The organism is Arthrobacter sp. 10T44 (assembly GCF_056393885.1).
The window spans coordinates 57,672-115,342 of record NZ_JBFTGT010000005.1; the positions used below are offsets into that span (position 1 = coordinate 57,672).

Consider the following 57,671-nt stretch of genomic DNA (forward strand, 5'->3'; position numbering starts at 1 on the left):
CGGCGCCAGCCTCACGCGGCACATCGACGTCTGCCACCAAGTTCCCGAGCCGGGCAGCCAGGAGTGCGGCGAGATAGGACGCGCGGCCGTACCGCCACGGCTGCGCGGCCTCGAGAAAGTCGGCCGCCTCCCCGTGGCGGCCGAGGATATAGCTGGAATAGGCCAGCTGGATCCTGGCCTCCGACATGAACCGGTCCTCCTGGATCGCCCCGGCGGCCCGGATCGCCGTCGCGGCGTCCAGGCCCGCGTTGGCGGCCGTGGCAGCCGCGAGCAGCTCCGGGGACGCTGGTTCCGCGCCGGAATCCAGCGACCAGCGCACCTGGTTCAGGAATGCGTCCGGGTGCACGGCGCCCACCCAGGGAAGGGCCAGGAGGCTGGACCTGAGGCTGACACTCCGGCCCGCAGGGACGCGGCGGCGGATGATTTCGCCGATGAGCGGGCTGGCCGGCCTGACGATGCGGTCCAGGTCCCGCGAGACCGTGATGATTCCGGCCATTTCAAGGGCGTCGACGGCACGGGGGCTGCTGAACCGGAGAATCTGGCCCAGCGACAGGGGCCCGGCCAGGGCGACGATGGCGGCGGCGGTTTTTTCCTCCGCTGACATGGAACGGAGCTGGTGGTCCACCAGATCCGCTGCCGGGACATCGCCGAGGTCCGGCGGGGCCAGGAGGAACCACGTTCCGCGGCGCTTTCCGATCGCGCCCGTGTCCCGTGCATGGTCTATCAGCGACATCAGCATGAACGGATTGCCCGCGGTCATTTTGGCGAACAGTTCGCTCACCCACGGAGACACGTCCGCCCGCAGCACCTGTTCGCAGAGTTGGTGCACCTCACCCCGGCTCAGGGCGGCCAGGTCAAACTTCGAGATGAGGCCGTCGCCCCAGAGCGCCAGGAACTCCTCGGGGACCAGCGGACCAGGCCGACAGGCGGCGAGCAGCCGCGCCGCGCCGGTGGCGACCGCCTGCGCGATCAGCTGGATAGTCCCCCGGTCCAGGTGTTGGGCGTCGTCGATCACGAACAGCGCGAGGGCCGGCTCGGATCTGAGGCTGGCAGTCACCGCCCCCAGCACGGCCGCATAGGAATCGAGATCGTGGTCCGGCAGGCCCGCCAGGTAGGGCGTCAGCGCTCCGAAGCGGACCGCTGCGAGCGCCGGTGTGGCGGCGAGGCGGATCACCGCTCCCTGTGGCCGAAGCTCCGCCAGCACGGCCTTGATGACGACAGTTTTCCCGGACCCCGCTCCCCCGACAATCAAGGCCCCGGCCCTGCCCTCCTCGCGCAGGCAGTGGATCACGTCCCGGACGACGCCGAATCGGCCGATCAGGGTGGCCGCATCGGTCAGGCCTTCCACAGCGGGCCCCTCGCACCGTCGTCGACCGAGCCCCGCGTGCCGGGTCTGCCCCTGCGCCGGTCAGCCGATGCGGGCGCTGGCCGCCGGTGCCGAGATGACATCCTTCAGCTCCGATCGGCTCGCGACATGGAGTTTTGAGTACACCTGGTAAAGGTGGCCTTCCACCGTCCGGACCGAAACGTGCATCTGTTCCGCGATCTTGCGGTTGGATGTTCCGGCCGCCGCCCGGACAGCCACTTCGCACTCGCGGGCCGTCAGCGTGGAGGTGGTCAGCGAATGCAGGCCGTTTCCGGGGCTTCCGAACCTGTCATCGAGGGACTGTTCCGTGCGCTGCGAGATGCGGAGCGCGATCCGGTTCCCGGCTTCATTGGCGCAGCAGACCGCCCGCCGGGCCACGTCGCGGGCAAAGAGCGCGTTCCCGGCGGCATCGGCATCCTTGGCCACAGCCAGCAGCTGCTCGCTGGCGCCGTCCTTCACTCCCTCTGCCAGGCGCAGGCACAGCTGGGCGAACTGCCCGGTGACCTGGGCGGCGAGGCCGGCAAGCTTCTGGCAAAGCTGGCGGTCCCCGAGCCGTGCCGCCGCGGACAGGAAGAGCAGCCCGGTGGCCGGCGAGCCGGCGTCCGCCTCGCTCGCCGCCTCGGCGAGGAGGGTGCGGATGGCAGCTGCGCGTTGGCCGAGTTCAGCCAGCGCGCAAAGCTCAAAGTAGCGCGTCACCCGGCCAACCAGCCAGGAACCGTGGCGTTGCGGCTGCGCCACTTCGGCGAGCAGCAGGCTGGCTTTTTCCTCGTCGCCGGCGAGCCCTGCCGCATAAGCACATGCGGCCGTGGCCAGGCCGGACAACCCGTCGGGATCCTGGGTCCGGAGCTGCCACATCCCGGCCTCCAGCCAGGGAATGGCGCTCTCAAGGCGCCCGGCATGAAGATCGATGACACCCTGGCCGATTTCGAACATCCCCCCGAGGCGGGCGTGCGGCTCGGCCGTGCCGGTCGCGGTCGCAATGAAGGCAGACGCCTCCCGGAACTTCGCGGAAAGGAGCAGGAGCAGCAGGAAGCGTCCCCTGATGTCGCGCACGGTGGTGTCTGCCAGCGGGACGGTCGCGGCCGCCGCCATAATCTGCTTGCCCAGCGCCATGGCGCCGAGGACATTTCCGCTGACGGCCATGGTCTCGCAGAGCAGGCTCGCGGTGAGAATGCCTGTTTCGCTGCCCAGTTCGGGGTCAAGATCGGCACGGACTGCCAGAACGTCGTCATAGCGGCCCTCGAAGGCGGCAAGTTTGACTTCGGCGAGGCGCAGCTGCCCGCGGGCCCATTCCAGTTCGGCCGGATCTTCCGCGGGCTGCCCGTAAAGGCGCTCGCGGACCATCCGCAACCTGGCCGGGGCTTCGGCTGCGGTGGCCGCGCTCCGGTGGTCCAGCTCGGCCCGAAGGAGCTGCAGGGCGACCCACTCGGTCAGCGGGTATTCCTCGGCGGCAGAATCATCGAGTCCGTGGAGGATCCGCCGCGCGGACTCGTTGTTGTTGAACGAGATATGGGCCTTCACCGTTTCGACGACCGCCCCGGCGAGCGCCCCGCAACCATCGATTTCGTGGATGAACCTCAGCGCCGAAGTGGGATCCGAGGCGTTGTTGGCCTGGCGTGCGGCCGCCACGGCGGTTTCCGCGCTGATCCGCTCCCCGCAGTCGAGCGCCCAGGCGAGGTCCGTGGCTCCGCCGGCTTTGGCCTGTTCGGTGTCCGACAGCACGGCCGTGAGCCGGCGCCGGAGCTCCGCGCTGCGGCCCGGAGGGACCACGCTGGCGACGATTGACGCGGTGACCGCGTTGGCGACACTGACCATCGGCGGGTGGTCGTGGCTGACCTGGATCAGGGCGCGCTCCTGCAGGTTGTCCATGTCCTGCGGATTGAAGATCCTCATGAGCGTCTGCAGCGGGACGGCGCCGGCGAGCGCCAACAGTTCGAAGACGTCGCGCTGGCCCGGGCTGAGCCGGTTCAGCCGGGCCTTGACGACGTCCCGCACCTCACCGGTCAGCGCGATTGGGCGTCCGTCCAGGATCCACGAGCCGTCCTGCCGGACGACGGTGCCGAGCTTGATCTGCTCCCGGGCCAGCGAATGCAGGAAGAGCGCGTTCCCTCCGCTGGCAGTCCAGAGCGCCCGGGCGGCGGAATGCGAGAAGTGTCCCCCATACTCCTGGTTGAGCGTGGCCGAGGTCTCGGCGAAGTCGAAGGGTTCCAGGTCCACGCGGCGGAGCAGGTCGTCCTTCCAGAGCCCCATGATGTCCCCGCCAACATGGTGCAGGTCCACGCTGGCGGCGAGCAGCGTCACGTGCCCTCCGGCGCTGAGCTGGGCCACCATCATGCAGGACAGGTCATCCAGGTCGTGGGCGTTATCCACGAACAGGACGACGCCGCGGCCCTGGGCTTTGGTCTGCAGCAGGTGGGTGAGTCCGCGCAGCACCATGAGGGGGTGTTCCAGGTGCGAGGCATCGAGGTCATTGAGGAGTACGCTCAGGGCGCCGTAGGGCAGCTTTGAGGCTATGGAACTCCCGCGGACCTGGACAACCAGGTAGTCATCGCCGAGCTGTTCGAGGGCGCGCTGGGCGATGAAGGACTTCCCGGCCCCGTGTTCGCCCACGAGCACGACGCCGCAGCCTGCTCCTGAGGTCAGGGTTTCGACGATCTCCGAAACAGTCTGTTGTCGGGTGAAGGGTTTATCCTGCCGTCCCTGGGTTGGCCGGTGTATTGCTAAGAGCGCGTCCGTTTTACCGCTGCCAGCAGGCACGCCGGCTTCTTGCTGAAACATGGGAGAGACCTTCGCAATCAATGTTTAACCAGTGATATCTCCACGGTATGGACTACCCCGGGCAAAGGCATCCGTAGGTAGTACTCGATTGCGGTGCGGGTATCGATCCCGGGTCTACGTGGCTGTACTCGGAAACCCCGAGGCGCCCCCGGGCCGCAAACCAAGTAGTCGCCGGCGGTCTACGAGTGCCGCCGGTGTGGTGCGCTCCGGCGAAGCAGGAAACACCTACTCCCCGGCCACCCTTCGAAGTTCGTCGCGTCCGCTGATGTTCAACTTGGCGTAGCTGCGGTACAGGTGGCCCTCAACGGTCCGGACCGAGACCTGCAGTTCCGCGGCGATCTGACGGTCGCTCAGGCCGCGGACGGCCAGCGCCACGATGTCGCGTTCCCGGCGGGTCAGCAGTCCGAGCGTGTCGTCCGGCCCGGCCGGTTCCTGCCCCGGCAGGCTCTCGGCACGATCGCGGCAGCGCTGCTGCTGCGACACTGCCATCCGCTCCCGCAGCGTGTCGCCGGCGGCGTGGTAGGCGCTCGCGGCGGCGCCGTACGCGAGGCCCGCGAAGCCCCAAAGTTCGGCTTCCTCGCAGCTCTTGGCGGCGTCAATCAGCTGCGCGGGCTGCTCCGTGCCGAGCGCCTCGGCGTAGCCGCAGACGGCCGCGGCCCGGCGGCCCTCCAGTACCGGCTTGAGCTCCCGCAGCCGCACGGCGGCATCCGTATCGCCGAGGGCCAGCCGGAAGGCCAGGGCGTCGAACTCCAGTCCCGCGGTGTCGCCGGCGCCGTCGGGCCTGCCCAGTTTTTCCAGCTCCTCCGCCGCGCGACGGTGGCCGCCCAGCCTGGCTTTGCCGTACACCACTGCCATCTCGGAGAGCGTCCGCAGGTATCTAGAGACAGCCGGCCGGGCGGATTCGTAGTCCGCCAGCAACCCTGCGGCTTTCTCCGTGGCGCCGATCTCGGCAGCGGCGGCGAAGGCCATGGCCGCCGTCAGGGAAAACAGTTGCTGGGGATCCGCGACCCGCAGGGCCTCAAGCGCCGCACGCAGCGTCCGTTTGGCCTCCGCCGCCTTGCCTTGGTAGAGCAGGATGATGCCGGTGGCCGCGTGCACCCCGCCGCCGAACGAGATCAGGCTTGGTCCAAAGGCCGCCACGAACCCTCCAAGCAGGCTTTCCGCCGCGGTCCAGTCCCCTGCGTGGATAGCCGCTGTGACGGCGCGGACCACCAGGAAGTCGGAGAGGAAATACAGTTCGCCGTGGTCGGCCCCGGCTGCTTCCAAGGCTGCCGTGGCCGCCGCGAAGGCGCTGTCAGGTTTGCCCTGAACCAACAGCTGCTCCGACTGGAGCGCCAGGCTGAAGGCCCTGTCAAGATTGATGGCGGCTGGCGGCCGGTCATCGTCGCCGCCGGAAACACTGCCGCCGGTTTCACGGTCCGGGGCTCCGGCGGCCGCCGCGCCCTCGCCGTCGCCCGCGAGTGCCAGGACCATGCTGCGGATGGTCCGCACCCGGTCGCGGGTGGCGGTAAGGATGCTGTCGGCGTCGCCGGGGTTCTCCGCGGCGAGTCGCTCGCCGGCGCGCAGCAGTGCGTCAGCGCGCTTAATGATGTCGGCCGGGGAATGGCCCAGCGCGGAGAGGACCGCCGCCCACAGCAGGGACCCGGTGAGCAGGCTCGTAACCGTGCGTCCCTTGGCGAAATCCGCCTCCAGGATGTCCCGGGCAGAGGCATGGTTGGAGGTGTTGTAGTGCGTGCGTGCTATCACCGACCGCGCCGCGATCTGCAGCTCCGGGTCCTTGACCTGGGACGCGGCCTTGCGGGCGAGGTCGTCCTCGAAGAGCCTGCTGGCGAGCACCGCGGCCCGGAGCAGCTGCCGGTCCTCGACCTCGACGCCGCATTCCATCGACCAGCTGACGTGCCGGAGGAGGCCCTCGGCCGACGCCGGTTCCCGGTCCATCAGCCGCAGCAGGCTCTGCCGGAGCTGGAGGCTGCGTGCCGGGGAGATCAGGTTCCGGAGAGTGTCGCCGTAGACCGAATGCCACAGCCGCAGTTCAGGCTGGGGGGCGTCCGAAACCCGGACCAGCTCCTCTTCGATCAGCCCCGCCACGGTGGCTTCGTCCACCAAGGCTTCAATCAGCGTCCGGGACACCGGCTCGGCCAGCGCCACAAGGTTCAGGGCCTTGCGTTCGTCGGCCGAGCGCCGGAGCAGTTGGCGCCGGACGACGTCGGTCAGCCGTTCGCCGTGGCTGTTCAGCGGGCGGGTGAGCAGCCACACCCCGTTGCGCTGGAGCAACGTACCGTCATTCTTCGCGTCGTCGACCAGGCAGCTGAGCAGCAGCGGGTTGCCGGCGGACGCCTCCCAGAGCACCTCGGCGACGCTGGGCAGGACCTGGGGACCCAGCTGGTGCACCAGGATTTCGGTCGTTTGCTCCCGGGTGAGCGGGCGCAGGTCGTGACGTTCGGCAATGCCCTCGAACCAAAGCTGGAGGAGCGGCTCCGGCAGTCCCGGGCGGGCCGCCGCGCTGACGAGCAGTTTTGCCCAGCCGGCGGCGGCGAGTTCCACGAGGACACCGGCCGTCGCCTCATCCAGGTCATGGGCGTCGTCGACAATCAGCAGGAGAGGTTTCTGGGTCGCCCGCCGCTGCCCCTCGAGGTAGCTCCAGAAGATCCGCAAAACGGCCAGCTGGGAGGTGGCGTCCTCGACAGGCAAGTCGACGATGAACGGCGCCAGGACGCCGTACGGCACGTGGCTCAGGGCCGGGCTGCCGTGCAGGCGCACCGGCGTCACCTCGCCGCTGAGTTTGGCCGCGACGGCCTCCATCACCGTTGACTTGCCGATCCCGTGGTCCCCAAGCAGCAGCACGGCGACCCGCGTGCCGCCCTGGAGTGCCTCCACCGCGGAGCTTACGTCCTCCGAGCGCCCCGTCAGGACGCGGTTCTCCTCCTCCACAGGCGTTTCCGCCCGGGCCCTAGATGAGTCCAAGCAGATCACTCCGCGAGGACACCCCGAGTTTCGTGAATACCTGGTACAAGTGCCCCTCCACCGTTCGAACCGAAATACCCACTTCCAGGGCAATGTCCTTGTTGGAAACTCCATTCCCGGCGAGGGCCGCAATTTGCCGCTCCCGCTCCGTCAGCAGGGGCCCCTTGGTCCGGGGAACGATTGGCAGCGCCGGCACCGATTCGGACAGGACCTCCAGCATGTTGTGCGCCGCAGTCGCGGTCCCCGCCAGCCCGGCCGCCTTGGCAAAGTCGAACGCGAGCGCCGCGCACCTGGCCTGGACGGCGTCGAGCTCCAGCGCGGCCGCCTGTCCGGCGGCCTCGAGCATCACGACGGCGTCCTTCTTCCGGCTTCCGACCGCCACCACCCGGGACAGCTCCGCGAGCGGGCCCTGCCGGAGCGCTGCGATGTCTTCCATGAACTGGAAGTCCTTGACGCTGCCGTTGACCGTGGCGCCCAGCATGCAGATCCCGGCCAGGGTGTAGCGGCCGTTGCGGAAGTGCCGCTCGGCGGCGTGAACCAGCCGGTCTTTCGCTTCGGGGTCGCCCAGCCACCGGGAGGCCATATCCATGCAGAACTCGGTCGAACTGCTGACCACGAAGCGTGCCGGCCCGTCGGCGGAGCGTGCGCGGTCCAGGTAGACGGTGGCCTGCACTGAATTGCCCATCTGCGCGTACGCAAAGGCCGTTGCGGCGTAGGCCTGCCGCAGCGCATGCAGGCTGGTCCTGACTTCAAGCTGGGCGATCGCGGCCAGCAGCGGGTCAAGGGCCAGGTAGCCCCGGCCCGCGTACACATAGGCGAGCCCGACGGCGAGGTCGGTGGCGGCGCTGCCGGAATGCAGGCCGTGCCCGGCACGCCCGCTGGCGTCCTTGAGCATGTCGATGCTTTGGCGCCACTGGCCCGAGAGCAGCAGGACGTTGAAGGCCCGCCAGGCGAAGTTCTCGCGGATACGCGGGACGTTGGACCAGTCGCCCAGCTTCCCGCCGATCTCGCGCATCAGCTGGCGGGCCTCGAGTTCCTTGCCCGTCACGCAGAGGGCTTCCATCAGGATGATCGAGGTCCGGAGCCGGTGCACCGGGTCCAGCGCGTCGGCGTCGGCGGCCGTGGCGGCGGCGCGGAGCCGCTCCATCATCGGCTCGTAGTCGCCGATGAAGGACAGGTAATTGAACTCGCACAGGTCCAGGCACAGGCCGGCGCGGGCCAGTGCTTCAGCGCCGGCCGGCGGGTCGCCCTGCCGGAATTCCTGCAGCCGCAGCCGGGCCTGCCGGATAAGCTCCGGCACCTTCCCGCTGCGGTCCTCCAGCCACGCCATGCAATCGGCCTTGGCCGCAACCAGCTCGGCGAAGGTCTCCGGCTCCAGCCCGTTGATCTGTGCCTCGGAGATGTCGTCGAGCGCGGACATCGCTTGCAGCGGAAGCCCCAGCTGCAAGTACGCGGCGGCCTTCTGCAGTTGCCCGGCGGGCCATTCGCCGTCGCCGGAGCTGATGCTGCCGGCGCACTTGAGCGCGAACTTCGGGTCGAAGAGGCGGACAGCGGCCTGGGCTGCCGCCAGCGCGTGGGCCGGCGCCAGCTCGGCGTGGCAGTCGTGCGTCCAGGCCGCGTAGGCCAGCAGGTCCTCGACGGTCAGTTCCGCCAGTTCATGCTCCTGGTGGCCGGGAACCTTGTCGCGCAGCTCCAGCCGGCGCTCGACACTCAGCCAGTTCCGGACGATGTCGCCCAGGTACCGGTCCCCGAGCGTTACGAGGTGCTGGTCGGTGCGGTCGACGACGATCTGCCCGGCATCCTCCATGTCAGCGATGAGTCCCGGGCCGTACATCCGGGCAAGCCGGGACAGGGACATGCAGCGTGCGCAGGAAAGCACCTCGATCACTTCCCGCGCCTCCGGCGATTCCCTGGCGTACCGGGCCCTGACGATATCCTCCAGCGCCGTCTTCCCGTCCAGCACGACCTCGTCCACCAGCGTCCACACGGAGCCGGACAGCACCAGATTGCCGCGTTCGATCTGCTCCGACACGACGGCCTGCAGGAGCGTGGGGCTGCCGCCGACGAGTTCGTGCATCTGGCTTGCCAGGGCGGTTGAGACCCGGTGCCCGAGCGCAGCCTGGAGCACTTCCCGGGTTTCGATCTCGGTCATGGTGTCGAGCCGGACCTCGGCGAGCTGGCCGGAGGTGATGAGCCAGTAGAAGTCGGGCGGCAGGTCGGTGGCGCGCTGTGCGGTGGCGACGAGCCTGGCCGTTCCGGTTTGCAGCAGATTCAGCAGCACCCCGGTGCTTTGTTCGTCGAGGGAGCCCGCATTGTCCAGCAGGATCACGCACTTTCGGCCGGCGGCGTCGTTGCGGATCAGCGAGGTGATGCCGTGCAGGATCGCGGTGGGCGATCCGAGGGCGCTTTGCGGGAGCCGGGCCAGGGTGAATGCGAGGCATCCGTAGGGCGTGGCGGAGCCGGAGCCGGAACTTCGGAGCTGGAGTGTAAAGACGTCCGGACCGAATCCGGCGAGGGCACTGCGTCCGACGAGGGATTTGCCGACTCCCCGGTCCCCCGTGATGACCACACCCATGCTGTCGGGCGCGGTCAGGGCGGCCCGCACGCGGTCGGCATCGGCGCCGCGTGCCAGACCGGACCACGCGTGTCTATTCACCGGCCCCGCGGCCTCTTGAACTTCGGCCGGTGCCAATGCAGTGGAAACATTCCCCCAGCCCAGTGAATCCCTCGACATCTAGTTTCCTTCGTACCGCTGTGCGGACGGCAAACCTGAAACCGTCCGCCTAGAAGTAGCGTAACCCTATCCCCCGACAAGTAGACAGATCATAACGGCAAGCCGGGACGCTTGGAAAGGAATACCGGCCCTTGAGACGGGGCGGGTGTCACTGGGCTCCCGCCTACTCGGCAGGGCGAGGGCGGCTACTCGGCTTTCGCGGGGTGGAACTTTTGTTGGGCAGACTGGAGTCCGTCACGGACCAGTGCCTCCACCGCGTCGGCAGCCGCGTCGATCAGGAACGGGAGTTCCTTCTTCTCCGGCGCGGCGAAGTCCCGCAGCACGAAATCGGCGGTGTCCATCCGGCCGGGCGGCCGGCCCACGCCCACGCGGACCCGCAGGTAGTCCTTCGTGGCCAGCGCCTTGGAGATATCGCGCAGGCCGTTGTGGCCGCCCTCGCCGCCGCCGATCTTGAGCTTGACGGTGTTGAAAGGAATGTCAATCTCGTCGTGGACGGCAATGACGCGGGCGGGCTCGATGTCGTAGAACTTCGCCAGCGCGGAGACCGGCCCGCCGGAGACATTCATGTAGCTCAGGGGCTTGGCGAGCACCACGCGGGGACCGCCGATACCGAGCCGGCCCTCGAGGACCTGGGCGCGGGATTTGTGCGACTTGAAGCCGCCGCCGACCCGGTGCGCGAGTTCATCGAGCACCATCTGACCCACGTTATGCCGGTTGTGGGCATATTCGGCACCCGGGTTGCCGAGGCCTACGATCAGCCAGCTGTCAGTCATGGATCAATCCTTCTTGGGGCGTCGGGCCAGGTGCGGCGGGGGGCGGAGACGACGGCGGCCGGGCCCCGTCGGGACCCGGCCACCTGAGAATGCGCCGGAATTACTCGGCGGCAGCCTCGGAGGACTCTGCGGCTTCGGCGGCCGGAGCAGCCTCTTCCGTGGTCTCTTCTTCCTCGACGATTTCGACGGCTTCGGAGATGTTGACAACCAGGGCGTCGGCGTCTGCCAGCAGGAGGGTGCCCTTCGGCAGCACGAGGTCGGACGCGTGGATGTGCTCGCCGGCGCCGCGGCCTTCGATGCTGACCTCGACGGCGGTCGGCAGGTGGGTTGCCTCGGCCTCGAGCGAGACGGTAGTCATCTCGAGGTTGTGGACGTTGCCCGGGGCAACGTCGCCGGTGACGTGAACGGGGACGTCAACGGTGACCTTCTCGCCCTTGCGGACGGTCAGCAGGTCGAGGTGCTCGATGATCTGCTTGATCGGGTTGCGCTGGATGTCCTTGACCAGGGCGAGGTGCTCTTCGCCGTTGATGTCCAGGGACAGCAGGGCGTTGGCGGTGCGGACGGCCAGGGTGGTGGCCTTGGCCGGCAGGGTGATGTGGATCGGCTCTGCGCCGTGGCCGTAGATGACGGCCGGGATCAGGTTGGCCATGCGGGCGCGGCGGGCGAAGCCCTTGCCGAATTCGGTGCGGACTTCTGCTGCGAGCTTCTGCTCAGACATGGATATCTCCTCTGGGACGAACGGTGTTCAGCAAGGGCGGAGGTCTGTCAGCGACCTTCAACGCCGGGCGGCCGGGCCGCCCTTCAGAAGGGAGATTCAGACCCAGTCGATTACGGAGACCAGCAGTACAGCCAACCGCGCACATTTTCCGTGCAAGCGGTTTACCGGTGCTCTCCCTCGCCAAGGTATCGGAACGAGTTTAGCAGTGCCGGGCCCCGTTTAGCGAAAACGGGGCCCGGCACCGGGTACCGGGTGCTCGGACGGGCACGCGGCTGGGTGTTGCTGCTTAGCCGCTAGGCGTTGCCGTCGAAGAGGCTCGTGACGGAGCCGTCGTCGAACACTTCGCGGATCGCGCGGGCGATCAGCGGAGCAATGGACAGCACGGTGAGCTGCGGGAAGTGCTTGCTCGGGGAGATCGGCAGGGTGTTGGTGACCACGACTTCACGGGCGCCGGATTCGGCGAGGCGCTGCGACGCCGGGTCGGAGAACACGGCGTGGGTCGCGGCGATGATGACATCCTTGGCACCGGCGTTCTTGAGCACCTGGACGGCGCCGGAGATGGTTCCGCCGGTGTCGATCATGTCGTCGATCAGCACGCAGGTGCGGCCCTCGATCTGGCCCACGACGGTCTTGGAGACCGCCTGGTTGGGCACGGTCAGGTCACGGCTCTTGTGCACGAAGGCCAGCGGCGCGCCGCCGAGGCGTTCGGCCCACTGCTCGGCTACGCGGACGCGCCCGGTGTCCGGGGACACGACGGTGATCTTGTCCGAGCCGACGCGGGTGCGGATGTAGTCCGCGAGGAGCGGGATAGCCATCAGGTGGTCCACGGGGCCGTCGAAGAAGCCCTGGATCTGCGAGGTGTGCAGGTCCACGCTCATGATGCGGTCGGCGCCGGCGGTCTTGTACAGGTCCGCGACCAAGCGGGCGGAGATCGGCTCGCGGCCGCGGCCCTTCTTGTCCTGGCGGGCGTACGGGTAGAACGGCGAGACCACGGTGATGCGCTTGGCGGAGGCCCGCTTGAGCGAATCGATCATGATCAGCTGTTCCATGAGCCAGTTGTTCAGCGGTGCCGGGTGCGCCTGGATGACAAAGGCGTCGGTGCCGCGGACGCTTTCGCCGGCCCGGACGTAGATCTCGCCGTTGGCGAAGTCGTAGGCGTCCAGGGGCAGCAGTTCGGTGCCCAGCTCCTTGGCGATCTCGCGCGCCAGCTCCGGGTGTGCCCGCCCGGCGGCGAGCACCAGCTTCTTCTCCCCGTGTGCCGTAATTTCGCTCATGTTTGCTAGCCCTCTTCTGTCGATGCCGGAGTACTGGAAGATGATGAGGTGGCGCCGGCGGCTTCGGCCAGCGCGGCGGAGATGGAGCCCGGGCGGTGCGAGAGGACCCAGCCTTCGGAGTTCCGCTGCTTGGCGATGGTCAAGGCCAGTGCGCCTGCGGGGACGTCGCTGCGGATCACGGCGCCCGCGCCACTGTACGCGCCGTCGCCCACCTGGACCGGAGCCACGAACACCGTGTTGGATCCGGTGCGGACACCGGAGCCGATGACCGTGCGGTGCTTCTTCTCGCCGTCGTAGTTGGCCGTGATGTTGCCGCAGCCGATGTTGGTGTCCTCGCCGATCTCCGCGTCGCCGGCGTAGCCGAGGTGGGAGAGTTTCGAGCCGCGGCCGATGGTGACGTTCTTGGTCTCGTAGAACGCGCCGATCTTGCCGGTTTCGCCCAGGACGGTGCCGGGGCGCAGGTAGGTGAAGGGGCCTACGCTGGCGTTGGCGCCGATGGTGGAGCCGGACCCGTGGGTGCGGACCACCTTGGCGCCTTCACCGATCCGCACGTCGGTCAGCGTGGTGTCCGGGCCGACGACGGCGTCGCGCGCCACGGTGGTGGAGCCGTGCAGCTGGGTGTTGGGCAGCAGGCGGACATCCTCGTCGAGGGTCACGGTGGCGTCGATCCAAGTGGTGGCCGGGTCGACGACGGTGACACCGGCGCGCATCCAGGCCTCGACGATGCGCCGGTTGTGTTCGGCGCCGAGGGCGGAGAGCTGAACGCGGTCGTTCGCGCCTTCGACCTGCCAGCGGTCCTCGGTCACGACGGCGGCGACCCGTCCCCCGGCTGCGCGGGCCAGGGAGAGGACATCGGTGAGGTACTTCTCGCCCTGGACGTTGTCCGTGGTGACGTGGACCAGGGCGTCCCGCAGCACGCCGGCGTCGAAAGCGTAGATGCCGGAGTTGACTTCGCGGATTTCGCGTTCGACGTCGCTGGCGTCCTTGTGTTCGCGGATGCCGGTCACGGTGCCGTCCACGCCGCGGAGAATGCGGCCGTAGCCGGTGGCATCGTCCAGGACGGCGGTGAGGACGGTGACGGCGTTGCCGTCCGCCTCGTGCACGGCGACCAGTTCGGAAAGCAGTTCGCCGGTGAGCAGGGGGACGTCGCCGTAGGTGACGACGACGGTTCCGCTCAGCCGGGCTTCGGGGTGGAGCGCGTCGAGGGCCTCGAGGGCGGCTTCGACGGCACGGCCGGTGCCGGGGACGTCGTCCTGGTCGACGATCAAGGCCTGCGGGTCGATTTCGGCGATGTGCGCGGCGACCTGGTCGCGTTCGTGGCGGACCACGAGGGCCAGCTCGCGGGGCCGGATGGCGCGGGCGGCGTTGAGGGCGTGGCCGACGAGGGAGCGACCGCCAATCTCGTGGAGGATCTTGGGGGTACGGGATTTCATCCGGGTACCGGCGCCTGCAGCTAGGACGATGACGGCGGCGGGGCCGGTGTTCTCGGGGCTCACGTACGGGCTCTCCTTGCTCAGTGGCCTGACTCAGTGCCGCTGCTCGGTCGATCTCGGTTGACCCGGGGCGACAGCCAGGTGGTCCACCTTGTTGCCGGCTCCGCGCGGCCGTGCCGGACCGCAATCCGGTCGCGGCATGCTCTTCATCCTACTGGACTTCCGCCGGCCCCCGCCCGCCCGGACCGGTTCCTCCGGCTGCGGGCGCCCACGACAGTTCCGCCCATAGGACTCGAACCTATACTCCACGGCTCCAAAGGCCGGGGTGCTGCCATTACACCAGAGCGGACCATGCCACGGCAGCGAGCCGGTGGCACAAGAGACAATTCTGCCACGAAGGATGTTGCTCGTGCGACTCAACGCCCGGGGATGGGCACCGCTGTAAGGCATGATGGTGCTGTGAGCAACAGCGCAGGCGTGTCCGGAGGGGCGGACCACCGCACCGGCAGGCCGGTGCGGGCCTCCGGCTACATCCCCAGGTCGCGAATGACCGGGCCCCAGCGGCGCACCCAGCTGATCGGCATCGGCCGGGGACTCTTCGCCCTCCGCGGCCTCGACGGCACCACCCTCGAAGAGATTGCCGCCGCAGCCGGCGTTTCGAAGCCGGTGATTTACGAACACTTCGGCTCCAAGGAAGGCCTCTACACCCAGGTGGTGGAGCACGAATTCCGGATCCTGCTCGGCTCCATCAATGACGCGCTCTCCGAGGAGGCCAAGCCCCGCGTCCTGGTGGAGCGGGCCGCCCTGGCGCTGCTGGGCTACATCGAGGACCGGACCGACGGCTTCCGCATCCTGATGCGCGACGCCCCGCCGTCACAGCCCGAAGGCGCGTTCTCCACCCTGCTCTCGCAGGTGGCGGCACGGGTCGAGTACATCCTGGCCGACGAGTTCGCCCACCGTGGCTTCAGCGCAGCCGACGGAGCCATGTACGCCCAAATGCTGGTCGGCATGGTCGCGATGACCGGGCAGTGGTGGCAGGACAGCCGGACCCCGGACAAACGCGAAGTCGCCGCGCACCTGGTCAACCTCGCCTGGAACGGCCTCACCGGCCTGCAAAAGGACCCGGGACTCCGCAGCGAGGACTGAGCTACCCCGCCCAATGGTTGCCCAGCGGTCACCTACGCGGCGCAGCGGCCCTGAGCCCGGAACGGGAGCCATAAGCAATCCTCCGTGTGCCCACCCGAGGGACATGCCCGTCCCTGCTCGCGGGCAATGGACATGCCCGTCCCTGCTCGCGGGCCGAGGGACATCCCCGGCGGCCCCGCTTCACGCCCACCCGAGGGACATGCCCGTCCCTGCTCGCGGGCAATGGACATATCACCAATATGCCCATTCCCGGGCCCGAACGACGGACATGTCGTGAGTCCTGCAGGGTTGGAGCGGGCATGCCCATTCCCGGGCCCGAACGACGGACATGTCCGTGAGTCCTGCAGGGCTGCAGCGGGCATGCCCATTCCTGACCCTGCACACGGAACATGTCCGGAGAAGACTCCGCCGTGGGCGTTACTCGCCGAGGACCTCGAGGGCTTCGAGCCATTCGAGTTCGAGGGCCTCGCGTTCGGCGGCGAGCTGCTGCAGCTTCGCGTTCAGGCCGGCGAGCTCGTCGAACTTGGAGGCGTCACCGGCGCCGGCGGTCATCTGGGCGTGGATCTTGTCTTCCTGCTGCTTGAGTTTGCCCAGCTGCCGGTCGATCCGGTTCTTGGCCTTGCGGGCGTCGCGCTTTTCGGCTTCGGACGGTCCGGTGGCAGCCGGGGCCGCAGCGGCGCTGGAGGAGGTGACCGGGTTGCCGCCGCCGGTGATGGTGGAGCCTGCCAGCGCAGCCTCGCGCAGTTCCAAGTACTGGTCCACGCCGCGCGGCAGGGCACGGATCTTGCCGTCACCGAGCAGGGCCATCTGGTGGTCCGTGACGCGTTCCAGCAGATAGCGGTCGTGGCTGACCACCACGAGCGTGCCCGGCCAGCCGTCCAACACGTCCTCGACGGCGGCGAGGGTGTCCGTGTCGAGGTCGTTGGTGGGCTCATCAAGCATCAGGACGTTCGGCTCCCCCACCAGCAGGCGCAGGAGCTGGAGGCGGCGGCGTTCGCCACCGGAGAGGTCCTTGACCGGGGTCCACTGCTTCTCGTTCGTGAAGCCGAGCTGCTCCACGAGCTGCCCGGCGGTGAACTCCTTGCCGCCGACGTTGAACGATCGCTTCTCGCGCTCGATCACTTCGATGACGCGCAGGTCCTTGACGTCGTCGAGCTCCTTGACCTCCTGGGTCAGGACCGCGGTGACCACGGTCTTGCCGCGCTTGACCTTCCCCGAGGTGGGCTGGATTTCGCCGTTGAGGAGCTTCAGCAGGGTGGTTTTGCCGGCACCGTTGACGCCCACGAGTCCCAGCCGCTCGCCCGGCGCGAGCCGCAGCGTGATGTTGTCGAAGAGCTTCTGCCCGGGCTCGCCGCCGAGGAAGTCGAGGGAGACGTTCTCGAGGTCCAGGACGTCCTTGCCGAGCCGGGCGGTGGCCATCTTGCTCAGGGCCGTCGAGTCGCGCGGCTCGGGGACATCCGCAATCAGGGCGTTGGCTGCCTCGATCCGGAACTTAGGCTTCGCGGTGCGGGCGGGGGCGCCGCGCCGGAGCCAGGCAAGTTCCTTCTTGACGAGCTGCTGGCGTTTGCCCTCCGTCACGGAGGCAGCCCGGTCACGCTCGGCGCGGGCCAGCACGTAGGCGGCGTAACCGCCGTCGAACGGGTCCATGATGCCGTCGTGGATTTCCCAGGTCTTGTTGCAGACTTCGTCGAGGAACCAGCGGTCGTGGGTGACCACGAGGAACGCGCCCTGGTTGGGCCGCCAGCGGGTCTTCAGGTGCCGTGACAGCCACGCGACGCCCTCGACGTCGAGGTGGTTGGTGGGCTCGTCGAGCATGATGACATCGTGGTCCTCGATCAGCAGCTTGGCCAGCGCCACACGGCGCTTCTGCCCGCCGGAGAGCGCGTGCACGTTGGCGTGCCAGTCGACGTCGGACACGAGCCCGCCCATGATTTCGCGGATCTGCGGGTTGCGGGCCCATTCATAGTCGGCCTGGTCCCCGACGATCGCGGCGCCGACGGTGAGGTCGCCGTCGAGCACGTCGCTCTGGTCCAGGTAGCCGATGTTGACCTCGCTGCGCTTGGTCACCCGGCCGGAGTCGGGGGTGGCACGCATGGCCAGCAGCCGCATCAGCGTCGACTTGCCGTCGCCGTTGCGGCCCACCATGCCGATCCGGTCGCCCTCTTCAAGGCCGAGGGTGATGCCATCGAGGACGGTACGGGTTGCGTACGAGACCGTGAGGTTCTCGCCGCCGAGCAGGTGTGCCACTGGGAACTGCTTTCCTAGATGAAATGGTCGAGCTAAAGACGCTGCTTAGCTGACGTAGCTCTGACGTATATGACGTATATACAGTCAAAGCTACTAAAGGAGCGTATCGGAAATGATCCGGGCGCCGTGCACCGGGCCGTGGACCGCCTGGGCGTCGAGGCCGTGGTGGCGCAGGTCTTCGGCGAGTCCCTCGGCCGCGGCCGGGCTGTGCGCCAGCAGCGCCACCGTGGGGCCGGAGCCGGAGACGATTCCCGCGATCGCGCCGCAGGATTCGCCCAGCCCCAGGACGTCGCGGAGCCCGGGTGCCAGCTCGATCGAGGCGCGCTGCAGATCGTTGACCAGGACCCGGCTGAGCGCATCGGCGTCGCCGCTGCGCAGCGCGGCGAGGACGCGGGGATCGACGGCGGTGGGCTCCTCGACTTCCACCCCTTCGTCCGCGCGCAGCCGGTCCAGGGTTTTATAGACCGCGGGGGTGGGCAGGCCGAAATCCGCGGTGACGAGCACCCAGTCCGTCTGAGCCTTCACCAGCGCCGGGGAGAGCTCGTCGCCCAGGCCCAGTCCGACGGCAGTCCCTCCCAGCAGGGAGAACGGCACGTCGGCCCCCAGCTCGGCAGCGAGGTGGGCCAGTTCGTCCCGGGAGAGCCCGCTGTTCCACAGCGCGTCGCAGGCCAGCAGGGTGGCCGCGGCGTCGGCCGAGCCGCCGCCCATGCCCCCGGCGACCGGAACCCGCTTGATGATTTCGAGGTGCACGCCGGTGGAGTGCTCCGAGACATCGGCCATGATGGCCGCGGCCTTGTACGCAAGGTTGCGTTCGTCGAGCGGGATGTCGACGCCGTCCAGGTCAAGGGTGCTGGCCGGGCTGATGCTGACCGTTATCTCGCCGGTGTCCGTGCTGGTAGCGGCGACCTCTTCATACAGGGATACGGCAAGGTAGACGCTTGCCACCGAGTGGTAGCCGTCCGGGCGTAGCGGTCCGACATCCAGTGAGACGTTCACCTTGCCGGGTGCCTTGACCCGGACAGTCCTGGCGGCAAAGCGCCCTCTCACTGCGTTCATGGCTCCACGCTATGGCATGGCAGGCTGAGGCTCCAAGCAGAACCGTCGGCCGCGGCGCTCAGGTGCCGGGCCGGGCGTGTGCTTCGGCGATGCGGGCGAAGGCGGTGATATCGAGCACTTCGCCCCGGGCGGTGGGGTCGACGCCGGCGGCCCGGAGACAGCGTTCGGCTTCGGCGGCGCTTCCGGCCCAGCCCGCCAGAGCGGCCCGGAGGGTCTTGCGCCGCTGGGCGAAGGCCGCATCGATGACGGCGAAGACCTCTTCCCGGGTGGCGGAGGTTGCCGGCGGTTCCCGCCGGGTGAAGGCGACGAGCCCGGAATGGATCTTGGGCGCCGGCCAGAAGACGTTCATCCCGATCACACCGGCCTTGCGCATGCCGCTGTACCAGGCTGCCTTGACCGAGGGGACGCCGTAGGTCTTGGAACCCGGGCCGGCGGCGAGCCGGTCGGCCACCTCGTCCTGGACCATGACCAGGCCGTGCCGCAGGCTCGGGAAATGCTGCAGCAGGTGCAGCACGACGGGGACGGCCACGTTGTAAGGAAGATTGGCGACCAGCGCCGTGGGCTGCACCGGCAGCTCGGTCACCTTCATCGCGTCGGCGAGGACCAGGTGGAAATTTTCGACGGCGCCGGGGCGCCAGCGTGCCACGGTGTCGGGCAGTTTGGCGGCGAGGACCGGGTCGATTTCGACGGCGACGACCGAGGTGGCGGCGTCCAGCAGGCCCAAGGTCAGCGAGCCGAGGCCCGGGCCGACTTCCAGCACGGTCTCGCCCGCGCTGATGTCCGCCGCGGCGACGATGCGCCGGATGGTGTTGCCGTCGATGACGAAGTTCTGGCCCAGGGTCTTGGTGGGACGGACCCCGATTTCCTCGGCCAGCCTGCGGATGTCGGAGGCGCCCAGGAGCTGCGCTGGGGCACCGGCGGTCGCCGCGGAGCGCTCGACGGGGGCGGAGGGGGTCGGTTCAGTCACCTAGGTATCCTATCCCGCGGCGGCAACGGCGAAGGCCGGTCCCGGGATCCGGGACCGGCCTTCGAAGGTGCGCCGCGGCGGTGGTCAGCCGATGCGGCAACCGTGGTTGCCTGACCGGCCACGCGGGCCGGAATGGGGTGTCAGCTGGAGGCCGCCCAGCCGCAGCCCCACGGGGACAGTCCGCGCTCAGCGTAGACGCGGTTGGCAATGGCAATCTGCTGGGCCTTGCTGGCCTGGCTGGCGTTGGGGGCATACGCGCCGCCGCCGGCACCGAGCCAGGTCTGGACGTCGAACTGGAGCCCGCCGTAGTAGCCGTTGCCGGAGTTGATGGACCAGTTGCCGCCGGACTCGCACTGCGCGATCTTGTCCCACATGCCCACGTTCATCATCGCCGGGGCCGCGGCGCCGGTGTTTGCGGCGGCCGGGGCGGCAGCCTCCACCTTGGGCTTCTCCTTGGTGCCGATGCTGACCTTTTCGGTGACCGGCTCGCGCGTGACCTTCTGGGCCACGAGCGTCCGGGAGGCGATACGGCCGTCCACGAGGACCAGCTTGAAGCTCTTGCTGATGCTGCCGGCCACACCGGCCTGGATGACCTTCTGCTCGCCCTTCGGCAGCGCCGCGTCCTCGGCGGTCAGCGTCTCGAAAGGTACGGCTTCGGTGGTGGCCGCGGTCTTGGACGTGTCAACGCGGGAGACCTTGACCACCATGTTGTTGACGACCGGCGCGTTGCCGGGCTGCGAGGTGCGGTCGCTGGCGCCGAGCTTGACGCCGGCGTCGGCGAGAACGCCGCCGACGGTCGCCGCCGTCGTCATGGTCTTGGTGGCCTTGCCGTCGGCCACGAGGGTCACGGCCTTCGGAGTGGAGATACTGACGAAGGAACCGGAGACGGCCAGCTGCGCGTCCTTCGGAACGGAGACCTTCGAGGCGGAGGCGACGCCGAGTTCCGTCACGAGCCCTTCGACGGTGGGCGCGGTGGTGGTGATGGTCCGCTCGGCGCCGTCCACGCTGACCTTCACGGCCTTGGCGAGGTTGACGTTGATGACGGATCCGTCCTGCACATGGGATTCAGCCGAAGGCGACACCTTGTCGGCGGCCTGCAGCTCGACCTTGGCGCCGCGGACCACTTGGCCGACGGTGCCGCCGAAGGTCTGCACGGAGCTCACTCGTCCGTCGACGTTGAGGGTGACCGTCTTGTTGTTGCCAACGAAGGCGACCAGGCCGAGCACGAGTGCCACGAGCACCACGAGTTGCGCGCCGACCTTGACGAAGCTGAACTTGCCGTCCGATGTGAAGAACTTGACCACGATTGCCCATATCTTTTGGACCATCCGGGCACGGGGAAAAGCGCACACGTTTCCCCGGCGCAAACACCCCCAAGGGCAGCTCCGGAGCAGCTCCGGATATTTGCGGAAAACGCGGGCACCGCCACACTTCCAAACGAGAGCGCACACGTGGATCCTTTGCCACAATGCGCGCCCTGAGGTTGTGAAATTCTCCGAAGGCCTTCCCCGACCCCGGCTAATAGTTGTCCACTGTAACCGTAGCGTTATAAACCAACCAAGATTTTGTGCATACCCGGTATGTTGCCAGAGTGACGGCGGGTGCTGCCTTTAGTCCCAGGATCCGTATGCCTGCAGGGTATTTTCGGCCAACTGCGTGCACAGCGCGGAGAGCTCGCGGCCTGTCAATTCCGCCATCGCCCGAACCGTGTAAGGAATCATGTAGCTGGCGTTTGGCCTCCCCCGGTGCGGGTGCGGCGTGAGGAACGGGGCGTCGGTTTCGACAAGGATGCGTCCGGGCTCGGCGATGGCCAGGGCCGCGCGCAGGTTCGCCGCGTTCTTGAAGGTCACTGTCCCGGCGAACGACATGTACCAGCCCTCGGCGTTGCAGGTCCGGGCGAGCTCCTCGCCGCCGGAGAAGCAGTGGAAAACCACCCGTTCCGGAGCGCCCTCCTCCCGGAGCACCTGAACGACGTCGTCGTGGGCGTCGCGGTCGTGGATCTGCAGAGTCAGGCCAAGCCGCTTGGCGATATCGATGTGGCGGCGGAAGGAGTACCGCTGCTGGGCGAGCCCCTCCCCCTCGGTGCGGAAGAAATCAAGGCCGGTCTCGCCGATGGCACGGATCCGCGGGTGGGAGGCCAGCGCCTCGATTTCCGCCAGCGCCTCCTCCAGTTCGCCGCGGGCCGCGTAGGCCGGGGCGTCGTTGGGGTGCAGCGCCACGGCGCCAAGCAGCCGCGAGTCCTCCTCCACCGCCTGCACGGTGAAGCGGGATGACTCAAGGTCGCAGCCCACCTGCACGGCGCCCCGGACCCCCACGGCCTCGGCGGCGTCGAGGGCATCTTTGATGCTGACTGCCGGGCTCCCGTTGGCAAAATCGGCATCCGGGAAGTCCAGGTGGGTGTGGTTGTCCATCACCGGGACGGGCAGCGGTTCCGGCGCCGGCGGATACGGTTTGCGGCCGGGCGGGGCAGTTCCGGACGGGCCGGCGCCGCTTCCGTCGCTGCCGGTCTCGTGGAAGGGTGCGGGGATCAGCGGATTGCACATCCTTCCAGCCTAGCTGCGGGCCGGGCGGAGAATTACCCGGAACTCTCTGTCTGCTTTGTCAGTTGTGTTAGTACGCTGATACCAAGACAGGCGTGCAGCAGTGGGGGCCCGGCCTTCCCGCCGCTCCGCCCGGACCGCACCAGGGCTGAAAGGCTGCCGATGGACTACCACCGACGTACCTCCGTTGACGAAGCGCTGCCGGAGCCGCAGGGCCTCCCGGCGCGAGCCGGCGTTATTCCGGCGCCGATGGAGGCCGCGGCATTCCACGCCGCCAGCGAGCGCATCCTGCGGGCCATCAACACGGTGATCGACGGCAAGGCCGAAGCCGCCAAGCTGGCGCTGACTGTGCTCCTCGCCCAAGGCCACCTGCTCCTCGAGGACGTTCCCGGCGTGGGCAAGACGCTGCTGGCCAAGACCCTCGCCCGGACCATCGACTGTTCCGTCAGCCGGATCCAGTTCACCCCGGATCTGCTGCCCTCCGATGTCACGGGCGTGTCCATCTACAACCAGGCCTCCCGGATGTTCGAGTTCCGCCCCGGCGCGGTGTTCGCCAACATCGTGATCGGCGACGAGATCAACCGCGCCTCCGCCAAGACCCAGTCCGCACTGTTGGAGTGCATGGAGGAGCACCAGGTCACGGTGGACGGGAAATCCTACAAACTGGACGAACCCTTCATGGTGGTGGCGACGCAGAACCCGATCGAGATGGAAGGCACCTATCCGCTGCCGGAAGCGCAGCGCGACCGCTTCATGGCCCGAATCTCGATGGGCTATCCGGACCGCGACGCCGAGATGGAGATGCTGGAGACCCACCAGGCCACGTCCCCGCTGACCAGGGTGACGGCCGTGGTAACCGCGGACGAGGTGGCGTCAATGATCGCCACCGTCCAGCAGGTCTATGTATCCCGTCCGATCAAGGAATACACGGTGGCCCTGGGCCGCGCCACGAGGGAGAGCGCCATGCTCCGGCTTGGCGCGAGCCCCCGGTCCATGCTGCAGCTGCTGCGTGCTGCGAAGGCCACCGCCGCACTGGAGGGCCGGGACTTCGTGCTGCCCGACGACGTCGTGAGCGTGGCGGAATCGGTGCTGGCCCACCGGATCATCCTGGACCGCAAGGCCGCCAGCACCGGAGAGACGCCGCAGAGCGTCATCCGGTCCATCCTCGCGCGGGTGCCGGTCGGGCAGGAAACGGCGCCAGCGCAGGCCCGGACCCGCACCGACGGCGACGGCGGCCGTTCCGCCGCGCGGCCGTCGGCCCTCCCCACCGGCCGCTAGGGGGCTGAGGCGGCCGTGGCGGTGCTGGACCGGTTCCCTGGGCACATCTTCAGCTCGCGCGGCTGGGGCCTGTTGGGAGCGGGCCTCCTGTCCCTGCTGGCCGCTCAAATACTGGGCCGCCGCGACCTGCTGGCGCTGGCGCTCCTGTTGCTGGTCCTCCCGCTGCTGTCCCTTGCCGGCACGCGCGTGCTGAAACCCCGGTTCCGGGTCTACCGCGACTTCAACCTATCCCCGGTGGAGACCTCCGCGACGACCACCGTCCGGCTGGCGGTGGCCCGCACCGGTCCGGGCAACGGCCTGGCCCTGATGGAGGAGCAGCTGCCGTCCCGGTTCGGGCAGTCCCCGGTGTTCCGCTTCCCGGCGCGGACCGCCGTCGCGGGAACCAGCCGCTACGAATACCAGCTTCGGAGCGCGAAACGCGGCCAGTTCCTGATCGGGCCGGTCACGGCCGAATTCAGCGACCCTTTCGGGCTCTCCGTGCACCGCCACGCGATCGACGCCGGCGACGTCCTCACGGTAACCCCCGCCGCCGTCGAGCTCCCCGCGACCGGGCTCGCGGGCGCACGCGGCCACGACGGCGTCACCGCGACGCGGATCCGCGCGAACCCCAGCGACGACGACGTCATGACCCGCGAGTACCGGCACGGCGATCCGATGCGACGCGTGCACTGGGCGGCGACCGCCCGGCACGGCTCCCTCATGGTGCGGCAGGAGGAATCGGTCACGACTCCGGAAGCCACGATCATCCTGGACCAGCGCTTCCAGGCCTATGCTCAGGGCGCCGGCTACGTTTCCGGCGGCGCCGCCGCGGACGGGCATGAACTGGTCACCAGCGACGCCTTCGAATGGGCCGTCACGGCCGCGATGTCCATCAGCACCCACCTTGGCGAGCGCAACTACGCGCTGCGCTGCCTGGACCCTGCCGGGGATCCAGCCTTCCTGAATTCGCCGTCGGCGCCGGAGCCGGAGGCCGACGAGTACGCCGGGACCGGCGGCCTGCAGTCCATTGCGGAGAGCCTGGCCGCCATCGCGCTCAGCGGTCCGCGCCACGGCGCAGCCGACGCCGGGCCGCAGCCTTTCGACGACCGGCTGATGGACAAGCTCTCCGCGCACCGCCTGCGGGGGCCGATCCTGGCGATCCTGGGCCGTCTCTCGCCGGCGGAGGCGCGCGCGCTGGCCCCGGCGGCGGGGTTCGGCGCGAATGCCTTCGCCCTCCTGGTCACGGACCGCGCGGCTGACACCGGGCCGGTCCTGGAGATCCTGCGCCGCGGCGGCTGGCGCGCCGTCGCCGTCTCCGCGGCCACCCCGCTGCCGGCCGCCTGGTCCGCCTTCGACCAGGACGGCGCCGCCGGGCTTCCGCCGGCCGCAGGATCAGCGGCGGCCGACGGTGCCCGGCCCGTCGCCGGAGGCCGGCGATGACCCTGACCCCGCAGCGCGACAGGGCCCCGGGACCGTCCGCGGCCGAGCCCGGACGGCCCTCCGTCCCGGTGCCGGGCGCGGCCGCCGGGCCGAAGGGTGCCGGTGTCGAGCCCTGGGCAATAGGGCTCGCCGTCGCGGTGGCTGTCGCCGGCGCGGCGCTGGGGCTCAACGGCGTGCTGCGCGGCTGGGCCTGGTACCCGGCAGTGCTCACCACGGTTTTCACCGTCGCGCTGGCGATGGCGGGGCTCCGGGCCCTGCGGCTGCACGGCGTCCTGGTCGGCGCGGGAGGCTTCGTGGTGCTGGCCCTGGTCCTCACCTTCACCTTCTTCCGCCAGCACAGCATCGCCGGATTCATTCCGTCCGGCGACACCATGGCCCAGCTGCAGCGGTACCTGCGGCGGGCCAGCGAGACCGTGCTCGCCGAGAGCTCACCGGTGGCGCCCAACGCCGGCATCGTCCTGCTGATCTGCGGGGTGCTCGGCCTGGTGGTGATCCTGGTCGACGCCCTCGCCGTCCCGCTCGCGCTGCCGGCGACCAGCGGGCTCGGGATCCTGGCCATCCTGGTGGTTCCGGCCATGGTGAAACCGCAGAGCGTCGGCTGGCTGGGCTTCACCGGCGCCGCGGCGGGCTACCTCATGATCCTGGCCAGCAGCCACTGGTTCCACCCCAACTCCCGGACCCGGGCGGACACGGCGCGCAATCCCGGCCAGCTCAAACGCGCTTCCCTGACCGGGGCGGTGGCGCTGGTCCTGACGCTGCTGTTCCAGCTGGCCATCCCGGGCTTCGACCAGGGCATCTTTCCGCAGGGATCCCGGCTGAATCCCTGGGGATCCGCGAGCGGATTGAACCCCATGATCAGCCTCGGCAACAGCCTGCGCAGCCCCACCGGCGACGGACGGATTACCTACGCCACCAACGCCTCGCAGGCGCCGTACCTGCGCTCCGTCACCGTGGACAGCTTCGACGGCGATGCGTGGGCGCCGGACGACCGTGACGCCAGCCGGCAGCCGGGCACCGGAAGGATGGACCCGGGGCCCGCCCCCAGCGTGGAAGAACAGGTCCGGGTGGTCACGGCCGTCAACACGGGCCAGTTCACGAGCCCGTACCTGCCCGCCCCCTACGCGCCCGAGTCGGTGAACGGCCTGACCGGCCGGTGGAGCTGGGATCCGGCCACGCTGAGCATCAAGGGCCTGGACACCAACTCGCGCAACCAGCAGTACGTTGTGGCGTCGGTGGCGCCGAAGCTCACCCGGGCCGTGCTGGCTGACTCCCCGGACAGGGCGCAGGCGGTGCCGGACACCTTCACCCGGGTCCCCGCCAACGTACCCCAGATCGTGCGGCAGACTGCGGACACGGTCACTGCGGGAAGCCGCGGCAACTACGCCAAGGCCATGGCGATCCAGCAGTACCTGCGTTCCGCGGAGTTCAGCTACTCGCTTCAGTCCCCCGTCCAGGGTGGCTACGACGGCAACGGGTTGTCAGTGCTGGCGGACTTCCTGGCCCAGAAGAGCGGCTACTGCATCCACTTCTCCTCGGCGATGGCCGTGATGGCGCGGCTGGAGGGGATCCCGAGCCGGGTCGCCGTCGGCTACGCTCCCGGACGCGCCACCGGGTCCACCGTGACGATCCCGGGCCTGGGGGCGCTGCCCGAGTATGAGGTGGACGCCCGTGACGCGCACGCCTGGCCCGAACTGTACTTCCAGGGCGTCGGCTGGGTGGCCTTCGAGCCGACGCCCTCGCGCGGCGTGGTGCCGGGCTACGCCACCGAGCCAGCGGCGCGCAGCGGCGCCAGCACCAACGAGAACAACGATGGCCTGATCCCCGAGGATGACCTCAAACCCACGGCGGCCCCTGCGCCCGCACCGTTGCCGTTGCCCGCAACCGCGGGCGGGGACGGGTCCGGCAGCAGCTTGGTCCCCCTGTTGTACGGCTCCGGCGGGCTGCTGCTGGTGCTCCTGCTGCTGTCGGCCCCGGCGCTGGCGCGCGGCGGCGTCCGGCGGCGGCGGCTCAAGGCCTCCGGCTTGTCGGGGGCAGCCGCCCCGGCCTGGGCGGAGCTGCGGGACCTGGCCACGGACTTCGGGATCCCGCCGCGCAGCAGCGAAACGCCGCGGCATTTTTCCGCCCGGCTGCGCGGTTCAGCGGCGCTCGGCGAGCCGGGCGGCGTGGACGCCCCGGCCCACGCTGCCGTGGCCTCCCTGAGCGCCGACTTTGAACGGCAGCGCTACGGCCGCCCCGACACGGACTCCCCGGCGGGCAACTCCCGGCCGGACTCCCGGCCGGACTCCCTGCCGGGCTCCCTGCCGGGCTCTCCCGCGGACAGGGTCGAACAGGTCCGGGACGCATTGCGCGCCCACGCTTCGTGGTGGACCCGTTGGCGCGCCATCTGGCTGCCGCCGTCGCTCACGGCCCGCTGGCGGCGCCGGGCATGGACACCGCTGCGGGCCGTTTCGGTCCCGGCCAGGTCAGCCGGACGCGGCGCCGCGGAATCCTGGTCCAGGGTCCGCGACGCCGCCCGCAGGCTTCGCCGAAGCTAGCCGGCGTAGGGGTCGGCGATGCCGATGTACTGCGTGTAGAGGTATTCCTCGATGCCTTCGAGGCCGCCCTCGCGGCCCAGGCCGGACTGCTTGACTCCGCCGAACGGTGCTGCCGCGTTGGACACGACGCCGGCGTTCAGGCCCAGCATGCCGGTTTCGAGGCGTTCGCCCATCCGGATGCCCCGGTTGAGGTCCTTCGTGAAGACGTACGCCACCAGGCCGTATTCGGTGTTGTTCGCGAGCCGGACGGCCTCGTCCTCGGTGTCGAAGGTGATGATCGGGGCGACGGGTCCGAAGATCTCCTCGGACAGGATCCGGGTGCCCTCGGTGACGCCCTTGAGGATCGTGGGCTGGTAGAAGTAGCCCGGACCCTCGACGGCGGCGCCGCCCAGCACTGTCACAGCGCCGGCGTTCACCGCGTCCGTGACGAGCTCGTGGACCTTGTCGCGGCTCTTCGCGTCGATCAGCGGGCCGACCTTGGAGTCCGCCTCGGTGCCCCGGGCCGTGGTCATGTCCTTCATCTTCGCGGCGAACTTCTCCGCGAACTCGTCGGCCACGGACTCGTGCACGATGAAGCGGTTCGCCGCGGTGCAGGCCTCGCCCATGTTCCGCAGCTTCGCCAGCATTGCTCCGGCTACCGCGGCGTCGACGTCGGCGTCCTCAAACACCACGAACGGGGCGTTGCCGCCGAGTTCCATCGAGGTCCGCAGCACCGTCTCGGAGGCGTCCGCGAGCAGCCGGCGGCCCACCTCGGTGGAGCCGGTGAAGGAAAGCTTACGGAGCCGGGAATCCTTGATCAGCGGGCCGGTCGTGGCGCCCGCGGTGGAGGTCGGGATCACGTTCAGCACGCCCGCGGGCAGGCCGGCTTCCAGCATGACGGCAGCAAAGAGCTGCGAGGTCAGCGGCGTGAGGTTCGCGGACTTGAGCACCATGGTGCAGCCGGCGGCGACGGCCGGGGCGATCTTGCGGGTGGCCATGGCCAGCGGGAAGTTCCACGGCGTAATCAGCAGGCACGGCCCCACCGGCTTCTTGGCCACCAGGAGCCGGGACTTGCCGTCCGGGGAAACCGAGTAGCGGCCAAACGCGCGGACGGCCTCCTCGGAGAACCAGCGCAGGAACTCGGCGCCGTAGGTGACTTCGCCGCGGGCTTCGGCCAGCGGCTTGCCCATCTCCAGGGTCATCAGCAGCGCGAAGTCCTCGGCCCGTTCGGTGACGAGCTCGAAGGCGCGGCGCAGGATCTCACCGCGCTCCCGCGGCGGGACCTTGGCCCAGGACTCCTGCGCGGCGGCGGCCGCGTCCAGGGCCGCGGCGCCGTCCTCGGGACCGGCGTCGGCCAGGCTCAACAGCACCTTGCCGGTGGCGGGATCCTCGACGTCGAACGTCTTGCCGGACGCGGCCGGACGCCACTGTCCGTCAATCAGCAGGCCAGTCGGCACGGACGCCAGCAGTGCGGCCTCGCGCTCCGCGGTAACGGTGGGCTGGGCAGTTACAGTCACAATGACTCCCTCGTCAGCAATGGGTTCGGAAAATTTTCTGATCAGCCCCGCACCGGCTTGCGCCGCGGGCCTGGACTACTGCCACGGTACTGCCGGGCTCTCCGGGGTGTCTACGCATCTGCGCACTAGACCAAGCCGGATCTGCTGTGCAGCTGCACAACGGCGGCGCGGCCCCGCAGCCCGCGGCCGGAGCCCCGCGTCAGCGCGCGGCGAGAACGGCGGAATAGAGTTCGCGTTTGCTGACCCTGGCGTCATCGGCCACCGCGGCGACGGCCTCCTTCAGCCGGATGCCCTGGGCGATCAGCGCGTTCACGGCCGCGACCTGGTCCTCCGGTTTACCCGGCTCCCGCTCGGGCGCACCGCCCACGACGACGGCGATCTCGCCACGGACCTCGTTGGTTTCGGCCCAGCGAAGCAGTTCGCGCAGGGTCCCGCGGATGACCTCTTCGTAGGTTTTGGTGAGTTCCCGGCAGACGGCCGCGCGGCGGTCGGCGCCGAAGCGTTCGTGCAGGGCCCGGAGCATGGGCTCCAGCCGGTGCGGCGCCTCGAAGAACACCATGGTGCGACGCTCGGCGTCGAGGTCCGCCAGCCGCGACGTCCGTTCGCCGGCCTTCCGCGGCAGGAAGCCCTCGAAACAAAAGCGGTCCGTCGGCAGCCCGGAGAGGGCGAGCGCGGTCAGTACGGCGGACGGGCCCGGAACGGCGGTGACGGTGAGCCCGGCGGCGACGGCGCCTTCGACCAGACGGAAGCCGGGGTCCGAGACCGAGGGCATGCCGGCGTCGGTCACCATGACCAGGGTCTTGCCGGAGCGGACCTGGTCCAGGAGTTCGCCGGTCTTGGCTGCCTCGTTGTGCTCGTGGTAGCTGATCACCCGGCCCGCCACGGTGATGCCGAGGCTTTGAACCAGCCGGTGCAGCCGCCGGGTGTCCTCGGCGGCGACGATGTCCGCCGTTTCCAGCAGCCCGATCAGCCGGGCGGAGGCGTCGCCGACGTTGCCGATCGGGGTGGCGGCAAGCACGATCCGGCCCGGTCCGGCGGCCGTCCCCGCTGCCGGAACGGCGTCGGCGGAGGCGGGCGCCGGGGAATTGCCTTGGGAGGTGCTTTGTTCGGGATCCACCCCATAAGCCTACTGCCGGCGGGCGCGCGGGACCGACGATCGCGGCCGCGAAAGGTAGCATGGCAACGTGACGCAGACCCCCATGCGGCCTGCCGAGGCCGGTTCAGCCGAGGCCGTGCCCGCCGACGGCAGCCCGGACAGCACCCGCCACCACGCCCGGAGGCCGGACCTGCCGGGCACCGGACGCAACCTCGAGGGGCACCGCTGGATCAGCCGTCCCGGCAAGGCATTCGACGCCGAGGACCTGACAGAGCGGCTGATCGGCAACATCCGCAGCTGGCGCGACTATCCGCCCTCGCTGCGCCTGTGGTTCTGGCTCATCCCGGCCCTCACCGCGGTGCTCGGCGGAATCCTGCGCTTCGTCCGGCTGGACACCCCGCACAACCTGGTGTTCGACGAAACCTACTACGTCAAGGACGGCTACTCCCTCCTGGTCAGCGGCTACGAGCGCGCCTGGCCGGACAAGGCCAACGACTCCTTCATCGCTGGCAACCCCGGGGTACTGCTGGACAGCCCCGAGTACGTGGTCCACCCGCCGGTGGGCAAGTGGATGATCGCCGCCGGGATGTGGCTCTTCGGCCCGGAAAACCCGTTCGGGTGGCGCTTCGGGGCCGCCCTGACCGGCACCCTTTCGATCTTCCTGCTCGCCTTGATTGCGCAGAAGCTTTTCCACTCGCTCACCCTGGGCGCCGTGGCCGGGGTGCTGCTGGCGGTGGACGGCCACCACCTGGTGATGTCCCGCACCTCGCTGCTGGACATTTTCCTGATGTTCTGGATCCTCGCGGCCTTTGGCGCGCTGCTGATGGACCGCGACGACGGCCGCCGCCGGCTCGCGAAGCGGCTCGGCGGACAAGCCGCGGCCTCCGCCGAGGGGCGCCCCTCCCGGCTGCAGCTTGCGGCCGGGCCGTGGCTGGGGATCCGCTGGTGGCGGCTGGCCGCCGGTGTCTGCCTCGGTCTCGCGGTCGGCACCAAATGGTCCGCCCTGTTCTTCCTGGCCGGCTTCGGGCTGATGACGGTCCTGTGGGACCTCAGCGCGCGCCGGATCGCCGGCGTGCATGGCTGGATCACGGGCGGCATCCTCAAGGACGGCATCGGCGCCTTCCTGAGCATCGTCCCGGTCGCGGCACTGGTCTATACGGCCACCTGGGCCGGCTGGTTCCGCTCCAGCAACGCCTATTTCCGGCACTGGGCCGAAACCAACCCCTCGGCCCAGTGGGGCTGGCTGCCCGATTCACTCCGTTCGCTGGCCCATTACCACCTCGAGGCCTACAAGTTCCACCAGGGCCTGAGCGCGGACCACCCCTACGAGGCGAGTGCCTGGAGCTGGCTGGTGCTGGGCCGGCCTACGTCGTTCTTCTATGAGTCGTCCAAGCAGGGAACGGCCGGCTGCGAGCTGCCCAGTTGCACCTCGGCCATCCTCTCGGTCGGCAACCCGCTGATCTGGTGGAGCGCGGCGGTCTGCCTCGGCATCTTGCTCTTCTGGTGGGCGGGCCGGCGCGACTGGCGCGCCGGGGCCATCCTGGCCGCCGTGGGCGCCGGCTACCTGCCGTGGTTCATGTACCCGGAACGCACCATGTTCTTCTTCTATGCGGTGTCCTTCGAGCCGTTCCTGGTGCTGGCCCTCGTGTACTGCCTGGGGCTGGTCCTGGGCCGGCGCACCGACCCGCTCTGGCGGCGCCGCTCCGGCCTCCTACTCGTCGCGCTGTTTGTCGTCGCGACCGTGCTGCTCTCGGCGTTCTTTTACCCGGTGTGGACCGCGGAGCTGATTACGTACCAGGACTGGCGCCTGCGGATGTGGATGCCGTCCTGGATCTAGGGCAGGATTACTAGCGGAGCCCGCGTCCGCGGGGCCGCGGACCGGAACGGGAGACACGGGTTGTGAGAGAAGCTAGCACCGGACTGCTCGTCGAGCTGGATCCGGAAAGCAATGTCACGGACCTGCTGCTGGAGCAGCACGCCAAGGATCCGGTGCATGCGCTCTATGCCCGCAAGGGCCCCGCCGGCTGGACAGACATTCCGGCCCAGCAGTTCCTGGACCAGGTCACGGCCCTGGCCAAGGGGCTGATCGCCGGCGGACTTACCCCGGGCGAGACGGTCGCGGTCATGTCCGCCACCCGGTACGAATGGACCGTGGTGGACTTCGCCATCTGGTTCGCCGGCGGCGTCACCGTCCCCATCTATGAGACCTCCTCCGCCAGCCAGGTCGAGTGGATCCTGCACGACTCCGGCGCCCGCCGCGTCTTCGTCGAAAACGCGGCGAAGGCCACGCTGGTACAGGGCGTGCTGGACGGCTCGGAGCTGCTGGCGGGCCGGGTGCTCGGCGTGGTCCGGATGGACTACGACGGCGCGGCGCCGAACCTCGCCAGCCTGGCTGCCGCCGGCACCGGCGTCAGCGACGCAGAGCTGGAGCGGCAGCGCTCGGCGGCCGGCCTCGCCGATGTGGCATCCCTGGTCTACACTTCCGGCACCACGGGCCGGCCCAAGGGCTGCGAAATCACGCACGGCAACTTTGCCCTCGTCGCGAAGAACATCGTCCTGTTCCTGCCGGAGATCCTGCTGCAGCCCCCCACCCGGACGCTGATGTTCCTCCCGCTGGCCCACGTCCTGGCCCGCGCCGTGCAGGTGATCTGCCTCAGTGCCGGGACCACGCTGGGCCACACCTCCAATGCCAAGGAACTGCTGGAGGACCTCGGCACGTTCCAGCCCACCTTCCTCCTCGTGGTGCCCCGGATCTTTGAGAAGGTCTATGCCGGCGCCGCGCACAAAGCGGCGCTGGCCGGCAAGGACCGCCTCTTCGAGGCGGCCGCCGCCGTCGCCGTCGACTACTCAAAGGCGCTCGACGCCGCCGCCCGCGGTGAGGGCGCCGGGCCCGGCTGGCTCCTACGCGCCAAGCACGGCGTCTTCGACCGGGTGCTGTACCCGAAACTGCGGCAGGCGTTCGGCGGCCGCCTCGGCTACACCGTCTCCGGGGCCAGCCCGCTCAGTTCCCACGATGCGCACTTCTTCCGCGGCGCCGGCGTCCCTGTCCTCGAAGGCTACGGCCTGACCGAAACGACGGCGCCGTGCACTGCCAACACCCCGACCCGCACCAAAGTGGGGACCGTGGGCATCCCGGTGCCCGGCACCACCATCAGGATCGCCGACGACGGCGAGATCCTGGTCAAGGGCATCGGTGTCTTCAAGGGGTACCACGCCAACGAGGCGGCCAACGCCGAAGCGTTCGTCGACGGGTTTTTCCGCACCGGCGACCTCGGCTCCCTGGACGCCGACGGTTTCCTGACCATCACGGGGCGGAAGAAGGACCTGCTGGTCACCGCGGGCGGAAAGAACGTGGCACCCGGACCGCTGGAGGAAAAGATCCGCGAGCACCAACTGGTGGCGCAGGCAGTGGTGGTCGGTGACGGGCGGCCGTTTGTGTCAGCCCTGGTCAACCTGGACCCGGAGGGCCTGGAGAACTGGTGTGCCGCGCAGCGCATCCCCGTCATGGGCGCCACGGAGGCGGCGGCCAACGACCAGGTCCGGGCCGCCATCCAGGCCGCCGTCGACGACGCCAACGCCTTGGTGTCCAAGGCGGAGTCGATCCGCACCTTCGTGGTGCTTGACGCCGATTTCACGGTCGAGTCCGGGCACCTCACGCCGTCACTGAAGCTCAAGCGCTCCGCCGTTGTGCGTGATTTCCAGGCCCACATCGACCGGATCTACGGCTAGGGACGCGGCGCCCGGCAGCGGCGCACGCAAAAGCGGCCGGCACTCTCGTGCCGGCCGCTTTTTGTCTCTCCGGGTCTGTGGGTCTCCGGGTCTCCAGGCTTAGGAGGCGCCCTCGCGGCGGGCGGCTGCCGCTTCGTTGCTGCCGGCGTCGGTTCCGGCGTCTGCGTCGCGGCCGGCCGGGCCGTCGACGGCGCCGTTCCGGCTGCGCTTGAAGCGGCGGCCCTTGAGCTCGGCCGGGTCCGCGGCGACGTCCCCGGCGTCCTCGGCGGCGGAGGCATTCCGGACCCGGGGTGGCAGTCCGCGGCGTTTGCGGGTCGGCCAGGTGAGGATCAGCGTGAGCAGGGCTGCGAGCAGGACGAGGGCACCGATCACGATCCCGGCGTCAACCCAGAATTGGCCCGGGAACAGCCGGATCAGGGTGTCCTGAAGGGAGAAGGTCCAGGTGCCGTTGGCGAAGAAGACGCGGTGGAACTCGGTGAAGAACTGCTCCCAGCCCAGCACCGCGAGTACGCCCAGGCCGACGATGATCACGAGCGTGACAATGGAACCTGCGAACAGGCCGCGGCGCACTCCCCCGGTGCTGCGCCGGCGCAGGTACAGGATGGCAACCAGGCTGAGCACCACCAGCAAGGCACCGGCTCCGAAGGCGGAGAGGATGACAAGCTTGACGTCGGCCATGTGGCTGACTTCGCCGTCCTTGAAAAGCGGCTCGCCGGAGCGGTTCACGAGCTCGCCGAGGTAGCGCGGGCCGGACCAGTTGCTCAGGTAGTCGACAGCGTAGGAGCCGTACGTCATCCGGTCGTCGGTGTTGAAGCCGTAGCCGTCCCCCGGGAAGCCCGGGCGGTTGTATTCCACCCAGAGGAACAGCGGGCTGGTCACGGCGCGGACGGCCAGGACCAGCAGGATCACCGGGTAGCAGACCGCGAGCAGGACCTGCATCACCCGGGGGGCGACCGGCTTGGCGTTGGCGGCATGTTCGCGCTCGGCGTTGCGGCGTTCTACCTCTTCGCGCGGCGGCCGGACCTGCAGGGCCGAGGTGGGCAGCGACTCGTTGAATTCTTCGGTCCCGGCAGCGCCGGCCGCGGCGTCGTCGGCTGCCTTCCGTTCGGCGCGCCGGCCCTGGCGTTCACCGGCGGCCGGGGTTCCGGCCGGATCGACCGGAACCGGCGTCGCGGCCGTGCGCTCAGCGTCCGGCGCCGCGGCGGTGGGCTCAGCGTCCGGCGCCGCGGCGGTCCGCTCAGTCTCGGGAGCTCCGGACGCCGCGTCGGACCGCTTGCCCGCGCCGGCCGGCTTCATCCACTCGAAGGCAGGCTCGCCGGCGTCGTCGGCAGAATCCAGGTGCGGATCCTGCCGATTCGGAGGGGTGGGACTTTTTTCGGTCACTGCAGCTTCGCTTCCATAGGGTTCCGCGCCGCCGGGCCTTGGGCCGGCAACGCCACATATCTGACACCGAGCCTACCGTCAGGGCCTCAGCCCCGGCGAGGTGCCACCCCGTGGCCGGGCGGATTCAGGCGGAAATTTCGGCGTAACCGGCGTCCCCGCTGCCGAGGTCACCGGTGGCGCCGGAACGGTGCGCCCGCCCGCCAAACACCAGCACGTACGCCCAATAAGCGGCCAGGACGGCGGCGCCGATGGTGATCTTGGCCCACACCGGCAGATCGCTCGGCGTCACATAGCCTTCAACCACGCCCGAGACCAGCAGCACCAGGACCAGGCCGAGGGCCACGGTGATGAGCGAGCGGCCCTCGGCGGCGAGCGCCTGCGAGCGGCGGCGCGGCCCGGGCGCCACCACTGCCCAGAAGATCCGCAGCCCTGCCGCGCAGGCCACGAAGACCGCCGTCAGTTCCATCAGCCCGTGCGGGAGGATGTAGCTGAAGAACACGTCGAGCTTGCCGGCGCCGGCGAAGACCCCGGCGGCGACACCGACACCCTGGGCATTGCCGATCAGAATCATCGGGACCCAGAACCCGGTGATGCCCAGCGCCACGGCCTGAGCGGCGATCCAGGCGTTGTTGGTCCAGACCAGGCCGGCGAAGGACGCGGCGGGATTCTCCGAGTAGTAGTTGATGAAGTCCTGCTCCACGTAGCGGCGGACCTCGGCATCCGAGCCCAGGGCGCGCAGGGCCTCCGGGGAGTTGCCGATCCAGAGCGCATAGGCGGCGGCGATCAGGCAGAACGCGAGCCCGCACCAGGCGGTCAGCCAGCGGATCCGGTAGAGGGCGGCGGGCAGTGCGACGACGAAGAACTGGGCGAGGTCCTCCATGAAGTTGGATCTCGCGCCGGTGAAGCGGGTGCGGGCCTGAGCGAGGCTGGCGGACAGCGCGGCGGACAGCCCGCTCTCGGGGGCCACGGACCGCAGCAGCGAAAGGTCGGCCGATGCGCCCTGGTAGAGCCGCAACAGCTCGTCGGCGTCGGTCCCGCTGAGCCTGCGCTGGTGCGCCAGCGCGTGCAGCCGCGCCCATTTGTCCCCGTTCACCAGGGAGAACGCCTCGATGTCCACGGCACCACCCTAGCGCCCGCGAACGGGCAGTTGCGGCCCCACCACGGCGCGAACGGGCAGTTCCGGCCCCGGTTGCCCCGGAAAACGTGGCGGCAAAGGTCTGTCCGCGCTCAGGACCGGCACCTGACGATGGTTAGACTGTGCCTGACTGGCAGACGAGCGGGGGTCCGGGTTGAGTTCCATCATCACAGGCGAGGGCGTCGTCCTGGAGTTGCGGCCGGCGTCGTTCGCCGCCCGGGCGCTGGGCCTGCTGCTGGACGTCCTGGCACACACCGCCGTGCTCTGGGGCCTGCTGGTGGTAGTCGGCGCCGCCGCCCCCGAGCTGGATCGTGCCGCCATGGGCGCCCTGGTCACCGTCGTCGTCGTCTTCTGCTTCGTGGTGCTGCCCGTCACGGTGGAGACCCTCAGCCGCGGCCTGTCGCTGGGGAAGCTGGCCACCGGCCTGCGGATCGTGCGCGACGACGGCGGTGCGATCCGTTTCCGGCATGCCCTGATCCGGGGGCTGATAGGTTTCCTCGAGATTTACACGACGCTGGGCGGACTGGCGATCGCCGTCGCGCTCTTCAACGGGAAGTCCAAGCGGCTCGGTGACCTGGTGGCCGGCACCTATGCGTTGCGACGGCGGGTGCAGGCCGAAGCTCCCGTGCTGCACAGCGTGCCGTTCCACCTCCAGCCCTGGGTGTCGCTCGCGGACATTGGCCGGATTCCGGACGCCGCGGCCCGCCGCGCCTCGCTCTTCATCCGCCAGGCCCACCGCATGTCCCCCGGCTCCCGGGTGGCGATGGCGCAGTCGCTGGCCACCGAGCTAGCGGCGCACGTTGCTCCCCCGCCGCCGGCCGGAACCGGGCCGGAGGAATACCTGGCCGCGGTGCTGGGCGAGCGGAGCCGCCGCGAGCTGGACCGTCTGCGGCTCACCCGGGAACGCAACGCGCGCCTCGGCGCACGGCTTGGGCGGCTGCCGCACCAGCGGGCCCGCTGACCGTGGTCCGGCCGCGGGGCTCGGCGTTTGCCGGCCGCGCGGGCTCAGCGCTTGCCGTACTGGGCCCAGGGGATGTTCCAGTCACCGAAGCCTTCCAGCGGCTCCACCGGCGCCGCCCCCGTGTTCAGGGTCTGCACCACGTCGCCGGTCCTCATGTTGTTGAAGAACCACTGGGCGTCCGCCGGGAGCAGTCCAACACAACCGTGAGAGACGTTGAACCGGCCCACCGCGCCCCACGCGGACTCCAGTGCCTGGTGGACGTAGACGCCCGACGTCGTCAGCCGGTTGGCGTACTCGACGGTAAGCGGCGGGTAGTAGCCTTTGTCGCCGGGCTTGAGGCCGATGCTGCCGGCGTTGAATTTGGAGCGGCGTTCCTGCTCCATGATGACGGCGTAGCCGGAGGGCGATAGCCAGTCCTCGCCGCCGAGGGTGACCGGTGCGGTCTTGACCAGCCGGCCGTCGAAGTAGACCTTCATCGTCTTCGTGACGTCGTCCACGACGGCGAGCCGCTGCGGCCCCACTTTGTAGGACACCGGGACGTTCGAGTTGCCGACCATGCCGTTACCGAAGTCGACGCCGAACAGTTTCAGGTCCACGGTGATCCGGCTGTTGGCGGCCCAGAAGCGCTCCGGCCGGATCCGGACGCGCCGGTCCGAGTACCAGCGCCAGGCGACGGCCTGACCGGAGGAGACGGTAACCTTCACGGCCTTCTCCATGGCCGCCTTGTTGATGACCGGCTCGCTGAACACGATCTCAATGGGCTGCCCGGCGCCAATGGTGCTGCCGCCCCGCGGATAGACCGCGGCGTCGGCTTCGTTGGCCGTGGCGACGGTCGAGAAGCTTTGGACCTTCTTCGTCTCCCGGCCGGCCAGGTCCACGATCGTGAAGCTGTAGTGGTACCGGGTGTCGAACTCCAGGGGGTCCCCGGCGGTCCAGGTGGAGCCGTCCGCGCTGGTGGTGCCGGGGACCGGGGCGCCGCCGGGTTCGGGCCGCAGCACCACGTCCTTTATTACGCCGTTGACGGCTTTGACCGACGGCAGGGCGGCCGGGTTGACGTCCCGGGCGCCGTCGGTCGGCGTTACCCCGAGTTCAACGGCCTTCACGACAGGCGCAACCAGGCCCGAGACGTTGCGCATCGGCGACCCCGCTTCCGAGGGCAGGTCGCTGTCCGCCCAGACCGGGCCGGTGGCGACGCCGATTCCGCCGGCACAGATGGCGAGGCAGATCCCGGCTACTGCCAGCATCTTGCCGGTACTTCGACCGCTCTTGCCTTGCCTTACCGTCTTGGCCATCCCGCATCCCCCAACTGCAATTCCCCCATTGTGCAAATCCCCCGGCGCCTTGCCAGGCGCCCCGGCTCAGTTCGCGTACTTCGCCCAGGGGATGTTCCAGTCCCCGAAGCCGTCGTCGTACGCCGCATAGTCGCCGTCGGTGTTGACCACCTGGACCACGTCCCCGGTCGTCATGTTGTCGAAGACCCACTTGGCGCCGGCCGGTCCCAGGCCGACGCAGCCGTGCGAGAGGTTCACCTTGCCGATGTAGGGCATCGCGGAGGCCGTGGCCTGGTGGATGAACTCGCCGCTGGGGGTCAGTCGTGTGGCGTAATTGACGTCGAGCTGCCCGTAGTAGGCCGGGTCGCCCGGTTTGAGGCCGATGGTGCGGGCGTCCATGTGCTCCACCCGGTATTTCTCCATCAGCACCAGGTAGCCGCGCGCCGACGGGAACCGGGTGTCCCCCATGGTCGCGGGCCACCGCCCGACTTGCCGGTCGTTGATCGAGGCCGTGAAGGTGTGCGCCTTGGCATCCGCCACGGCGACCTTCTTGTCGCCAATGTGGACCGTGACCAACTTATTGAAGTTGCCGACCTGGCCCTTGCCCAGATTGACGCCAAAGAGCTTGATGTCCATGGTGATGGTGCTGTTGGCCGCCCAGAAATTCTGCGGCCGGTACCGGACCATGGTGTTGCTGAACCAGTGGAAGTCCCCGACCTGGCCCGAGGTGGAGCTGATCTTGATAGCCTTTTCGACGGCGGCGCGGTTCAGTACCGGCTCGCTGAAGGTGAGCTGGAGCGGCTGCGCGACCCCGACCTTCATGCCGTCCAGCGGATAGATGGCAGCGTCCGCCTCGTTGGCGGTGGTCACCGTGGTGAAGCTGCGGGTGTTCTCGGTCGATCGTCCCGCGCCGTCAACCACTGAGTAGCTGTAGCTGTAGCGGGTGTTGAATTCCAGCGGCCCGGTGGCGGCCCAGCTGGATCCGTCGGCGCTGAGCTTCCCGTCCACGGACTGGCCCGTCTCGCTTGTCAGCGCCGCCCGCTCAATCCGGCCGTTGCCCACCTTCAGGGTGACCGGGGCGGCCGGGTTGACCTGGACGGCGGCGTCGGCGGGCGCTACGGCGAGCTGGAGCGGGGGCACCACCGGGAAGGCCAGGCCTTGGGTCGATCGCTCCGGCGATCCTGCTTCGGAGGCAAAGGAGGCGTGCGCCAGGGGTCCTGCCGCGGCGAAGACTCCGCCGCCGGCTGCCAGGGCGCATACGGCTGCCAGCACGGCGGCTTTCCGGCCGGTGCTCCAGCTTTTCGGGGCGATCACAATACTCGGGTCCTTCCAGACGTTACCTTGAAAGCATATGTGAATTTCTGGTGCGGCCCGCCGTTGCCAGCGCCACGATACGGTCACAAAAGGGGCCCCGGACGCTAAGTCCAGGGCCCCTTTTGCTCGCAGTGTCGCGCTTAGTAGCGGTAGTGCTCCGGCTTGTACGGGCCGGCGACGTCGAGGTCCAGGTAGGCAGCCTGTTCCTTGGTCAGCTCGGTCAGTTGCACGCCGAGGGCGCCAAGGTGCAGCCGGGCCACCTTCTCATCGAGGATCTTCGGCAGCACGTAAACCTGCTTTTCGTACTTGCGCTCACCTTCCGGCTGGCCCGCCTTGGTGAACAGTTCGATCTGCGCGATGGTCTGGTTGGCGAAGGAGTTGCTCATCACGAAGGAGGGGTGCCCGGTCGCGTTGCCGAGGTTCAGCAGCCGGCCCTCGGACAGGACGATGATGGAGCGCTCTTCCGCGGTCCCGGCATCGAACACCCACTCGTGCACCTGCGGCTTGATCTCGACCTTCGTGATGCCGGGGATCCGGGCGAGCCCGGCCATGTCAATCTCGTTGTCGAAGTGGCCGATGTTGCCCACGATCGCCTTGTCGCGCATCCCGGCCATGTGCTCGGCCATGATGACGTCCTTGTTGCCCGTGGTGGTGATGAAGATGTGGCCTTCAGCCAGCACGCTCTCGAGCGTCGCCACCTGGTAGCCGTCCATCGCCGCCTGCAGCGCGCAGATCGGGTCGATTTCGGTGACGATAACGCGCGAGCCCTGGCCCCGGAACGCCTCCGCGGCGCCCTTGCCGACGTCGCCGTACCCGCATACGACGGCGACCTTGCCGCCCATCAGCACGTCGGTGGCGCGGTTGATGCCGTCCGGCAGCGAGTGGCGGATGCCGTACTTGTTGTCGAACTTGCTCTTGGTGACGGAGTCGTTGACGTTGATCGCCGGGAACAACAGCTTGCCCTGCTCGGCGAGCTGGTAGAGACGGTGGACGCCTGTGGTGGTCTCCTCGGTTACGCCGAGCAGGCGCGAGCCGATCCGGGTCCACTTCTGCGGGTCCTTCTGCAGCGAGGCGCGCAGCACCTCGAGGAAGACGCGGCCCTCCTCGGACTCATCGTCGCCTGCCGCCGGCACGGCGCCCAGGGCCTCGAATTCCGCGCCCTTGTGCACCAGCATGGTGGCGTCGCCGCCGTCGTCGAGGATCATGTTCGGTCCCAGGTCCGGGTTGCTGTCCGCACCGGGCCAGGTCAGGATCTGCTCGGCCGTCCACCAGTATTCCTCGAGCGTCTCGCCCTTCCAGGCGAACACCGGAACGCCCTGCGGGTCCTCGACGGTGCCCTGGCCGACCACGACGGCGGCTGCGGCCTCATTCTGGGTGGAGAAGATGTTGCAGGAAGCCCAGCGGACCTCGGCGCCGAGGGCGGTGAGGGTCTCGATCAGCACGGCCGTCTGCACCGTCATGTGCAGGGAGCCGGCGATCCGGGCACCCTTGAGTGGCTGGCTCGCGCCGAACTCCTCGCGCAGGGACATCAGCCCGGGCATCTCGTGCTCTGCGAGGCGGATCTGGTGCCGGCCGGCCTCGGCCAGCGAAATGTCGGCAATTTTATAGTCGAAAGTCATGGGGATCCTTTGGGGTAGCCGGAATATAGCTGGAGGGACTGCAAGTGGTTCGGCGCCGAGGCGCCCTCCGATGGGTCGGCGGCGCTTGTTCCGTCCGCCGCCCGCACCGGAGGACGGGGCTACTCTGCGGCGTGGCGGGGCGCGCCGTCGTGACGGCCGCCGTCGTGCTGATCGGAGGAGGCGGCGGTGGCCGCGGCCAGCAGCTCCGGCGGCAGCAGCAGCGGGATGCCGTCCTCGATCGTGTAGCGCAGCTTCTGCCCGTTCGAGTCGGGCGACGCGGCGACGAGCTCTTCGCCCTCCTGTACCAGGGCTGAGCCGGTCACGGGGCAGCGCAGGACAGACAACAGTTCGGGACTGATCAGTGGCATGGTGAAGGCTCCCTGGGGGCGACGCCGCTGGCGCCGGTGGCGTACGGAAATTTCAGTTCCCAGCCTACCGCCAGTTCGCGGCTCAGGAGGGTTCGCGCAGGACGCGCAGGTGCCCGCGGCGCGTACCGTCGGCGGCGGCCGGGGCTTCGAGGGCCGGATGCGCGGAACGCTGGCCCTGGGCGGGCTCTGCGGCTGCGGGCCGGGCGGCGGCCTCGCGGACCGCATGGGCAAGGGCCAGCAGGTCATCGGGCCCGGGACCGGCCGGAGTGGCCGGCATCGCGAGCCTCAGGACTTCCCAGCCCCGCGGCACGGTCAGGGTACCGGCGTGTTGTTCGCAAAGGTCGTAGCAGTGCGGCTCGGCGTAGGTGGCCAGCGGGCCGAGCACCGCGGTGGAGTCGGCATACACGTACGTCAAAGTAGCCACCGCCGAATTGCGGCAGGCTGACCTTGAACACTGACGAATTGCACCCACGACATCACAGACTACTCCCCCACCTGCCCGCTCCCGCGCATTGAAACGCCCGTCCGGCCCCGGGACGCCGCGCCCAGGGCGGCCGACGGCGTCGGGCGGGCTCCGACGGCGGGTCGCGGCGGCCGCCATATCGCAGAAATCAGGCGCCGGGTTTAGAGTCAAGATATGCAGTCATCGCACCATGATCCCGGCTTTACGGTCCGGTTGGCTGACCCCGGCGACGGCGGCGCCGCCAAGGGGAAGAGCTTCCGGCAACGCCGCAGGAACCGGCACGGCCGCGGCCTGCGCGGCGAGCTGATGCTCCCGACGCTGCCCGGCTACCGGACACGTTCGGACCGCTTCGATGACTTTGTCCTGGATTCGGCCCAGCGCCTGCACGATATCTGGGGCAAGCCGCTGGACGGGGTCCGTTTTGCGGTCGAGGAAATCCCGCCCGGACTCGAGAAGCTCGTAGCCGACGGCACCCCGGCGCCGATGGGCTCCTACACACCGGCGACGGCGGAGGAGGGCCCCGTGATCACGCTTTACCGGAGGGTTGTCGAGCAGGCCTGCGGCAGCCGCGACGAACTCCAGGACCTCGTGCATGACGTGGTGGTGGAGCGTACCGCGGAGATGCTCGGCGTCCCGCCCGAGTCGCTGGACCCGGTGTACCGCCGCCGCTATTAGGCCGCCGTTGCTGGGCGCCGGCCGTCGCGGTTAATACCCGAGGGTGACCGGGATCTGTTCCTGGCCGGCCGCCCCGGGGAGAACCGGGATGCTGGCGATGTCGGACCTGCCGCCCTGCTGCAGCATGACGGCCCCGTAGGCCGCATCCCCCGCCGCCGAGACCAGGTACCCCACCAGCGGCGAGCCACCCACGTCCCCGGGAATTCTGACGGAGGCGGTGGTTCCGCCGGCAATGTCCATTGTGGCCGCGGCCCGGACCTTGCCGTCGGCAGTGATCGGCGTGTACGAGATCTTGGCGCGGCCTTCCGGCGCGCCGAACATCAGGAACCGCTCGCCCGTCCGGGGCACCGGAACGACGTGCTGGCTTCCGAGCCTCGCCGAAGACGGCGCCCAGGCCAAATCGGCGGCTTCCTCGGCCTTGAGCCCACGGGTGACCCGGGCCGCGGCGGCGAAGGAAACGTCCGAGCTGGCCGCCACCGTGTAGTGCCCCGCCGGGACGCCCGCGAGGGAGACCTCGGTGACGGCGCCCGACTTGGCGGTGACTACGCCGCCGCCGGGCAGGGCCTTTTGGCCGTCGCGCCCGAATAGTTTCACTTCCACCACGGCGTCCGCGGCGCCGGGGACGGTGATCTGCAGGGCAGGTTTGGCGTCGGCAAAGCCGGTTTTGGCGGCCAGCGCCGCCAGGGCGTCCGGGTTCTGGATATCAATGCCGGAGATGACCTGGCGGGTCGCGGGGGCCGTTCCCGGCGAAATGAAATCCACCCCGCCGGGGGTCAGCCCGCGCAGCACGCTTTGCTGGATGACGGCTGCGACGGGGCCGCCGGTGCTGCGCACCCGCACGCTCAGCTGGTCCTGCCCGGGCGCCAGGCCGGCCAGGATGATGGACCGGGTGCTGCCCGGCGCGACCAGCAGCCCGCGGCTGCCGGGGGCCTGGATGGGGCCTTTGGCGCCGAAGAGATCCAGGCTGACGGTAGCCGGCGTCCCGGAGGCGTTGCTGAGGTTCAGCACGGCGGTCCGGCCGAGGGCGGTGTTCGCCCCGACCAGCCACAGGTCGTTGGCCGGACGCTGGCAGGCGGCGGCAGCCGTGCCGCGCAGATCCCCGTCCGTGGCCGTGTAGCTCATCACGGCCCCGGCAGAGGGCTGCTGGTTTCCCTGGGCATCCGCGCTGAGCACACTGACGGCGTCGACAGCGCGCTGCGGCACCACGCCGGCCCGCAGCGCCGAAGGGGCGCCCGGGGCGGGGCTTACGGCCGGCCCCGCGGTGGCAGGGGTGGCCTTGGCAAGTTCCACCAGCCGGCTGCCGGCCAGCGCGGCGAGCCGGCTTCCGGGAAGTGCGCCGGTGCTGGAACTGATGACGACGGCGCTGACCGCGCTCTTGGCGGTCGCCGATTCCGGGCTGAACTGCGGGTCGGTGCCGACGGGCGTGCCTTCGAGCAGCCGTGCAGGTCCGGGGCAGATGCCCACGCTGCTGCCGGCCGGAACCGCGGCCAGCGGCGCCTCCAGCGTCCGGCTGCCGGTGACCTGCGGGGTGAGTGCGGCTGCCGCGACCAGCCCGCCGCCGGCGGCGACGAGCACTGCGGCGGAGAGAACTCCGCCGACGGCCCCCGAGAAGCTCTTCAGCCGGGCCAACGCGTTAACCCCGGTGTGGGCCGTGTCCGGCTGGGCGCCGCGTGCGCTTCTGTCCCGCCGGCTCCCAACCGCCGGTGTCTGGGGCTGCTTGGCCGGTTCGGGCCGTTCCGGAGGCGTTGGGGCCCCATGGTTGTCATGCATGCTGATGTTCCTTACGCAGGGAGCCTTCGTCCCTGGAGAGCCCAGTGTTCGGGCGGCGGGCAGGCATCGGGATGGCCAGCAGGATTGTCAGGCCGATCACGACGGCCTGGACGATTCCGGTCCAGAGGGCCCACGGGTTTTCGTAGCGGATGCTGAGCTGGCCGCCCTGGGCCGGCAGGGTAAACGCCTGCGCCCAGTCGGCGGTGGTGGCGGTCAGGCGCCGGCCATCGAGCCAGGCGCTCCAGCCCGGATCGGCGCGGTCGGCGAGGACCACCAGCCGGCCTTCGGGCCCGGCAGGCACGGCCGCGTCGGCGGCGACCACCCCTGCGGGCAGCAGCCCGACGGTGGTGCCGGCAGCGTTGACGACGCGCACGCGGTGCGCGACGTCGGCGGCCTTGGCAGCCGTCTCGTTCAGCGGGCTGATCCGCCACAACCAGCCGACGTCGGTCTGGCCGACGGCCACGAGGCCGGGAACGGCGTCCATCCGGCTGGCCGTCAGTTCCGCCGAGCTGTCGCTGGCCTCCAGGACGACGAACCCGACGCCGAGCTGCTCGAGCTGCCGGCGGGGGTCCACGCCCTGGCCGGCGGCAATCGTGGCGACCACGCTGCGCAGGGAAGCCGCGACGGCGTCGTCGTCCCGGACCGTTTCCTTGCCCGGCTCGCCCATCACCTGACGGGCGGAGGCCACGGCGGACAGCTCGTCCAGCCTGGTACCGTCGCCCCGCATGAGCGCGGCCGCGAACGTCCCGTCCTCCTTGGCGGAGAGGACCAGGGTCCGGGTCTGTTCCGGTCCCTCGCCGCGGTCGATGGCCGTCGCCGGGAGCGTGCGGGCCTTGCTGGCCTGGACCAGCCGGCGGGTGCCGAGCGCACCATTGCCATGGTCAGCGTTGGTGTCCGCATCCGCCCCCGCGATGCTGCCGGCGGCGGCATCTGACGCGTCCCCGCCCGGGGCGGCCGCGGCGGCCGGAGGCGGGTCGGACTGCAGCACGTTGTGCGCGGCCCACGCGGCGAGCCCGGCCAGGGGCCCGGCGAGCAGGAGCACCGTTGCGGCGACGGCGGTGCCCCGGATGAGGATTTTGCGAACCAAAAACGCCCGGCCCGGTGCGGCCGTAGCGGTCGCGTCTGCGGCGTCGAGGACGGCTTCGGCGCCGAGCAGCGCCGCACCCAGCAGCGCGAACGCCGCCGCCGATACCGTCGGCCCGGTGAAAGGGGAGACCAGAACGTCGGCGCTGGCGCCGGTGGCGACGTGCCCGGCCAGCCAGCCGCCCGCCAGCATCAGCACGGCGGCGGCCCAGAAACTGCGGGCCAGCCGCGGCCGCCGGCCCGTGCCACGCCGGCCCGGGAGGAACAGCGCGGTGAGGGCCAGCAGCAGGAGGGGCAGGCCGAGCAGCAGTGCCAGCAGCAGCGCCCACGGCACGGCCCCCGGCCCGAAGACCGTCAGTCCGGCCAGGCCGGCGCCGGACTCGAACCGCAGCGGCTGCCCCAGCGCCTGCTGCCAGAGCGGCGCGGCATCGAAGCCCAGCGGCAGGCCCGGGTCGGCCAGCAGGGCCCGCGGCCGGTCCAGGGCAGAGAGGGCAAAGGGAAGGAACAGGGCAAGGCTGGGAAGCAGCGACCACCAGACGGTCCGCCCACGGCCTCGCAGCAGCACGCCGCACAGTATGACGACGGTGAAGGAGGGCAGCAGCAGCGAGGGCGCCGCCGCGGTAACGACTGCCAGCGCCAGTCCCGCCGCGGCCGCCGCGGTCCAGGACGGCGTGCCGTTGATTCCGGGCTTGACGGGAGGCGCCTCGGTGAAGCGCCGCTCGCCCGGCGCGGGGACGGCGTAGCGTCCGCGGCCCGGGACGGAGCCGGTGGCGCGGAGCAGGGCCAGGATTAGCAACGGCATCATCACGTGCGCAATGAGCGCACCGAGGCGGCCCTGGTTGAGTGCCACCTGGAGGGCGGGAGCGCCGGCCCAGATGAGCGCGGCAACAAGACGCAGCCTGCGCCGGCGCGTCAGGGCGCCGGCGGCGAACCAGGCCCCCAGCGCGGACAACGGCATGGCCAGCACCAGCAGCCAGGCCACTGCGCCGTTGGTGTTGCCGGCGCCAAGGACGCCCAGCCCCCAGAGCACGTAGCCGAACGGGTCGCCGTGGCCCGGCAGGCCGGCACCGAGGGCAATCCACCAGCCAGAGGCATGGTTCCAGATGTCGCCGAGGCGGGCCGAGACCGGGATCAGCGCCCCGCCGGTGACGGCGTCGGCGCGGAACAGGCTCAGCAGGCCAATCAGGGAGGCTGCGGCGGTGAGCAGCAGCGCCAGCAGGGCGCCGTTTCCCGCCCAGCCGCGCCCGGTGGTGTCCAGGGCGGCGAAGTCGTCGGCGGAATCGCCGCTGGGCTGTTCGGCCAGCGGGTCGTGCCTGGACGACGCCTCGGTATCGTCGGATCCGAGCGCCTCCATCAGCGAACGCCGGTGCGCCCAGACCTCGCGCCGCGGCGTCAGCAGCCCCTTGATGACGGAGCGGCGGATGCGCCGTGTGCGGGCCGCGTTGCGCCGGCCGCGGTACACGGCCGCGGGCCTCCCGAGGGCGCCAAGGGTTGCCAGCAGCTGGGAGAATCCGTGGCCGGGGTCCTTGACGGCGATGCTGAGGACAAGTTTGAAGAGGCTGCCCAGCAGGGCGCCGACGGCGTGCAGCGGAACCTTCCAGGCCGAGGCGTGCTTGAGCCGCAGGTGGACCTGGGCCTTGCGGGCCGCCGTCGCGTTGCCCTGGGCGTGCGGCCGGTGCGACACGTGGAAGATCCGGGCGCTCGGGACCACCACTACGCGGTGGCCGGCGAGCCGGTTGCGCCAGCAGAAGTCGACGTCGTCGCCGCTGCCCGGAAGGGCAGGGTCGAAGCCGCGGAGCTCCTCCCAGACGTCGCGGCGCACCAGCATGCCGGCCGAGTTGACGGCGAAGGTGTCGCTGCGGCCGTCGTACTGGCCCTGGTCGAGTTCGTCGGCTTCGATGAGCGTCAGGCGCTCGGCCCAGCGGCTGGTGGAAAGTCCGACGTCGATCAGCCGTCGGCCAGCGTGCCAGTCCAGCTGCTTGCAGCCGGCCACGGTGACCGATGGCGCCCGCTCCACGGCGTGCAGGAGCTCGGCGAGGGCCTCGGGAGCCGGCGCGGCGTCGTCGTGCAGCAACCAGATCCATTCGGAGGCGGCGTGCCCGGCGTCCCCGCGCCAGGGCGCGAGCGCCTTCAGTCCGGCCTGGACGGCACCGCCCATACCGGTCCTGGCCTGGTCGAAGACGGTGACGCTGGCTTTGCCGAGCGCCTGCTCAAGCAGTGCCGCCGAGTGGTCGCGTGATCCGGTGTCGATCCCGATGGCTGCATCCGCTGGACGGGTCTGCGCCGCCAATGCCGCCAGGGTCCTGGGGAGATAGTCACCGCCGTTGTGGGCTACCACAACGGCGGTGACTCGTACTTCTTGAAGAATTAGACTGCCCGCTTCCTAAGCCGGCGGCGTTCCCGCTCGGAGAGGCCGCCCCAGATGCCGAAGCGCTCGTCGTTGGACAAGGCGTACTCCAGGCACTGTGAGCGTACATTGCATGCACCGCACACCTTCTTGGCGTCGCGGGTGGAGCCTCCCTTTTCAGGGAAGAAGGCCTCCGGGTCGGTCTGCGCGCAGAGTGCGTCTGTCTGCCATCCGAGCTCGCCTTCGTCATCGAAGTCCTGCCGGGACGGCAGCCCGATCCACACCGGCTGGGCGGTGGTTCCGGAGTGCAGGGTCTGCAGTTCCATTGGCGGGTCGAGCGGATCATTGTCCTGCTCCGGATTCCCCGCCAGAAGTGCTTCATGGGCTGCGAGGAAGGCCGTGGCCTGGTCCTGCAGCGAATCCTGGGTGTGTTCGTTGTACCGCTCCGCGGCGTCCGGATCGGCCGGGTCGACGTACCAGTCACTCGGCACCCCGCGTGAACGGTATTTTGCCGTCGCCTGGCCGGCGACAACTTCATCTTCATGGATACGCTCTGCAAGCCCCATTGGCGTTCCCTCTCTGATTTTGCAGCCTTTGCCTGACCCTCGGACACTCGGTTGTGTGCCGCCTGATGCGCATTGGCTTTCGATACCTAATTACACGCGTGTAAGTATCCGGGAGTCAAGCCGCAGCGGAGATAATAATCAATTCCCGTCAGAATGCCGGGGCACGCCACGCCCGGGAGTTTTCGCGCTCCGTCCGCCCGCTGGCAAGGAATTGACAGCCTGCTGACCACTTTCTTGTGCTTTTTCTGCGATTCTCCTGCGTTCACGCTGATTTTCCGGCGCCGCCCTCCACCGCCCTGCCACCCTCCGGGACGGGTCACCGTTCCGGCTGTGACCGATATCACGCCCGCGCCGCCGTGGCAAGATGAGGGCATGAGCATCCCGGCAATCGAACTGATGACAGCCCTGCGATCCGGCCAGTCGACCTCGCCCCGGTTGACTTGGTACGGGCCCGACGCCGAACGCGTGGAACTCTCCGGCCGGGTGCTGGACAACTGGGTGGCCAAGACCAGCAATCTCTTGCAGGACGAGCTGGACGCTGAGCCGGGAACGCGGTTGAGACTGGATCTGCCGGCGCACTGGAAATCCGTGGTGCTCGCGCTGGCCGCCTGGCAGCTCGGCATGGAAGTGGTGCTCGACGCCGTGGAAGCCGAGCTGCTCGCCACCGCGGAGCCGGGGCCGGCGGCCGCGGAAGGTGCGTTCGACGCCGTCGTGGCGGTCGCGCTGCCGGCGCTGGCGATGCGCTGGCTGGGCGAGTTGCCTTCCGGCGTCGTGGACTACGCCGCCGAGGTGCGCTCCCATGGCGACTTCTTCATGCCGCACGTGGACCCGGAAGCCGGCCGCCGGGCCGTGCAGGGTGCTGCGGGCGGGGCGTACAGCCACGCCGAGCTGCTGCAGGGTTTTGCCGCCCCGGCGAAGGGCCCGGCGGCGGAGTCCGCGGAGGGCGGGGAGCGGTTGCTGGTCCGGGCCGCCGAGGGCCTCGAATCGGTCCTGGCGCAGTCCCTCGGGGCGTGGCAGCGCGATGGTTCCGTGGTGCTGGTGCACCCGGACGTTGCGGTGACCGACCGGCTGCTCAGTGACGAGCGCGTCAGCCGGAGCTGACCCGGGCCGGCCTTGTCAGCGGAGGGACCGGATCAGCGGTGGTCGGGTTCGGCTCCGGGAACGTCCGGGTCCTGGAGGCCCTGCCCGGGAACCCTGACGGCGTCCTGGCCGTGCGGGTGCCGTTCGATGATTTCGTGGTCGTGCGAGAACTCCGGCTCGTCGTCGAGTTCCTTGTTGAAAACCAGGAAGCGGTAGGCGAAGAACCGCACCACCGTGGCGACGAGGATGCCGACGATGCCGGCGGAGAAAAGCATGTTCTTGTCCGTGATGCCCATGCCGTACTTGGCGAGGGCGGTGAGGCCGGTGGAGATGCCGATGCCAATGCCGTTGATGAGGACGAACATGGCGAATTCACGCAGTACGTTTTCCTGGCGCCGGTGGCGGAAGGTCCAGAAGCGGTTCGCGATCCAGGAGAAGATCGTGGCGACGGTTGCGCCGACGAAGCGGGCCTTCGCCTCGCTGTCGGACATGGCGCCGTGCATCAGGTAGTACGTCAGGCCGTTGTCGATGATGAAGGCGACACCGCCGACGGCGCCGAACTTGGCCACTTCGCGCCAGAAGAGCGAGGCAAGCCCACGCGCACGATCTGCAAGTGTGTTAATCATGACCCTCCATGGCCGTTTGAATCTGGTGGAATCTGGCGGCCACATGGCCAACGGCCCATTTTAGCGCCGTTTCCCGGGTGTTCGCCCCCCCGGCCGGCCCCAATCCGCGGCGGCGCCCGGCAAACCGCGCCAAAAATGCCGCTTTTTAGAGGGCTGTTTGGGAGGCCCGGGCGTGCGAAGGCCGGTTCCGCGCAGGTGTTCGGTAGGCTGGGAGATGTGACTTTTCCTGTAATCGGTGTGGTTGGCGGCGGCCAGCTTGCCCGCATGATGGCCCCTGCCGCGACCGCCCTCGGCTTCGAACTCCGTGTCCTCGCCGAGGCTGAGGACGTTTCCGCCGTCGCGGCCGTGGCCAAGGCCCCGGTCGGCGACTACACGGACCTTGACCACCTGCTGGAGTTCTCCCGCGGCCTGGACGTGCTGACCTTTGACCATGAGCATGTCCCCACCGGGCACCTGCGCGCCCTGATCGAGGCCGGCGTCAACGTCCACCCGGGCCCGGATGCCCTCGTCAGCGCCCAGGACAAGCTGGTGATGCGCGCAGCGATCGACCGGCTGGAGCTTCCCAACCCGCGCTGGGCCGCCGTGGCGGACGTGCAGGATCTGGTTGCCTTCGGGGACGACGCCGGCTGGCCGGTGGTGCTCAAGACGCCGCGGGGCGGCTACGACGGCAAGGGCGTGCGGATCGTCGCCTCCGCCGACGAAGCCGCGGACGCGGCCGACTGGTTCGAGGCGATGAGCCCGCTGCTGGCCGAGGCCAAGGTGGAGTTCAGCCGTGAACTCTCGGCCATGGTTGCGCGGACGCCCGACGGCGAATCCCGGGCCTGGCCAGTGGTCCACACCGTCCAGGTCGACGGCGTCTGCGACGAAGTCATCGCCCCCGCCCTGGACATCCCGCTGGAGGTCGCCGCCGCGGCCGAGGAGGCCGCCGTCCGGATCGCCAACGAGCTCGGCGTCACCGGCGTCATGGCCGTGGAGATGTTCGAAACCCCCGGGGTCGGCGCCGGCTTCCTGATCAATGAACTCGCCATGCGTCCGCACAACACCGGCCACTGGACGCAGGACGGCTCGGTCACAAGCCAGTTCGAACAGCACCTGCGCGCCATCCTGAACCTGCCGCTGGGAGCCACCGACCTGCTGGGACCTGTGGTGGTCATGAAGAATTTCCTCGGCGGCGCGAACCAGAACCTGTTCTCCGCCTACCCCGCGGCCCTCGCCAGTGAGCCGGCCGCCAAAGTCCACTGCTACGGCAAGGCCGTGCGGCCTGGCCGCAAAATCGGGCACGTCAATCTGGTCGGGGCCTCTGCCGCCGACGTCGACTCCGTCCGGCAGCGGGCCGCGACCGTCGCCAACATTATCCGGGACGGACGGGCGCATGCCGCCGCCCCGGGGAACCCCGAGGAGAACGCGTGAACGCCAGCACCGAAGCCCAAGACTCCGTTTCCCGGAACTCCGGCAACGGGGCCGCCCCGATTGTGGGCCTCGTGATGGGGTCCGACTCCGACTGGCCCGTGATGGAGGCCGCCGCCGAGGCGCTGGCCGAATTCGGTATCCCCTTCGAAGCTGACGTCGTCTCCGCCCACCGCATGCCCACCGAGATGATCCGCTACGGGCAGACCGCGCATGAACGCGGCCTGCGCGTGATCATCGCCGGCGCCGGCGGCGCAGCACACCTCCCCGGCATGCTCGCCTCCGTGACTCCCCTGCCCGTGATTGGCGTGCCCGTGCCGCTGAAGACCCTGGACGGGATGGACTCGCTGCTGTCCATCGTTCAGATGCCCGCCGGTGTGCCGGTGGCCACGGTCTCGATCGCCGGCGCCCGCAACGCCGGGTTGCTCGCGGTCCGGATGCTGGCCTCGGGCACGGACGCCCTCGCGGACCAGCTGCGGTCCGAACTGGTGCAGTTTGCCCAGGAACTCAACGACGCCGCCACCCGGAAGGGTGCGAACCTGCGCAGCAAGGTGGCCGAAGTCTTCTCGGACGAAAACAGCGTCACGCGGGGCGGCCGGTAGGGGTCCAGCACATGAGCAAAGGTTTCGCCGCTGCGCAGGAAAAGTCGCAGCCGCCACGGAGCGCCCTGACGGACCCGGTCCGCTACCCCTCCGGAGCGGCGTCGCCGGTCCTGGCCAAGCGCGCCTTCCTGCTGATCCTGATGACGCTGCTGGTCCCCGGCAGCGCCCAGACCGTCGCGGGCAACCGCCGGCTGGGGCGGTTCGCGCTCCGCGTCACCCTGACCGCATGGGTCCTGGTCATCGCGGCCCTGGTCCTGCTGGTGGTGTCCCGCCCGACGCTGATCAACTTCATCGCCAATCCCGCCACCTCGCTGGTGCTGGTCATCGTGCTTGCGCTGCTCGCCCTCGGCTGGGCGGCCCTGTTCCTGAATACGCTGCGCCTGGTCCGCCCGGTGCTGCTTGAGACCGGGACGCGCACCGCCGTCGTCGCCACCTTGGTGCTGGCCATGCTGCTCAGCAGCGGCAGCCTGGGCTACGCGGCGTACCTGCTGAACGTCGGCCGGGACGCGATCGGCACGATCTTCGCCAACGGCCCGGCCATGGAGCCGTCCGAAGGCCGCTACAACTTCCTGATGATGGGCGGCGACGCCGGGGCGGACCGCACCGGCCGCCGCCCGGACAGCCTGTCCGTGATCAGCGTGGACGCCAAGACCGGCAAGGCGGCGATCATCTCCATCCCCCGCAACCTCCAGAACGCGCAGTTCAGCGAGGGCTCCCCGATGCGGAAGATCTACCCGGACGGCTACGACTGCGGCAATGAGTGCCTCATCAACGCCATCAACACCGAGGTCACCAACAAGTACAAGGATCTTTACCCCGGCGTGCAGGACCCGGGCGCCCAAGCCACCCTCGAGGCGGTTTCCGGTACCCTCGGCATCAAGGTCCAGGCCTATGTGCTGGTGGACATGGACGGCTTCGCCAAACTCATCGACGCCATGGGCGGCATCCGGATCAAGGCCGGCGGGTGGGTCCCGATCAGCGGCCCCACCATCGACGAAGCCAACGGAATCCACGGCATGCCGCTGGGCTGGATCCCGGCCGGCGACAACAAGCTCGACGGCTATCACGCCCTCTGGTACGGCCGCTCCCGAGAATTCGTCGACGATTACGCCCGGATCGCCCGCCAGCAGTGCGTCCAGCAGGCGATGCTCAAGCAGATGGATCCCGCGACGCTGCTCGCGAAATTCGAGGGGATCGTCAAGGCCGGCACCAAGGTGGTCGACTCCAACATTTCCGCCAGCCAGCTCGGCAGCTTCGTGGACCTCGCGATGAAGTCCAAGGGCCAGCCCGTAAGCCGGCTGACGATCGGGCCGCCGGACTTCGACGCCTCCTTCTCCACGGTGCCGGACTTCAACAAGATCCACCAGGCGGTGGACAAGTTGCTCGGCCCCGCTCCCGCGGCCGGGGCAGCCGACGACTCCATCCGCCAGCCGGCCCTGGTGCCCGGACCGCTCTCCGCGGCCGGAGCACTCTCAGCCACCGAGCCTTCGCCGTCGCCGTCGTCGTCGGACTTCACCCCCGTGACCACCACGCCGGAGGGCGAGCCGATCACGGAGAAAATGCTCAACGACTTCAAACGCAACGGCGATGAGCAGTCCATCCGCAACCTGGTGGCCACCAACGGCCAGTGCGCGCCACTCTAGGTCCGGACGGTTGTTCCGTCCCTCCAGCAGGTTCCAGCCACCAGCTCGCCATGAGCAGATAGGTATTCCGTGTACGAACTTGAGAACGTCCTCCGGCCCTACGCCTGGGGGTCGACCACCGCGATCGCCGGTCTGCTCGGCCGGCCGGCCTCCGGCGGCCCGGAGGCCGAGCTCTGGATCGGCGCCCACCCGGACTCCCCGTCGCTGGCAGTCACCGCAGCAGCCGCCGACGGCGACGGCGGCCGGCTGGCCCTGGACGAGCTGATCGCCAGCGACCCGGAGCACCATCTGGGCGGCGACAGCGTGGCCCGCTTCGGTCCCCGGCTGCCGTTCCTGCTCAAGGTTCTTGCCGCCGAACGCCCGCTGTCCCTGCAGGTGCATCCGACGCTGGAGCAGGCGCGGGCCGGGTTCGCCCGCGAGGAGGCTGCCGGCGTCGACCGGGCCGCCACGGAGCGGAACTACAAGGACGACAACCACAAGCCGGAGATGATTTTCGCCCTGACGCCGTTCGAGGCCCTCTGCGGGTTCCGGCCGGCGGCAGAGTCGCGGGCCGTGTTCCTGCACCTGGTGCAGTGCCTTGAGGTCGCGGGCCTGGACGTCCCGGCCCTGCTCCCCCGGCTGCTTGAAGACCTGGCCCGGTCCGACGAACCGGCGGCCCTTAGGGCAGCCTTCGAGCGGCTGATCGCCGGCGGCGAGGACGTCGCCGCCGCGACGGCCGCCGTCGTCGCCGCGCTGGTCTCCGGCGCGCCCATGGCATCGCACGGGGCGGAGCTGACCACGGTGGTGAACCTCAACCAGGACTACCCCGGGGATCCCGGCGTGCTGATCTCGCTGCTGCTGAACCGGATTTCCCTCGCCCCCGGCGAGGCCGTGTACCTGCCCGCCGGCAATGTGCACGCGTACCTGCACGGGCTCGGCATCGAGGTGATGGCGTCCTCGGACAACGTGCTGCGCGGCGGGCTGACACCGAAATTCGTGGACGTGCCGGAACTGCTGAAGACGATCGCCTTCGAGGCCGTCGGCGTGCCGGCGCTCAGCGCGGAGACGACGATGCTCGGCCAGGAGATCTATCGGCCGCCGTTCCAGGAATTCGCGCTGCAGCGGGTGGAACTGCGCCCCGGCGCGGAACCCGTGCCGCTGGCGCAGGCCGGCGCCGCGGTCATCATCGTGGTGTCCGGCGCAATCCTGCTGGACTCCCCCAAGGGCGATCTGCAGCTGGAGCGGGGCGCTTCGGCATTCCTCCCGGCCGCCGAGGCGCCGGTCAACGTGCACTCCGTCGCGGGTGCCACCGGGCCCGCCGTGGCCTTTGCCGTCTCTACCGGAATGAAGGCCTGAACCGTGGATTACTTCCTGCAGGGCCCGCACTGGGCCGACGTCCAGCGCGCCCTGGGCCGCACCGTGCACGAGCAGGCCGGGGAGGGCTGGCGTTTCCTCGCCGTCGAGGAACGCAACCCTGCCGGGAAGGTGCTGTACGTGCCGTACGGGCCGCTGGCGGAGTCCCTAGCCGCCTTCGACGCCGCGCTGGAGTCCCTGACGGCGCTGGCGCAACGGTGCGGGGCGGTGTGCATCCGGCTGGAACCGGTCAGCGCCGGGTTCGCGGCCGCCGACGCCGGCACCGTGCTGCGCAGCCGCGGCCTGCGGCCCGCGCCGGCGAACCTGCAGCCCGAACTGAGCTGGATCGTGGACCTGGACCGCGACTTCAAGGGCGTCCTGGCGGACATGAAGCCGGTCAACCGCAACCTGTACCGCAACGTCCATAAGAAGGGTGTGACCTTCCGGTCCAGCCAGGATCCCGCGGAAATTTCCGTGCTGCTGGAGTTCCTGCACCTGACCGCGGCACGCAACGGCTTCAAGCCGCAAAGTGACGAGTACCTGACCCAGGTTGCACGTTCGCTGATGCCGGCCGGCGCCGCCACGCTCTTCATCGCCGAACTCGAGGGCAAGCCGATCGCTGCGGCCCTGGCCTACGACTCCGCGGACACCCGCACCTATGCGCACGCCGCCCTGGATGACACGCACCGGAAGCTCAGCGCGGGTATCCCGCTGCTGGTCACGCTGATGGCCGATGCCAAGGACAAGGGCCTGGCGCACGTGGACCTCTGGGGCGTGGCCCCCGCGGACCAGCCCGACCATAAGTGGGCCGGATTCACGGCGTTCAAGAAATCCTTTGGCGGCCGTGAAATTTCGTACCCCGGAACCTGGGACCTGCCGGTGAAGAAGGTCCGCTACGGCGCGTACCAGCTCGCCCGCAAGGCCGCCCAGCTCCTCAAGGGCCTGCGCGCCAGGCTCGGTAAGTAGCGCTAGCTTCCGGCCGAAACCGCGCGTTTCTGCGCCTCGTAGGCGCTGGCGACCATCTCCTCGACAGAGTGGCGCATCTTCCAGTCAAGGTCTCGGCCGGCCAGGGTCCCGTCGGCGACGATCCGGTCGGGATCCCCGGGCCGGCGCGGCCCGATCTCCGGCTCGAAGTCGATGCCGGTCACTTGAGCCATGGCCGTCATGATCTGCCGGACCGACAGGCCGTCGCCGGATCCGAGGTTGTAGACACGCTCCAGTGTCCGGCCCGCAGCGAGGGCCTGGGCCGCGGCCACGTGGGACGACGCGAGGTCGGCGACGTGGACGTAGTCGCGCACGCAGGTGCCGTCCTCGGTGTTGTAGTCGGTGCCGTAGATCTTCGGGGTCTTCCCCGACGTCAGTGCCCGCAGCACGATCGGGAAAAGGTTGTGCGGGCTCGTGTCGTAAAGCTCGGGCGATCCGGAGCCGACGACGTTGAAGTAACGCAGCGAGGTGTGCTGCAGTCCCCGGGCCCGTCCCTGGTCCCGGATGAGCCACTCGCCGATGAGCTTGCTCTCGCCGTACGGGGATTCCGGCCGGGTGGGCGTGTCCTCGGTGACGATGTCCCCGGACGGGGTGCCGTACGTGGCTGCGGAGGAAGAGAACACCAGTTTGTCGACTCCGGCGAGCTCCATCGCCTTGAGCAGTTCCGCCGTTCCGGTGACGTTTTGCTCATATGTGAGCAGCGGCTCCTGCACGGAGACACCGGCGTACTTGAAGCCGGCGAGGTGGATCACCCCTGTCACGCCGTGGTCGAGCATGGTGCGGGCCATCAGCTCGGCATCGAGGATGTTCCCGTGCACAAAGGGCACGTCGTCCGGGACGAATTCCCGGTGCCCGCTGGACAGTGAATCCACCACCACCGATGGCATCGACGCCGCGCGCAAAGCCGCGACCACATGGGAACCGATATATCCTGCGCCGCCAGTAACAAGCCAAGTCATGGCTCCACCCTATCCAATGCCGGCGAAAGCCCGGCAAGCCGACGTCGGGCTGCCGCACAAATAAGAGATCCCGGGACGCAGGGCGCGTCCCGGGATCTCTTGAGTGCCGCTGGTGCTAGCTCTTGCGGGCGTAGCCTTCCCACTTGCTGGCCTGGTGCTCGCCGTCCACGAAGCGGATGGTGCCCGACTTGGAGCGCATCACGATGGACTGGGTGAGGACCTTGTCCTTGGAGTAGCGGACACCCTTGAGCAGGTCGCCGTCGGTGATTCCGGTAGCCGCGAAGTAGCAGTTGTCGCTCGAGACCAGGTCGTTGGTGGAGAGCACCCGGTCCAGGTCATGTCCGGCGTCGATGGCCTTTTGCTTCTCTTCGTCGCTGGTGGGCCAGAGCCGGCCCTGGATGACGCCGCCCAGGGACTTGATGGCGCAGGCGGCGACGATCCCTTCCGGCGTTCCGCCGATGCCCATCAGGGCGTCGACGCCGGTACCGGCACGGGCCGCGGCGATGGCGCCGGCGACGTCGCCGTCCATGATGAA

42 protein-coding genes and 1 tRNA gene (2 of these 43 cut by a window edge) are annotated in these 57,671 nt (G+C 69.5%); 14 read left to right on the plus strand and 29 right to left on the minus strand.

All coding sequences use genetic code 11. The features are described from left to right. The 9 genes from AC1DBL_RS10640 to AC1DBL_RS10680 form a co-directional block, all read right to left on the minus strand. Window positions 1–1,348, minus strand: the 5' portion of a protein-coding gene (locus AC1DBL_RS10640) for a LuxR C-terminal-related transcriptional regulator (protein WP_476926083.1). 1,295 nt of this gene lie to the left of the window's left edge; 1,348 of the gene's 2,643 nt are visible here — the first part of the coding sequence; the start codon lies at window positions 1,346–1,348; the stop codon falls past the left edge of the window. A 60-nt stretch (window positions 1,349–1,408) separates the two neighbouring features. Then, window positions 1,409–4,144: a helix-turn-helix transcriptional regulator gene (locus tag AC1DBL_RS10645; RefSeq protein WP_476926084.1), complete on the minus strand. Its 2,736-nt coding sequence runs from the start codon at window positions 4,142–4,144 to the stop codon at window positions 1,409–1,411. Between the two features lie 225 nt (window positions 4,145–4,369). Then, window positions 4,370–7,075, minus strand: coding sequence for a helix-turn-helix transcriptional regulator (locus tag AC1DBL_RS10650; RefSeq protein WP_476926085.1), 2,706 nt, complete (start codon window positions 7,073–7,075; stop codon window positions 4,370–4,372). Between the two features lie 19 nt (window positions 7,076–7,094). Further along, window positions 7,095–9,764 carry a helix-turn-helix transcriptional regulator gene (locus tag AC1DBL_RS10655; protein WP_476926086.1) on the minus strand — a complete coding sequence of 890 codons (2,670 nt, stop codon included), beginning with the start codon at window positions 9,762–9,764 and terminating at the stop codon, window positions 7,095–7,097. A gap of 263 nt (window positions 9,765–10,027) precedes the next feature. Further along, window positions 10,028–10,615 (minus strand): aminoacyl-tRNA hydrolase, encoded by a 588-nt coding sequence (gene pth, locus AC1DBL_RS10660; protein WP_441418445.1) that lies wholly within the window; start codon window positions 10,613–10,615, stop codon window positions 10,028–10,030. 100 nt (window positions 10,616–10,715) lie between these two features. Beyond that, window positions 10,716–11,333 carry a 50S ribosomal protein L25/general stress protein Ctc gene (locus AC1DBL_RS10665; protein WP_476893227.1) on the minus strand — a complete coding sequence of 206 codons (618 nt, stop codon included), beginning with the start codon at window positions 11,331–11,333 and terminating at the stop codon, window positions 10,716–10,718. Window positions 11,334–11,626: 293 nt separating this feature from the next. Beyond that, window positions 11,627–12,607 (minus strand): ribose-phosphate diphosphokinase, encoded by a 981-nt coding sequence (locus AC1DBL_RS10670; RefSeq protein WP_175322781.1) that lies wholly within the window; start codon window positions 12,605–12,607, stop codon window positions 11,627–11,629. 5 nt (window positions 12,608–12,612) lie between these two features. Then, window positions 12,613–14,103 (minus strand): bifunctional UDP-N-acetylglucosamine diphosphorylase/glucosamine-1-phosphate N-acetyltransferase GlmU, encoded by a 1,491-nt coding sequence (gene glmU, locus AC1DBL_RS10675; protein ID WP_476926087.1) that lies wholly within the window; start codon window positions 14,101–14,103, stop codon window positions 12,613–12,615. A gap of 214 nt (window positions 14,104–14,317) precedes the next feature. Then, window positions 14,318–14,389 (minus strand) — tRNA-Gln (locus tag AC1DBL_RS10680). Between the two features lie 197 nt (window positions 14,390–14,586). On the opposite strand from AC1DBL_RS10680, the gene AC1DBL_RS10685 reads away from it, so the two are divergent. After that, window positions 14,587–15,186, plus strand: a complete 600-nt coding sequence (locus AC1DBL_RS10685; protein WP_441418565.1) for a TetR/AcrR family transcriptional regulator — start codon at window positions 14,587–14,589, stop codon at window positions 15,184–15,186. A 417-nt stretch (window positions 15,187–15,603) separates the two neighbouring features. Here the strand turns inward: AC1DBL_RS10685 and AC1DBL_RS10690 are convergent, their stop codons facing one another. The 5 genes from AC1DBL_RS10690 to AC1DBL_RS10710 form a co-directional block, all read right to left on the minus strand. Next, window positions 15,604–17,433: an ABC-F family ATP-binding cassette domain-containing protein gene (locus AC1DBL_RS10690; RefSeq protein WP_476917570.1), complete on the minus strand. Its 1,830-nt coding sequence runs from the start codon at window positions 17,431–17,433 to the stop codon at window positions 15,604–15,606. 93 nt (window positions 17,434–17,526) lie between these two features. After that, window positions 17,527–18,489: a 4-(cytidine 5'-diphospho)-2-C-methyl-D-erythritol kinase gene (locus AC1DBL_RS10695; protein WP_476917571.1), complete on the minus strand. Its 963-nt coding sequence runs from the start codon at window positions 18,487–18,489 to the stop codon at window positions 17,527–17,529. A 58-nt stretch (window positions 18,490–18,547) separates the two neighbouring features. Further along, window positions 18,548–19,456, minus strand: coding sequence for a 16S rRNA (adenine(1518)-N(6)/adenine(1519)-N(6))-dimethyltransferase RsmA (rsmA, locus tag AC1DBL_RS10700; protein WP_476926088.1), 909 nt, complete (start codon window positions 19,454–19,456; stop codon window positions 18,548–18,550). A gap of 140 nt (window positions 19,457–19,596) precedes the next feature. Continuing rightward, window positions 19,597–20,784, minus strand: coding sequence for a ubiquitin-like domain-containing protein (locus tag AC1DBL_RS10705; protein ID WP_476926089.1), 1,188 nt, complete (start codon window positions 20,782–20,784; stop codon window positions 19,597–19,599). A gap of 282 nt (window positions 20,785–21,066) precedes the next feature. Beyond that, window positions 21,067–21,999, minus strand: coding sequence for a TatD family hydrolase (locus tag AC1DBL_RS10710; RefSeq protein WP_476926090.1), 933 nt, complete (start codon window positions 21,997–21,999; stop codon window positions 21,067–21,069). A 159-nt stretch (window positions 22,000–22,158) separates the two neighbouring features. On the opposite strand from AC1DBL_RS10710, the gene AC1DBL_RS10715 reads away from it, so the two are divergent. Genes AC1DBL_RS10715 through AC1DBL_RS10725 form a run of 3 tightly spaced genes read left to right on the plus strand, consistent with a single transcriptional unit; the run spans window position 22,159 to window position 27,227 of the window. Then, window positions 22,159–23,274, plus strand: coding sequence for an AAA family ATPase (locus AC1DBL_RS10715; protein ID WP_476917574.1), 1,116 nt, complete (start codon window positions 22,159–22,161; stop codon window positions 23,272–23,274). Between the two features lie 15 nt (window positions 23,275–23,289). Next, window positions 23,290–24,693, plus strand: coding sequence for a DUF58 domain-containing protein (locus tag AC1DBL_RS10720; RefSeq protein ID WP_476926091.1), 1,404 nt, complete (start codon window positions 23,290–23,292; stop codon window positions 24,691–24,693). Continuing rightward, the gene (locus AC1DBL_RS10725; RefSeq protein WP_476926092.1) at window positions 24,690–27,227 is read left to right on the plus strand and encodes a transglutaminase TgpA family protein; all 2,538 of its coding nucleotides are present in this window, start codon (window positions 24,690–24,692) and stop codon (window positions 27,225–27,227) included. The genes AC1DBL_RS10720 and AC1DBL_RS10725 overlap by 4 nt, the downstream gene beginning before the upstream one ends. On the opposite strand, the gene AC1DBL_RS10730 is transcribed toward AC1DBL_RS10725, so the two are convergent. Beyond that, window positions 27,224–28,723 carry an NAD-dependent succinate-semialdehyde dehydrogenase gene (locus AC1DBL_RS10730; RefSeq protein ID WP_476917577.1) on the minus strand — a complete coding sequence of 500 codons (1,500 nt, stop codon included), beginning with the start codon at window positions 28,721–28,723 and terminating at the stop codon, window positions 27,224–27,226. The two genes, AC1DBL_RS10725 and AC1DBL_RS10730, sit on opposite strands and share 4 nt — an antisense overlap. Before the next feature lie 199 nt (window positions 28,724–28,922). Beyond that, window positions 28,923–29,840 carry a 16S rRNA (cytidine(1402)-2'-O)-methyltransferase gene (gene rsmI, locus AC1DBL_RS10735; protein ID WP_441418457.1) on the minus strand — a complete coding sequence of 306 codons (918 nt, stop codon included), beginning with the start codon at window positions 29,838–29,840 and terminating at the stop codon, window positions 28,923–28,925. A 67-nt stretch (window positions 29,841–29,907) separates the two neighbouring features. On the opposite strand from rsmI, the gene AC1DBL_RS10740 reads away from it, so the two are divergent. Both AC1DBL_RS10740 and AC1DBL_RS10745 read left to right on the plus strand, forming a co-directional pair. Continuing rightward, complete coding sequence (locus tag AC1DBL_RS10740; RefSeq protein WP_476893235.1) at window positions 29,908–31,656, plus strand: dolichyl-phosphate-mannose--protein mannosyltransferase; 1,749 nt, start codon at window positions 29,908–29,910, stop codon at window positions 31,654–31,656. 62 nt (window positions 31,657–31,718) lie between these two features. Beyond that, window positions 31,719–33,548: an AMP-dependent synthetase/ligase gene (locus AC1DBL_RS10745; RefSeq protein WP_476917580.1), complete on the plus strand. Its 1,830-nt coding sequence runs from the start codon at window positions 31,719–31,721 to the stop codon at window positions 33,546–33,548. A gap of 99 nt (window positions 33,549–33,647) precedes the next feature. On the opposite strand, the gene AC1DBL_RS10750 is transcribed toward AC1DBL_RS10745, so the two are convergent. Together AC1DBL_RS10750 and AC1DBL_RS10755 are read right to left on the minus strand one after the other, a co-directional pair. Beyond that, entirely contained in the window at window positions 33,648–34,931 is a 1,284-nt protein-coding gene (locus tag AC1DBL_RS10750; protein WP_476926093.1) for a TIGR01906 family membrane protein, read from the minus strand. Between the two features lie 124 nt (window positions 34,932–35,055). Beyond that, entirely contained in the window at window positions 35,056–36,048 is a 993-nt protein-coding gene (locus tag AC1DBL_RS10755) for a stage II sporulation protein M (RefSeq protein ID WP_441418461.1), read from the minus strand. A 172-nt stretch (window positions 36,049–36,220) separates the two neighbouring features. Between AC1DBL_RS10755 and AC1DBL_RS10760 the strand changes: the two genes are divergently transcribed. Next, window positions 36,221–37,027 carry an RDD family protein gene (locus AC1DBL_RS10760; protein ID WP_441418462.1) on the plus strand — a complete coding sequence of 269 codons (807 nt, stop codon included), beginning with the start codon at window positions 36,221–36,223 and terminating at the stop codon, window positions 37,025–37,027. Window positions 37,028–37,071: 44 nt separating this feature from the next. Here the strand turns inward: AC1DBL_RS10760 and AC1DBL_RS10765 are convergent, their stop codons facing one another. The 5 genes from AC1DBL_RS10765 to AC1DBL_RS10785 all read right to left on the minus strand — a co-directional run bounded on the left by AC1DBL_RS10765 (window position 37,072) and on the right by AC1DBL_RS10785 (window position 42,071). Next, window positions 37,072–38,271 (minus strand): L,D-transpeptidase, encoded by a 1,200-nt coding sequence (locus AC1DBL_RS10765; RefSeq protein ID WP_476926094.1) that lies wholly within the window; start codon window positions 38,269–38,271, stop codon window positions 37,072–37,074. Window positions 38,272–38,385: 114 nt separating this feature from the next. Beyond that, window positions 38,386–39,612, minus strand: a complete 1,227-nt coding sequence (locus tag AC1DBL_RS10770) for a L,D-transpeptidase (protein WP_476893239.1) — start codon at window positions 39,610–39,612, stop codon at window positions 38,386–38,388. 140 nt (window positions 39,613–39,752) lie between these two features. Continuing rightward, window positions 39,753–41,231 (minus strand): adenosylhomocysteinase, encoded by a 1,479-nt coding sequence (gene ahcY / locus AC1DBL_RS10775; protein ID WP_476893240.1) that lies wholly within the window; start codon window positions 41,229–41,231, stop codon window positions 39,753–39,755. A 119-nt stretch (window positions 41,232–41,350) separates the two neighbouring features. After that, on the minus strand, window positions 41,351–41,599 hold the full coding sequence (locus tag AC1DBL_RS10780; protein WP_441418465.1) for a Trm112 family protein: 249 nt from the start codon (window positions 41,597–41,599) through the stop codon (window positions 41,351–41,353). A gap of 82 nt (window positions 41,600–41,681) precedes the next feature. Next, window positions 41,682–42,071 carry a DUF3499 domain-containing protein gene (locus AC1DBL_RS10785; RefSeq protein WP_476893241.1) on the minus strand — a complete coding sequence of 130 codons (390 nt, stop codon included), beginning with the start codon at window positions 42,069–42,071 and terminating at the stop codon, window positions 41,682–41,684. A gap of 165 nt (window positions 42,072–42,236) precedes the next feature. On the opposite strand from AC1DBL_RS10785, the gene AC1DBL_RS10790 reads away from it, so the two are divergent. Beyond that, window positions 42,237–42,737, plus strand: coding sequence for a metallopeptidase family protein (locus AC1DBL_RS10790; protein WP_441418466.1), 501 nt, complete (start codon window positions 42,237–42,239; stop codon window positions 42,735–42,737). Window positions 42,738–42,767: 30 nt separating this feature from the next. Here AC1DBL_RS10790 and AC1DBL_RS10795 read toward each other — a convergent pair whose 3' ends face one another. The 3 genes from AC1DBL_RS10795 to AC1DBL_RS10805 are packed head-to-tail and all read right to left on the minus strand — an operon-like array spanning window position 42,768 to window position 48,503. Further along, on the minus strand, window positions 42,768–44,507 hold the full coding sequence (locus AC1DBL_RS10795) for a DUF5719 family protein (RefSeq protein WP_476926095.1): 1,740 nt from the start codon (window positions 44,505–44,507) through the stop codon (window positions 42,768–42,770). Beyond that, on the minus strand, window positions 44,500–47,928 hold the full coding sequence (locus AC1DBL_RS10800; RefSeq protein WP_476917582.1) for a glycosyltransferase family 2 protein: 3,429 nt from the start codon (window positions 47,926–47,928) through the stop codon (window positions 44,500–44,502). Before AC1DBL_RS10800 ends, AC1DBL_RS10795 begins: the two co-directional genes overlap by 8 nt. Before the next feature lie 29 nt (window positions 47,929–47,957). After that, on the minus strand, window positions 47,958–48,503 hold the full coding sequence (locus AC1DBL_RS10805) for a WhiB family transcriptional regulator (protein WP_175322802.1): 546 nt from the start codon (window positions 48,501–48,503) through the stop codon (window positions 47,958–47,960). A gap of 372 nt (window positions 48,504–48,875) precedes the next feature. On the opposite strand from AC1DBL_RS10805, the gene AC1DBL_RS10810 reads away from it, so the two are divergent. Further along, a complete protein-coding gene (locus AC1DBL_RS10810; protein ID WP_476917583.1) occupies window positions 48,876–49,604 on the plus strand; it encodes a TIGR03089 family protein in 729 nt (242 codons plus the stop codon). A 32-nt stretch (window positions 49,605–49,636) separates the two neighbouring features. Here AC1DBL_RS10810 and AC1DBL_RS10815 read toward each other — a convergent pair whose 3' ends face one another. Further along, the gene (locus tag AC1DBL_RS10815; RefSeq protein WP_476909348.1) at window positions 49,637–50,209 is read right to left on the minus strand and encodes a GtrA family protein; all 573 of its coding nucleotides are present in this window, start codon (window positions 50,207–50,209) and stop codon (window positions 49,637–49,639) included. A gap of 216 nt (window positions 50,210–50,425) precedes the next feature. Here AC1DBL_RS10815 and AC1DBL_RS10820 point away from each other — a divergent pair, with 216 nt between their 5' ends. The 5 genes from AC1DBL_RS10820 to AC1DBL_RS10840 all read left to right on the plus strand — a co-directional run bounded on the left by AC1DBL_RS10820 (window position 50,426) and on the right by AC1DBL_RS10840 (window position 56,159). Beyond that, window positions 50,426–51,619, plus strand: a complete 1,194-nt coding sequence (locus tag AC1DBL_RS10820; RefSeq protein WP_476917584.1) for a 5-(carboxyamino)imidazole ribonucleotide synthase — start codon at window positions 50,426–50,428, stop codon at window positions 51,617–51,619. A 74-nt stretch (window positions 51,620–51,693) separates the two neighbouring features. Then, entirely contained in the window at window positions 51,694–52,218 is a 525-nt protein-coding gene (gene purE, locus AC1DBL_RS10825) for a 5-(carboxyamino)imidazole ribonucleotide mutase (RefSeq protein ID WP_476893291.1), read from the plus strand. Window positions 52,219–52,229: 11 nt separating this feature from the next. Then, window positions 52,230–53,861, plus strand: coding sequence for an LCP family protein (locus tag AC1DBL_RS10830; protein WP_476917585.1), 1,632 nt, complete (start codon window positions 52,230–52,232; stop codon window positions 53,859–53,861). 69 nt (window positions 53,862–53,930) lie between these two features. Further along, window positions 53,931–55,196 carry a mannose-6-phosphate isomerase, class I gene (manA, locus tag AC1DBL_RS10835; protein WP_441418473.1) on the plus strand — a complete coding sequence of 422 codons (1,266 nt, stop codon included), beginning with the start codon at window positions 53,931–53,933 and terminating at the stop codon, window positions 55,194–55,196. Between the two features lie 3 nt (window positions 55,197–55,199). Beyond that, a complete protein-coding gene (locus AC1DBL_RS10840; protein WP_441418474.1) occupies window positions 55,200–56,159 on the plus strand; it encodes a lipid II:glycine glycyltransferase FemX in 960 nt (319 codons plus the stop codon). 2 nt (window positions 56,160–56,161) lie between these two features. Here AC1DBL_RS10840 and galE read toward each other — a convergent pair whose 3' ends face one another. Together galE and glpX are read right to left on the minus strand one after the other, a co-directional pair. Beyond that, entirely contained in the window at window positions 56,162–57,136 is a 975-nt protein-coding gene (gene galE / locus AC1DBL_RS10845; protein ID WP_441418475.1) for a UDP-glucose 4-epimerase GalE, read from the minus strand. Between the two features lie 115 nt (window positions 57,137–57,251). Further along, window positions 57,252–57,671, minus strand: the 3' end of a protein-coding gene (gene glpX, locus AC1DBL_RS10850; protein ID WP_175322845.1) for a class II fructose-bisphosphatase. 603 nt of this gene lie beyond the right edge of the window; the window shows 420 of its 1,023 coding nt (coding positions 604–1,023); the start codon falls outside the window, past its right edge; the stop codon is at window positions 57,252–57,254.

Excerpts from the sequence above, each read along its gene's own strand:
- galE (WP_441418475.1), bottom strand. The coding sequence starts at position 57,136 with ATGACTTGGCTTGTTACTGGCGGCGCAGGATATATCGGTTCCCATGTG.
- AC1DBL_RS10725 (WP_476926092.1), top strand. The coding sequence starts at position 24,690 with ATGACCCTGACCCCGCAGCGCGACAGGGCCCCGGGACCGTCCGCGGCC.
- AC1DBL_RS10810 (WP_476917583.1), top strand. The coding sequence starts at position 48,876 with ATGAGCATCCCGGCAATCGAACTGATGACAGCCCTGCGATCCGGCCAG.
- pth (WP_441418445.1), bottom strand. The coding sequence starts at position 10,615 with ATGACTGACAGCTGGCTGATCGTAGGCCTCGGCAACCCGGGTGCCGAA.
- AC1DBL_RS10670 (WP_175322781.1), bottom strand. The coding sequence starts at position 12,607 with ATGAGCGAAATTACGGCACACGGGGAGAAGAAGCTGGTGCTCGCCGCC.
- AC1DBL_RS10705 (WP_476926089.1), bottom strand. The coding sequence starts at position 20,784 with ATGGTCCAAAAGATATGGGCAATCGTGGTCAAGTTCTTCACATCGGAC.
- AC1DBL_RS10790 (WP_441418466.1), top strand. The coding sequence starts at position 42,237 with ATGCAGTCATCGCACCATGATCCCGGCTTTACGGTCCGGTTGGCTGAC.
- AC1DBL_RS10665 (WP_476893227.1), bottom strand. The coding sequence starts at position 11,333 with ATGTCTGAGCAGAAGCTCGCAGCAGAAGTCCGCACCGAATTCGGCAAG.
- AC1DBL_RS10780 (WP_441418465.1), bottom strand. The coding sequence starts at position 41,599 with ATGCCACTGATCAGTCCCGAACTGTTGTCTGTCCTGCGCTGCCCCGTG.
- AC1DBL_RS10815 (WP_476909348.1), bottom strand. The coding sequence starts at position 50,209 with ATGATTAACACACTTGCAGATCGTGCGCGTGGGCTTGCCTCGCTCTTC.
- AC1DBL_RS10710 (WP_476926090.1), bottom strand. The coding sequence starts at position 21,999 with ATGTGCAATCCGCTGATCCCCGCACCCTTCCACGAGACCGGCAGCGAC.
- AC1DBL_RS10805 (WP_175322802.1), bottom strand. The coding sequence starts at position 48,503 with ATGGGGCTTGCAGAGCGTATCCATGAAGATGAAGTTGTCGCCGGCCAG.
- AC1DBL_RS10795 (WP_476926095.1), bottom strand. The coding sequence starts at position 44,507 with ATGCATGACAACCATGGGGCCCCAACGCCTCCGGAACGGCCCGAACCG.
- AC1DBL_RS10685 (WP_441418565.1), top strand. The coding sequence starts at position 14,587 with ATGACCGGGCCCCAGCGGCGCACCCAGCTGATCGGCATCGGCCGGGGA.
- AC1DBL_RS10695 (WP_476917571.1), bottom strand. The coding sequence starts at position 18,489 with ATGAACGCAGTGAGAGGGCGCTTTGCCGCCAGGACTGTCCGGGTCAAG.
- AC1DBL_RS10645 (WP_476926084.1), bottom strand. The coding sequence starts at position 4,144 with ATGTTTCAGCAAGAAGCCGGCGTGCCTGCTGGCAGCGGTAAAACGGAC.
- AC1DBL_RS10830 (WP_476917585.1), top strand. The coding sequence starts at position 52,230 with ATGAGCAAAGGTTTCGCCGCTGCGCAGGAAAAGTCGCAGCCGCCACGG.
- AC1DBL_RS10715 (WP_476917574.1), top strand. The coding sequence starts at position 22,159 with ATGGACTACCACCGACGTACCTCCGTTGACGAAGCGCTGCCGGAGCCG.
- ahcY (WP_476893240.1), bottom strand. The coding sequence starts at position 41,231 with ATGACTTTCGACTATAAAATTGCCGACATTTCGCTGGCCGAGGCCGGC.
- purE (WP_476893291.1), top strand. The coding sequence starts at position 51,694 with ATGGGGTCCGACTCCGACTGGCCCGTGATGGAGGCCGCCGCCGAGGCG.
- AC1DBL_RS10765 (WP_476926094.1), bottom strand. The coding sequence starts at position 38,271 with ATGCTGGCAGTAGCCGGGATCTGCCTCGCCATCTGTGCCGGCGGAATC.